This window comes from Mycobacterium sp. ZZG (genome assembly GCF_054786995.1).
Window position 1 is genome coordinate 1 of the sequence record NZ_JBTBFV010000043.1, and the last position, 45,171, is coordinate 45,171.

The window sequence follows — 45,171 nt, forward strand, 5'->3', positions numbered from 1 at the left end:
CCTGGAAAGCCCGCCCGCCCGGCGACACGGGACCGATCAACCACGCCACCACACGAAACCCACTACCCAGCAACATAACTCGACATCAAACCGAGCCCACACCAATTACCACGAAAAATCCGGGCTAGGGTCGGGTGTTGCCAGATGGAAGGATTTCGGTGAACTCCGGACGGTGCCCGCTACGCCAGTGACTGCACCCAGGACCGGTGCAACGCCGCGTAATGCCCGTCGTCGCGGGCCGTGAGATCCATCGGTGCCCCGTCCTCGACGACGCGACCGTGCTCGAGCACCAACACCCGATCGGCGATCTGCACCGTCGACAGCCGGTGGGCGATCACCACCGCGGTCCGGTCGGCCAGCACCGTTTCCAGGGCTCGCTGCACCATCCGTTCACTCGGGATGTCCAGCGAGGAGGTCGCCTCGTCCAGGATCAGCACCGCGGGATCGGCCAGGAAGGCCCGTGCGAATGCGACGAGCTGGCGCTGCCCGGCCGACAGCCGTCCACCGCGTTTGGCGACGTCGGTGCCGTAGCCGTCGGGCAACGCTTCGATGAAGGTGTGCGCCCCGACCGCGCGGGCCGCGTCCCGCACCTCGTCATCGGTGGCCTCGGGTCTCCCGAACCGGATGTTGTCGGCGATCGTGCCGCCGAACATGAAGTTCTCCTGCGTCACCATCACCACATGGCGGCGCAGATCGGTCTGCGCCACGTCACGCAGGTCGACCCCGTCCAGCGTGACCGTTCCGGCCACCGGGTCGTAGAACCGGGTGATGAGTTTCGCGATCGTGGTCTTGCCGGCACCGGTGGTGCCGACGAGCGCGACGGTCTGCCCGGCGGGAATCACCAGATCCAGCCCGGGAAGCACCGGGCGTCCCTGTACGTACTCGAATTTCACGCCGCAGAAGGCGATCTCGCCGCGCACGTCGCCGAGTTCGACCGGGCTGGCGGGGTCGCTGATACCCGGCTTCTCGGCGAGCACGCCGGCCAGCTTCTCCAAGGCCGAGGCCGCGGACTGAAAGGTGTTGAAGAACTGTGAGATCTCCTGCATCGGCTCGAAGAACATCCGCAGGTAGAGCAGGAACGCTGCCAAGGTGCCGATCGTCATCTCGCCGTGCAGGACCCGGTAACCGCCATAGAGCAGCACCACACCGGTGGTGAGGTTGCCGACGAGCTTGACGCCCGGCATGAAGACGGCCAGCAGCTTGAACGTCTTCTCGTTGATCACGCGGTAACGGTCGGCGACGTCCTCGAAGATCTCCTGGTTGCGTGGCTCGCGGCGGTAGGCCTGCACCGCCTTGATGCCCGTCATGGTTTCGACGAACTGCACGATGACCAGCGCGGAGATCTCCCGGACCTCGCGGTAGGCCTTCGACGACTCCCGCCGGAACCACAACACGAGCAGCACCAGGATCGGGAACGCCACCAGGCACATCAGGCCGAGCTTGACGTCGAGGACCACCAGCAGCACCGCGGTGCCGACCAGCGTGAGCACCGCGGTGATCAGGCTGTCGAAGCCGGTTTCCAGCATGTCCTGAATGGCCTCGACGTCGTTGGTGGAGCGGCTCACCACCCGGCCGGAGGTGTAGCGGTCGTGGAACGCGATGTCCAGGCGGGCGAAATGGCGGAACACCCGGCGACGCAGTTCGAGCAGCACCTTCTGCCCGGTCCGGCCCGATCGGCGCAGGAAGTACATCCGACTGGTGGCCTGGACCACGACCACACCGCACAGGCCCGCCACGATGGTCAGCAGGGTGGTCGCGGTCCCGCCTTCGAGCAGCGGCGGGATGCCGTCGTCGATGCCCTTCTGCACCAGAAGCGGAACCGAAAGACGTGCAGCGTTTTCCACCACCACGACGATCGCGAGCACGGCGACCACCCACCGGTAGGGATACAGCAACGTGTACAGCAGCGACCGGGCCTCACGTCGGCGCGGCACCGATTCGTCGATCGGGAGATCGGCCTGCTCGTCGAACTTTCCACGCCAGTCGGCGGTGCTCATCTGCGCCTCCCCAGGACTTCCTGGTCCACGCGGGCGCATTCGTCGTCGCCGTCGAGCCGGGCGCGCTCTTCTCGTTCGATCATCTGCTCGTCACGCAGACGCTCATCGGCCCAATCACATTCGCGTTCGCTGCCGTCGTCGAGCTCGTCGTCGGCGGCCAGCAGATAGCGGTACTCGGGTACCCGGGAGAGGAGGTCAGCGTGCGTGCCGACGTGCGTGATGGTGCCGTTCTGCAGCAGCGCGACCCGGTCGGCGAGCAGCACCGTCGAGGCCCGATGGGCCACCACGACGCCGGTCACCTCGTGCAGCACTCGGCGCAGTGCCTCCTCGACCACCGCCTCGGTGTGCACGTCGAGGGCCGAAAGCGTGTCGTCGAGAACCAGGATCCGCGGACCGGCCAGGATCGCCCGGGCCAGCGAAAGGCGTTGGCGCTGACCACCCGACAGACTCATTCCCTGCTCGCCGATGCGGGTGTCCAGACCGAACGGCAGGTCGTAGACGAACTGCGCGGCCGCGATCTCGACGGCTTGGCCCAACTCGTCGTCGGCCGCTGGATCTTCTCGGGGCCGGCCCAGCCGGAGGTTCTCGGCGACCGACATCGAGAACAACGTCGGATCCTCGAACGCGGTGGCCACCGTCCGGCGCAGTGCGTCCAGCGACAGCTCGCGGATGTCCCGGCCGTCGACGCGAATCTCACCCTCGCTGACGTCGTAGAGCCGCGACAGCAGCCCGACCAGGACCGACTTGCCCGACCCCGTCGCACCGACCAGCGCCAGAGTCTCCCCCGCTTCGACGGTGACGTTCACGTGGCGCAGAGCCCAACTGTCGGGCGCCGCGTCCGGGAAGCGAAACCCGACGTCGACGAGTTCCAACCGGCCGCCCCGCGGTGCCTGCGTGCGCGGACCGTCGGTGATCTCCAATGGCGCGTCGAAGATCTCGGCGATCCGGTTGGCCGCGGTGAACGACTCCTGGGTCATCGACAGCAGGAAACCCAGCGACGCGATCGGCCACACCAGCGACAGCATCATCGTGATGAACGCGACCAGGGTGCCCATCGTCACCGAGCCGTTTCCTGCGGCGTACGCGCCGAAGCCGAGCACGACGATCAGGGTCAGGTTCGGGATGATCTCCAGCAGCGTCCAGAACTTCGCCGACACCGACACCCGGCCGACCTGCGTGTCGTAGAGGCCGGTGAGCTGCTCGTCGAACCGCTCGTAGACGTAGTCCTCACGACCGAACGACTTGACCACGCGCAGGCCCAGCGCGGCCTCCTCCACGTGGGTGGCCACGTGGCCGGCCTGATCCTGCGCCAGCCGCGACAGCCGGGTGTACTCCTGCTGGAAATGCAGCACCGTCACCGTGATCGGCACGATCGACACCAGCACCACCACGCCCAGCGGCCAGTACATCGCCAGCAAGATCGCGGTGACGACGGTGATCTGAAGGACGTTGAGCATCAGGAAGATCAGGCCGAACGACATGAACCGGCGAATCGTGCTCAGGTCGTTCATGATCCGCGACAGCAACTGGCCGGACTGCCAGCGGCCGTGGAACGACATCGGCAGGATCTGCAACCGCGCGTAGAGCTGTTTGCGGATGTCGGCTTCCACGCCCATCGTCGCGCGGGCCACCAGCCACCGCCGGATGAACCACAGCACAGCCTCGGTCACGCCGACAGCGACCGCCGCCGCGCCGACCAGCCACAGGCCCTGCTGATCCTGATGACGCACCGGACCGTCGATCACGGCCTTGGTCATCAACGGGATCGAGATGGTGGCCGCGAGGCTGGCCAGCGCGACGACGATCATCACGATCCAGCGGCCCCGATACGGCAACAGATACGGAAGCATCCGCCAAAGGTCCGAACTCGGCTTCACCCGCTTCGGCGGCGCCCCGATCGCGGGCGCCGCATGCAGAGATTCTCGGGTGTCAGCCACTTAGAGCATCTTCCCATTGCGGGCAAGTGGTTAAGTCGCGCTCCGCCCGCGCCGAACCTGCATTCCGGCAGCGAAAGTTCGAGTGAGGGCCCGCTGGAACGCAATTTCGGCGGTCGGTGCCGAATTGGGTGCGATACAGCTCGGCGTAGCGGCCGCCGCGGACCAGTAGTTCCTGATGATCGCCGCGCTCAACGATGCGGCCGTCCTCGACGACGAGGATCAGATCCGCAGCGCGGACCGTGGACAGCCGGTGGGCGATCACGATCGACGTCCGGCCGGCCAGCGCCTCGGCCAGCGCGGCCTGCACCGCGGCCTCGGACTCCGAGTCCAGCGACGCGGTGGCCTCGTCGAGGATCACCACCTGCGGAGAGGCCAGCAACACCCGCGCGATCGTCAGTCGCTGCCGCTGCCCACCGGAAAGCCGGTAGCCGCGCTCCCCGACCACGGTGTCGAGCCCGTCGGGCATGGCCGCCACGACGTCGTCGAGTCGCGCCCGCCGCAGGGCCGCCCAGAGCTGGTCATCGGTTGCGTCCGGAGCGGCCAGCGTGAGGTTCGCCCGAATCGACTCGTGGAACAGGTGACCGTCCTGGGTGACCATCCCGACGGTGTCCTTCAACGACGCGAACGTCACGTCACGGATGTCGACGCCGTTGAGGCGGATCGCACCGCCCTGGACGTCGTACAGGCGCGCCACCAGCGACGCGATCGTGGACTTACCCGCACCCGAGGACCCGACCAGCGCGACCACCTGCCCAGCCCCCGCCGTAAACGAAATGCCGTGCAGCACTTCCTCACCGCCGCGGTCGTCCAGTTCGGCGACCTCCTCCAGGGAGGCCAGCGACACCTGATCAGCGGACGGATATGAGAACCGCACGTCGTCGAACTCCACGGTCATCGGACCGCGCGGCACCTCGACCGCGCCGGAGCGTTCCCGGATCAGCGGGACCAGATCCAGCACCTCGAACACCCTCTCGAAACTGACCAACGCGGTGGCGATCTCGACGCGCGCGTTGGCCAGCGCCGTCAGCGGCGCGTAGAGCCGGGTCAGCAACAGGGCCAGCGCCACGATCTCGCCGGCCTGCAGATGACCACCGAGGGCGAGTGCGCCGCCCAGGCCGTAGACCAGCGCCAGCGCCAGCGCCGACATCAGCGTCAGCGAGTTCATGAACGTCGACTGCAGCATCGCGGTGCGGACCCCGATGTCGCGCACGCGCCCGGCCCGCACCGCGAACTCTCGGGACTCGGCCGCGGTGTCGCCGAACAGCTTCACCAGCGTCGCCCCCGGCGCCGAGAACCGCTCGGTCATCTGGGTGTTCATCGTCGCGTTGTGCGCCGCGGCCTCGCGCGAGAGCCGCGCCATCGCCGCGCCGATCCGCCGCGCGGGAATCAGGAACAGCGGCAACACCACCAGCGCGGCCAGCGTGATCTGCCACGAAATACCCAGCATCACCGCCAGGGTCAACGTCAGGGTCACGAGGTTGGACACCACCCCGGACAGCGTGTCGGAGAACGCGCGCTGGGCGCCCATCACGTCGTTGCCGAGCCGGCTCACCAGCGCGCCGGTACGGGTGCGGGTGAAGAACGCGACAGGCATGCGCTGCACGTGATCGAACACCGCGGTGCGCAGGTCGAGAATCAGGCCCTCGCCGATGGTCGACGACAGCCACCGGGTGAGCAACGCGACCCCGGCCTCGGCGAGCGCGACCACCGCGATGACGGCCGCCAGGGCGACGACCACCCCGGCACTGCCCGCGCCGGTGATCTCGTCCACCACGCGCCCGGCCAACAGCGGGGTCGCCACTGTCAGCGCCGCACCGATGACGCTGACGCCGACGAACACCGCCAGCCGGCGATGGTGGCGCGCCGCGAAGCGCCAGATCCGGGCCAGCAGCCGGCGGTCGGCCAAGGAGTGCAGATCACCGCCCTTTGCGTGCGTCTGCCGGTACAGCGACTGGCGGGCGACCGTTTCCAAACTCATGTTTTCACCGTAGGACCTCAACGAAGATTGAGGTCAATGACTTCCCTCCGGCGCCGGCCGGTAATCCGCAGGCACCACCTCCCACGAGGACGCCGCTTCATCAGGCAAGATTGCGTGCATGGACAGTGGTGTGGCCTCACCCCGGGTGCTCGTGGTCGACGACGATCCCGATGTGCTCGCCTCGCTCGAGCGCGGCCTGCGACTGTCCGGATTCGAGGTGTTCACCGCCGTCGACGGCGCCGAGGCCCTCCGCAGCGCCACCGAGACGCGCCCGGACGCGATCGTCCTCGACATCAACATGCCGGTGCTGGACGGAGTGTCCGTGGTGACCGCGTTGCGGGCGATGGACAACGACGTGCCGGTCTGTGTGCTCTCCGCCCGCTCGTCGGTGGACGACCGTGTCGCCGGTCTGGAAGCCGGCGCCGACGACTACCTGGTCAAGCCCTTCGTGCTGGCCGAGTTGGTGGCGCGTGTCAAGGCGCTGCTGCGCCGGCGCGGTTCCACGGCTACCTTCTCGTCGGAAACCATCACGGTCGGCCCGCTGGAGGTCGACATCCCGGGCCGGCGGGCCCGCGTGGACGGAGTCGACGTCGACCTGACCAAACGCGAATTCGACCTGCTGGCCGTGCTCGCCGAGCACAAGACCGCGGTGCTGTCGCGGGCGCAGCTGCTGGAGCTGGTGTGGGGCTACGACTTCGCCGCCGACACCAACGTCGTCGACGTGTTCATCGGCTACCTGAGGCGCAAGCTCGAGGCCAACGGCGCACCGCGACTGCTGCACACGGTGCGCGGCGTGGGATTCGTCCTCAGGCAGCAGTAGTTATGGTCGCGCTGTCCCGCATCTTTCGCCGCACACCGTCGCTGCGCACGCGGGTCGCGTTCGCCACCGCCATCGCCGCGGCGATCGTCGTCGGCATCGTCGGCACCGTGGTGTGGGTCGGCATCACCAACGACCGCAAGGAGCGGCTCGACCGTCGCCTCGACGAGGCCGCCGGGTTCGCGATCCCGTTCCTGCCTCGCGGGCTCGACGAGATCCCGAAGTCCCCGAACGACCAGGACGCGGTCATCACCGTGCGCCGGGGCGGGCAGGTGACCTCGAATTCGAATGTGGTGCTACCCGAGCTGGAGCCGGGTTATGCCGACACCGAGGTCGGGGGTGTCCGGTACCGGGTGCGCACGGTGCAGTTGTCGACACCCGAACCGATGTCGGTGGCCGTCGGCGCGACCTACGACGCGACGATCGCCGACACCAACAACCTGCACCGGCGTGTCCTGATCATCTGCACGTTGGCCGTCGGCGCGGCCACGTTCGGCGGCTGGCTGCTGGCAGCGTTCGCGGTGCGGCCGTTCAAACGGCTGGCCCAACAGACCCGCCAGATCGACGCCGGTGACGAAGCGCCCGACATCGACATCCGCGGCGCGACCGAAGCCGTGGAGATCGCCGACGCGGTCAAAGGGCTGGTGGAGCGTGTGTGGGAGGAGCAGGGTCGTACCAAGGCGGCGCTGGCGTCCGCCCGCGACTTCGCGTCGGTGTCGGCGCACGAGCTGCGCACTCCGCTGACCGCGATGCGGACCAACCTGGAAGTGCTCGCGACGCTGGACCTGTCCGAGGAGGGCCGCAAGGAGGTCGTCAACGACGTCATCCGCACGCAGTCCCGCATCGAGGCGACGCTTGGGGCGCTGGAGCGTCTGGCCCAGGGCGAGCTGTCCACCGAGGACGACCATGTGCCGGTCGACATCACCGAGTTGCTCGACCGTGCCGCCCACGACGCGATGCGGGTCTACCCGGAGCTTGAGGTGTCGCTGGTGCCTGCGCCGACGGTGATCATCGTCGGGTTGCCGGCCGGTCTGCGGTTGGCCGTCGACAACGCCATCGCCAACGCGGTCAAGCACGGCGGCGCCACCCGGGTGCAGCTGTCAGCGGTCAGCTCGCGCGAAGGCGTGGAGATCGCGATCGACGATGACGGCGTCGGGGTTCCCGAAGAGGAGCGCAAGGTGGTGTTCGACCGGTTCTCCCGCGGGTCGACGGCGTCGCATTCGGGTTCGGGCCTGGGGTTGGCGTTGGTGGCTCAGCAGGCCGAACTGCACGGCGGCACCGCGTCTCTGGAGGCCAGCCCGTTGGGCGGGGCGCGCCTGCTGCTGCGGCTGCCCGGCCCGCGCTGATCTTCTCGCCGAAATCGCATTCCGGCAGGCAGAGTGCGAGTGGTCGTCTGCCGGAATGCAATTTCGCCGGAGGCGACGTCAGCGGGTGGCGAGCAGGTCGATGACGAAGATGAGCGTCTTGCCCGACAATCGATGCCCGCCGCCGGCGGGGCCGTAGGCCTGCTCCGGCGGGATCGTCAGCTTCCGGCGCCCGCCGACCTTCATCCCGGGGATGCCGTCCTGCCAGCCCTGGATCAGGCCGCGCAGCGGGAACTCGATCGACTCGCCGCGGTTCCACGAGCTGTCAAACTCCTCGCCGGTGTCGTACTCGACGCCGACGTAGTGCACCTCGACCCTGGCACCGGGGACCGCTTCCGGCCCCTCGCCCACCACGAGGTCTTCGATCACCAGCTCCGCGGGGGCGGGGCCGTCGGGGAATTCGATCTCGGGTTTGGTAGCCATCCGACCAGCTTAGTCCGCAGACGAGGGCACGAAATAGCTGCACACTGGTAGACGTGGCCCAGGCAGACAAAGACCAAGACATCCTCAAACAAGTCCACGAACTCGTCGCCGAAGAGCGACAACTGCGCGACAAACTGCAGCACCGCGAGATCGACGCCTCCGAGGAACACGCGCGGCTGAAGGCGGTCGAGGTCCAGCTCGACCAGTGCTGGGACCTGCTCCGCCAGCGGCGTGCGCTGCGCTCCAGCGGCGGCAATCCCGCCGACGCGGAGGTGCGACCCGAGGGCGAGGTCGAGGGCTACCTCAACTGAGGAAGGCACGCTGTGACACGCGTTGACACCGTCATCGTCGGTGGCGGGCACAACGGGCTGGTTGCCGCCGCCTACCTGGCGAAGGCCGGGCGCAGAGTGCGGGTCCTCGAGCGCCTCGACCACGTCGGGGGTGCAGCCGTGTCGCAGCATCCGTTCGCCGGTGTCGACGCCCGCTTGTCGCGTTACTCCTACCTGGTGAGCCTGCTGCCGCGGCGCATCATCGAGGACCTCGGCGCGCGAATCAGGCTGGCGCGACGCCGGTATTCGTCCTACACACCCAACCCGGCCGACGGAGGCCGCACCGGCCTGCTGGTCGGACCGGAGTCGACGTTCGACGCGATCGGCGCCGGTGACGACGAAGCGCACTTCGAGGACTTCTACCGGCGGTGCCGGGCGCTGACCACCCTGACGTGGCCGACGTTGCTGGAGCCGCTGCGCACCCGGTCGGCGATGTACGGTGCCCTGACCGCCGAGGGGGACGCGAAGACCGCCTGGCAGCAGATGATCGAGCACCCGATCGGGCAGGCGATCACCTCGGCGGTGCGCGACGACCTGGTCCGCGGCGTGATGGCGACCGACGCGCTGATCGGAACGTTCGCCCGCCTCGACGACGAATCCCTGGCACAGAATCGCTGCTTCCTGTACCACCTGATCGGGGGCGGTACCGGGGACTGGGACGTGCCGGTTGGCGGTATGGGCGCGGTATCGGGCGCCCTGGCCGCCGCGGCAACCGGATTCGGCGCCGAGATCCTCATCGGGGCCGACGTTTTCGCGATCACCCCGGACGGTGAGGTCCGATACCGGCGCGGCGACACCGAGCACGAGGTCACCGGCAGTCACGTCCTGGCCAACGTGACACCGGCAGTGCTGGCTCGCCTGCTCGACGAACCGGAACCGGACGTGGCACCGGGCGCGCAAGTGAAGGTCAACCTGATGCTCACCCGACTGCCGCGACTGCGCAACGAAACCATCACCGCCGAACAGGCTTTCGGCGGCACCTTCCATATCAACGAGACCTACGGCCAGCTCGACACCGCATACCGTCAGGCTGCGGCGGGCACGGTGCCCGATCCGCTGCCCTGCGAGATCTACTGCCACACCCTGGCCGACCCGTCGATCATGTCCGAAACCCTCCAGGCTTCCGGCGCGCACACGCTGACCGTGTTCGGCCTGCACACCCCGCACGATCTGGCCGCCTCGGTCACGCCGGACCGCCTCCGTGACACCCTGACCTCCGCGGCGCTGACATCGCTGAATTCCGTTCTGGCCGAGCCCATCCAGGACGTCGTCATGCAGGACAGCCAGGGCCGCCTGTGCATCGAGACCAAGACGACCGCCGACCTGGACCACGCCCTGGGCATGACGCGCGGCAATATCTTCCACGGCGCGTTGTCGTGGCCATTCGCCGAGGACGACGAGGAGCTCGCGACACCGGCGCAGCGGTGGGGTGTGGCCACTGCACACGATCGGATCCTGTTGTGCGGATCTGGTTCTCGCCGCGGTGGGGCGGTGTCGGGGATCGGTGGGCACAACGCGGCGATGGCTGTGCTGGAGAGTTAACCCAGTTTGTCGAGGATCGCCCGCAGCGCGGCGAGGTCGTCCTCGGCCAGCGCGGCCAGGGCCTCGGGCGCCGGGTCGTGGACGGCGTCGATCGTGCGCAGCACGTCGCGGCCGGCGTCGGTGAGCGACACCAGTTTGCAGCGACGGTTGGACGGATCGATGCGGCGCACGACGAGCCCGCGCTCTTCCAGATCGTTGACGGCCACCGTCGCCGCCGGCGCGTCGACGGTGGCTGCCGCGGCGATCTGCTTGACGGTCATGGAATTTCGCATCAACCGCATCAGGATCCGCACTCTGCTGAACGGAAGGCCGGTGCGCTCGACCACCGACTTCTTCCAGTTGTCCCGGTGATCGTGGACGAATGCGGCCAGATCGCGCCAGACGTCGTCGGCGAGCGGATTACCGGACATGAGCACCACCGACCGGATCCGCTGCACCGGAGACCAACGGGGCCAGCCGCTCGGCCGACCGCAGAGCGCGCTGCGACGTCGCGAACAAGCCGACCCCGAGAATCACCAGACCCAGGGCGATACAGACGAACCACAGCGGTCGCGCAGCCGCCGCGAAATCGGTGCCGCCGACGGCCATCGCCGGGCCGGCAACCGAACCGCACAGTGCCACACCGATGCTCACCCCGACCTGGCGGCTCGTCGACGTCACCGCGGACGCCGCCCCGGCCCGATCCAGCGGCATCCCGCTCACCGCTGCGTTCGTGATCGGCGCATTGACCATCGAGAAGCCGATGCCGAACACCGCGAAGATGATCAGCAGCCACCACACCGGGGTCGTCGCGGTCAGGAACGTCAACATCGTCGCCGCCGCGGTGATCGCCACCCCCGCCACCACCAGGGACGGCCGCGCGCCGTAGCGGCCGACGAGTCGTCCCGACAGCGGGGAGAACAGCAGCGCGCCGAGGGCTATCGGCAGGTAGATCAGGCCGGTGTGCATGGCCGAGAACCCGCGCTCCCCCTGCAGATACAGCGACATCATGAACAGGAACGCACCCCAGGCCGCGAACGCGCTGACCGCGTTGACGGTCGCGGTGGTGAACGGGATGCTGCGGAAGAACCGCAGATCGAGGAACGGGTCGTGGCGGCGCGATTCGAACCGCAGGAACGCCGCCAGGGCCACCGCGGCGACGGCACCGATCGCGACGACGCGTGGATTCGTCCAGCCGAGCACCGGCCCCTCGATGAGGGTGAACACGGTGCCGAAGAGGAACAGGATGGCCAGTCCCTGACCGATGGGGTCGACGTTGCGCATCGTCGCCGACTTCGATTCCGGGACGAACACCGCGGTGAGCAGGATGGCCGCCGCGCAGATGGGAAGATTGATCCAGAACACCGAGCGCCACCCGATGGTTTCGATGAGCAGGCCACCGACGATCGGTCCGGCCGCCATCGAGATGCCGGTGATCCCACCCCAGACGCCCAGCGCCCGCGCCCGCTCCACCGGTTTGGTGAAGATCTGCGAGATGATGGACAGCGCAACGGGATTGAGCATCGAGCCGCCGATGGCCTGCAGGAAACGAGCCCCGATCAGCGCGTCGATGGTAGGCGCCAGGCTGCAGGCCAGGGAGCCGAGCGCGAACAGCGCGAGTCCGGTCTGGAACACCCGCCGGCGGCCGAAGCGGTCCCCGGTCGCCCCGGCCAGCATCAGCAGTGACGCCAGCACCAGGGTGTAGATGTCGACCACCCACTGCATCTGCGCGGAGGTTGCCGACAGGTCCTGCCGGATCGACGGGATCGCGACATTGACGATCGTCGCATCCATCGACACGATGAGCAGGCTCAGGCAGCAGGACACCAGGATGATGGCCTTGCGCCTCGGCGTCATCGAGCCGACGGTTGTATTCACACAACTATTGTGAAACTACAACCGTTTGCGGGGCAAGCGGAGTGTGTGTGACGTTCGTCGGCGACGAGCGTGCGATTACTCGGCGATATGCCCGGCGAGTCGCCCGCCGACACGCACGCTCGCGCGCATCGTCGGGGACGAGCACCGCCGGGTGGCGCCTCAGCGGCCGTCGATGCCGGTGTAGTCGCGCTCGGTGTAGCCGGTGTAGATCTGGCGCGGACGGCCGATCTTGTTCGGCTCGCCGTGCATCTCCCGCCAGTGTGCGATCCAGCCCGGCAGCCGGCCCAGCGCGAACAGCACCGTGAACATCCGGGTCGGGAAGCCCATCGCCCGGTAGATCACACCGGTGTAGTAGTCGACGTTCGGGTAGAGCTTGCGCTCGATGAAGAAGTCATCGGTCAGCGCGATCTCTTCGAGCTCCTTGGCGATGTCGAGCAACTCGTCCTGCACGCCGATCTTGCCGAGGATCTTGTCAGCCTGCTCCTTGACGATGCGCGCCCGCGGGTCGTAATTCTTGTACACGCGGTGACCGAAGCCCATCAGCTTGACGTTGTCCTCGCGGTTCTTGACCTTCTTCACGAACGTCGCGACGTCGTCGTCACCGGTGCGGATCTTCTCCAGCATCTCCAGCACCGCCTGGTTGGCACCACCGTGCAGCGGACCCCACAGGGCATTGATGCCGCCGGAGATCGAGGTGAACAGGTTGGCCTGCGACGAGCCCACCAGCCGCACCGTCGAGGTCGAGCAGTTCTGTTCGTGGTCGGCGTGCAGGATGAACAGCATGTCCAGAGCCCGCACGATCTCCGGGTCGACCTCGTACGGTTCGGCGGGGAAGCCGAACGTCATCCGCAGGAAGTTCTCCACCAGCGTCAGCGAGTTGTCCGGGTACAGGAACGGCTGTCCCTCGGACTTCTTGTACGCATACGCCGCGATCGTCGGCAGCTTGGCCAACAGGCGGATGGTGGACAGCTCGACCTGGTGCGGATCGAACGGGTCCAGCGAGTCCTGATAGTAGGCGCTCAGCGCGTTGACCGCGCTGGAGAGCACCGGCATCGGATGCGCGTTGCGCGGGAAGCCGTCGAAGAACCGCTTGAGGTCCTCGTGCAGCAGCGTGTGCCGCTGGATCTTGGTGGTGAAGTCCTCGAGCTGTTCGGCGGTCGGCAACTCACCGTAGATCAGCAGGTAGCTGACCTCGATGAACGTCGACTTCTCGGCCAGCTGCTCGATCGGGTAGCCCCGGTAGCGCAGGATTCCGGCGTCACCGTCGATGTAGGTGATGGCGCTCTTGGTCGACGCCGTGTTGACGAAGCCGCCGTCGAACGTCGTGTAGCCGGTCTTGGCCAACAGCGAACCCAGCGCGATGCCGTCCGCGCCCTCGGAAGCTTTGACGATGTCGAGTTCGAGCTCGCCGCCTGGGTAGACCAGGGTGGCATGCTCCTGCCCGGCGTCGGCGTTATCGGCCACTGGGATCCCTTCAGGTCTGTCGGCTGTGTCGATCAGTCAGAGTCTGCCTACAAAAGGTAGTCCCATCCCAGCAGTCACGCCCGCGGGGGGCTGTCACAAGGTCAGACGGGCAGCCCCAGGTCGGCGATTTCGCCGGTGAACTCCGCATAGGTGGACTCGAAGGCCTCGATCGCATCGTCGACGCTGACGAGGACGTCGGGGCCGGTCCGGCGGCTGAGATCCTGCAGCGCGGTCATCATCAACGCACCCCACACCGCCGCGAGCAGCCTCACCCTCCGGTCGTCGACGGTGGTGCCCATCCGTTCGGCGACCACCGCGTCCACGGCACTGGCCCGGTACTCGATGGTGGCCTGACGCAGCGTCGCCGAGGACATCGTGATCCGCAGGATCTGCATCAGCCGCTCGGCCGACAGGCCGTCGGCGGGCGCCAGCTTGCAGGACTCGGCCATCGCCACGTACGCGCGTCGCAGCGCCTCCAGATGGCTCAGGTACCGCGGTTGGCGGGCCAGTTCGGCGGCAGTGCGCACCAGGACCTCGTCGATCAGGGCCAACGCAATGGCGTCCTTGGTCGCAAAGTAGCGGCTGAACGTGCGGGGGGACACCTCCGCGATCGCGGCGATCTGGTCGACCGTGGTGCCGTCAAAGCCCTGTCGGTCGCACAAGCCCACAGCGGCGTCGATCAGCGTGGCACGTGTTCTGCGCTTCTTGCGTTCGCGCAGACCGAGAACCGGTTCCCGCCTGGCTTCACCCACGTCCCGGATGGTAACGGTCGGCAGGCGGCTGCAGGGCGAAAACGGCAGGTTGGGAGATCGCCGGCGGCCCCGACGCGCCAGCCCGGGGCGGGTCAGGGTTGCAGACGTTCCACCCGGCCGCGGTGCACCCGAATCCTGTTGTGCACCCGGTTCTCCCGCCCCTGCCAGAACTCGACGACCTCGGGGGCGATGAGGTATCCGCCCCAGTGCGGCGGCACGGGCACCTCCTCCAGGTCGGCGAACCGCTGTGTGACGTCGTCGAGCTGCCGCATCAGCGCGGCCCGCGACACGACGGGCCGGCTCTGCTGTGAGGCCCAGGCCCCCAGCTGCGATCCGCGGGGACGCTTCCGCCAGTAGTCGGACGTCTCCTCCGGCGACACCTTGGTGACGGCGCCGCGGACGTGAACCTGCCGGCCCAGCAGGTACCACGGGAAGGTCGCCGACGCGTACGGCACGGCAGCGAGCTGCTCGCCCTTGTCAGAGGCGTAATTCGTGTAGAACGAGATTCCGGTCTGGTCGACGCTCTTGCACAACACGGTGCGAGTGACCGGCCTGCCCTGACCGTCGACGGTGGCGATCACCATCGCGTTGGGCTCTGCGACGCCGGCCTGCACGGCGTCGGCCATCCACCGGTTGAGCAGTTCCACCCAGCCGGTCGAAGGGTCCGGGCCTAGCCAGTCGGCATCGAGATCGTCGCTGCCGTCCTTCTCCACCGATCCGTATTCGACGCGCATCCGCGCGAGGTGATCAGAAGTGCCCACCTGCCAGACGGTACGCCGACCGTCCCGAATGGTCGGCTCCGCCGACGGTCCCGAATGGTCGGCTCCGCCGACGGTGGTGCGACAATCAGCCCATGACAGCGGTGCCGAAGGATTTCGCCCCCGGGCTGGCGGGCGTGGTGGCGTTCGAAACCGAGATCGCCGAACCGGACAAGGACGGCGGGGCGCTCCGCTACCGGGGCGTCGACATCGAGGATCTGGTAGCCCACCGGGTCACCTTCGGCGACGTCTGGGGGCTGCTGGTCGACGGCAGGTTCGGCCGCGGTCTGCCACCGGCCGAACCGTTCCCGCTGCCGATCCACAGCGGCGACGTCCGCGTCGACGTGCAGGCCGGACTGGCCATGCTGGCTCCGATCTGGGGCTACCCGCCGATCCTGGACATCGACGACGAGACCGCACGCGATCAGCTCGCCCGCGCCTCGGTGATGGCACTCTCCTACGTCGCGCAGTCCGCCCGCGGCATCTATCAGCCCGCGGTACCGCAGCGCACCGTGGATGAATGTGACACTGTCACAGCACGTTTCATGACCCGTTGGCAGGGTGAACCCGACCCGAGGCACATCGAGGCGATCGACGCCTACTGGGTCAGCGCCGCCGAGCACGGGATGAACGCCTCGACGTTCACCGCCCGGGTCATCGCGTCCACGGGCGCCGACGTGGCCGCGGCGCTCTCAGGTGCCATCGGGGCGATGAGTGGGCCGCTGCACGGCGGCGCGCCCGCACGGGTGATCCCGATGATCGAAGAGGCCGAGCGCACCGGCGACGCCCGCGCGGTGGTCAAGGGGATCCTGGACCGCAACGAGAAGCTGATGGGCTTCGGACACCGGGTGTACCGGGCCGAGGACCCCCGTGCCCGGGTGCTGCGCGCCACCGCACAGCGGCTGCAGGCGCCGCGCTACGAGGTGGCCGCGGCGCTGGAGCAGGCCGCGCTTGCCGAGTTGCGGGAGCGCAGGCCGGACCGCCCGATCGAGACCAATGTGGAGTTCTGGGCCGCGGTGATCCTGGACTTCGCGCAGGTGCCGCCGAAGATGATGCCCGCGATGTTCACCTGCGGCCGCACCGCCGGCTGGTGCGCCCACATCCTCGAGCAGAAGCGCCTCGGCAAGCTGGTCCGGCCGTCGGCGGTGTACGTCGGCCCCGAACCGCGCAGCCCGGAATCGGTCGAGGGCTGGGACCTCCTGACTCGGAGATGACATCCACCGCCCGTGAAGTGTTCGCCTCGGCCGCAGACTATTTCGCGGCCCTGGTGAGGCGGATCCCTGACGACCGCTGGAACGACCCCGGTCTGGGCGAGTGGAACGTGCGCGACCTGATCGGCCACACGTCACGGTCGCTGATCACGGTCAGCACGTATCTGAAGGTGCCGGCGCACCGCGAGGATGTCGCCGACGCGGCGGACTACTACGTCAAGATGCACTCCTATGCCGCGGGCATGGGCGCCGCGGCCGTCGTCGAACGCGGCCGGCAGGCGGGTCGTGATCTCGGCGCCGATCCCGCCGCCGCGGTCGAGACGTTGGCGTCCCGGGCGCTGGCCGACGTGGCTGCCGTCGACGACCCGCTGATCGAGGTGATCGGCGGCCTGGGCATCCGGTTGAGCAGCTATCTGCCCACCCGGACCTTCGAGATCGCGGTGCATGGCCTCGACATCGCCCGCGCGGTCGGGATCGACGGCGAACCACCCGCCGAGGTGCTGTCGGAGGCCGCGGCGCTGGCCGGCCGAGTCGGTGTGGCACTGGGTCAGGGACCGGTGATGCTGCTCGCGCTGACAGGACGCGCCGCACTGCCGGACGGCTTTTCCGTCGTGTGATCTGGTCACCGCGATGAGTTTTTGATCGACTGGGAGTCTGCACCGGCAGTCCACTCACCGTGAGGAGTAACCATGGCCGTGACAGACGAAGCCAACCAACCCATGCTGGTCCCCCACCTCGTCGTCGACGACGCCGCGGCTGCGCTCGACTTCTACGCCAACGCCTTCGGTGCCGAGGAGATGGTCCGAATGCCCGGTCCGGGCGGGAAGCTCATCCACGCCGCCATGCGGATCAACGGAGCCATGGTCTTCCTCAACGACGACTTCCCCGAATTCAACGACGGCAAGGCGAGCACGCCGACCGCACTGGGCGGATCGTCGGTGACCATCCACTTGCACGGCCCTGATGTCGACGGGCGGTTCCAGCGGGCACTCGATGCCGGCGCCACCGTCGTCAGTCCGCTCGAGGACCAGTTCTGGGGCGACCGCTACGGAGTGCTGCGCGACCCGTTCGGCCACCAGTGGTCACTGGCCGAGACCGTCCGCGAGGTCGACATGAACGAGGTGCTGGCGCAGATGGCCGACGGCGGTCAGCCCGGGATGTAGCTCTGCAGCAACGCGATCGGCAGCCCGTTGCCGGTGGTGATGCCGCGCAGCGCAGCGATACTCGCCGGCTTGGGGATCCGTTCCAGCTCAGGGGTGTCCGGGTCCGATCCGTACAGTCCGAACTGCAGCTCGTAGCCGTCGGCCCATTCCAGGTTGTCGACGAACGACCAGTAGGTGTAGCCCCGGATGTCGGTGCCGTGGGCCACCAGATCCTGTACGACCGCGACGTGGTTGACGATGTAGGAGGGCCGCTTGGTGTCCTCATCGTCGGCGATCCCGTTCTCGGTGACCCACAGCGGTTTTCCGTAGGACGCCGCGAGCTCGAGCACCTCTCGGAAACCACCGGGGTCGGTCGGCTGATTGAAGTCACTGCAGGTGGCTTCCTGTGCCGAGCAGCGGATCGGGAAGCCGCGCAGGAACGGGAAACCCGGCAGCGGTGCGACGCCGAACCCCGCCATCGGTTGCGACCCGTAGTACTGCACACCCAGGAAGTCGACCTTGCCGGCCATGTCGGGGTGGATCTCGTCGGAGGTCTTGACACCGTCGAAGTTCGCGTCGACCCAGCCCTCGATAACAGCGTTCGGGAACCACTTGTTGTAGAAGTGGTTCCACGCCTCGGCGGCCTGGACGTCCAGCGGGTTGACCGGATTGGCCGGCCGCGCCGGGATCATGTTGTGGGTGAAGCCGACGAACGCCGCCGGCCCTCCCGCGGTGGCCGCGGTGGTGTCCCAGGCGTGGATCGCGTCGTAGGCGGCGACGTGTCCGATTGCCTGGTTCACCAGGAACGTCGAGGCCAGATCCGGTCGGATCACCCCGGGCGGCCAGTTGGGCACCACCCACGGGATCGCCAGGAACTCGGTGAGCACCGGCGGGAACGGTTCGTTGAGGGTGGCCCAGTTGTCGACCTGGTCGCCGTATTTCCATGCGACGTAGGCGGCGTACTTCTCGAATTCCTCCGCGGTGTTCGGGGACAACCAGCCCGCCGCCGGCGCCGGTAGCCCGAGCTGGATCAGCGGTCGCGCGACGATCGGATCGTGCACCCAGACCGGCAGCGTGAAGTGGTTGACGGTGACGAACGGATCGAGGCCGTACTGCCTCAGCGTCGCGAACACCGCCCGGTAGTGGGCCACCTCGTCCTGGTCGGCCAGCGCGTCGAGCGCCTCGAGGTCGGCCGGGCTCACTGCTCCCCCTTCGTCGGAGATATTCACAGCTGCAGTCGAACTCGGGAAGATGCGGCTCCATTCGATGCTCATCCGGAAGGTGTTCACGCCGAGTTCGTCACGGGCCAGCGCAGCGTCGTCGGCGTAGGAGACGTAGGCGCCCGGCCCGTTCTCCGGCACCCCCTTGACCAGCCCGAGCAGCCGGTTGAACGGATCGTGCACCCAGCGGTACCAGTCCGAGCGGGTGTCGACCGGAGCACCGGGTCCGCCTTCGGCCTGAAACCCGGAATGGGCGACGCCCCATCGGAAGTCGTCGGGCAGCGATAGGTCGATGCCCTCGACCGGTGAGACGGAGACGGTGACGGTGACAGTGCGGCCGTGCCCACCGCCGGGATTGAGGAGGTTGCCCAGGACCGGGACGAACTGCAGCCAGCCGAACAGCCCGTGCACGTGCAGGCCGTCGTGCTCGTCGCTGACGGCGACGGTGAAGGTGTCCGTACCGCCGACCGCGGCCATCGCGTTCATCGGCCGGTACACGAAGTTCCCGTCGGCGTCGACGGTGACCGTCCCGCCGTTGTGCGGGCGTCCGATCACCGTGTAGGTCAGGGCGTCACCGTCGGGATCCTCGATGCTTATGTTGCCGGTGATGCGAACCTCACCGTCGATGAGACTCTGGGTGTGCGGAAGCGGATTGTCCACCGGCGCGGGTGTGCCGTTGAAGAACTCGCGTCGCACCCAGGCCAGCAGAGCCCAGCCGGACGGGTCGGCGGGGGGCCTGGGCGGACCGGCGGCGAACGGCCGCAACAGCGCGTCTACGAAGCTGATGGTCAGGTCAACGACGTAGGTGACGACGCTGCGCAGATCGAACGCGGTCGGCCACGGCCGCCAAGACGGCACCTTCGGCGGCGCGAACGTCGTCAACGCCGTGGCGGCGAAGGTGTCCGCCACGGGCGCCACCTCGTCGTTGCCGGGCGACTCCGGCAATTCCGCTGCGGAGGTCACAGCGCCGTCGAACGTGGCGGCGGGACCCGCATCAACGTCTTCTTCGATTCCCACGACGGGCTCGTCGTACCCGCGCTTGTCCACGTCGACGGCCGGTGTGTCCGTGTCGGTGTCGACCGGGTCGTCTTCGCCCTTGACATCCCCGCCGTCGAAGTGGTCTTCCCCTGGGTCCTCCCCGCCGAGGCCGTTGCCGGACTCCTCGCCTAGATCCTGCCCGGACTCCTCGCCGGGCTCTGGGCTGCCGAGGTCTTCCTCGTCGGACTCCACGCCCGGATCGCCGTCGACACCAACCTCGGTGTCCCCGGAGGCACCGGGCTCAGTGTCCGGGCCCGGCGCTGCCGCCGGCGGATCGGACTCCGAGGTGGTTCCCGGCGGGGCATCCTCATTCGCCCACGCGACACCGGATCCGGTGAACACCGCGGCCCCGACTCCCAACGCCACGGCCAGGCCTCCGACACGACCCACGAACTGCGCAGAACCCATGCCTTTGCATACCTCCGGCGGGCGACCCCGGGGGCGGTTTGGCCAAACTCCGTGGCGTGCGCGCGGTCAGCGGCGCAGGCCGGCCAGCAACCGCTGATGCACCGGCGGGGCCGACGCATTCGCGGCGACACCCACCATCTCTGCGACGGAGGTGAACTTGTCACGCGGACGCAGCCCGGCCCCACGCCCGATCTCGGCCTGATCGATGGCGTGCCACCCGTCGGCGTCGATGACAGCCGGCTGCCTGCCGCGGACGAAACGCCGCAGCGCTGAGGGTTTCTCGACGGGGTCGGTGAGCAGACCGTCGTTGTAGTCGGCGACCAGATTGCGCACGGTTTCGGCGGCACAGGACTTGTTGGTGCCGATGAAACCCGTCGGTCCGCGCTTGATCCAGCCGGCCACGTAGCTGCCGCGTACTGGTGCGCCCGTCTCGGGGTCGATCACCCGGCCGCCCGCGTTGGGCACCGCGGCGGTTGCGTCGTCGAACGGCAACCCGCGAATCGGTCTGCCGCGGTAGCCGATGGACGTGAGCACCAGACCCGCCTCGATGTCGCGGGTGTCGTCGGTGCCGGTCACGACGAACTCGACGCCTGCCGCGCGCTGCTCGCCCCGCACCCGACGCGGGGTCAGCTGGTAGGCCAGGCGGATGCGCGGCCGGGTGACCGGAGCCGTCGCGTCGCCGAGCTTGGACAGGACTTCGAGTTTGTTGCGGGTCAGCGGATCGGTGGTCTCGGCCAGCGCCGCGAGCACCAGCTCATGGTCGGCCGGGTCGAGCACCACCTCACACGTCGAGGTCAGCCCGATCAACTCCGGCAGCGTGAACGCCGAGGCCGCCGGCCCCCGCCGGGCGGCGATCACCACCTCCTGGACGCGGGAGTCCCGCAGCGCGTCCAGCGCATGCTCGGCGATGTCGGTGCGCGCCAACACATCCGGGTCGGTGGTCAGGATGCGGGCCACGTCCAGGGCGACGTTGCCGTTGCCGATGACCACGACACGCTCACCGCTCAGATCGACCGGCAGACCCGCGAATTCGGGGTGGCCGTTGTACCACGCAACCACCTCGGTGGCCGTTGCGGTGCCGGCGAGGTCCATGCCGTCGACCTGCAGGCGCTTGTCGTCGGGGGCGCCCACCGCGTAGAGCACGGCGTGATGATGGGCGAGCAGTTCGTGGTGGGTGATGTCCGAGCCCACCTCGACATTGAGGTAGAACGTGAAACCCGCACGCGCAGCGATCTTGTCGAAGAGGTTCGTCACCCGCTTGGTGCTCTGGTGATCCGGTGCGACACCGGCACGGACCAGACCGTACGGCGTCGGCAACTTCTCAAAGACGTTGACCCGCACCCCCGTCTGGGTGAGCAACTCGTCGGCCGCGTACATCGCCGCCGGGCCCGACCCGACCACCGCGACCGTGAGCGGCCCCCCGGCTCTCGGACGCACGACCGGAGCTTCCTGTACCGGCGCCAGCTTCGACGTCGGAGGCAGCTTGCCGTCGCGCTTCGGATAGAACGCGGCGTTGAGTTCGACGAAGGGAAGCTGCTCGGGTTGGAGCCGGGTGTCCGGGGCGATGGCGCCGACCGGGCAGGCCGACACGCAGGCCCCGCAATCCACACAGGCCACCGGGTCGATGTAGAGCATCTCGGCGGTCGCGAAGCCGGGCTCGTCCGGGGTCGGGTGGATGCAGTTGACCGGGCAGGCGTAGACGCAGGACCCGTCGCTGCAGCACGACTGGGTGATCACATGAGGCATGACGTGGGACTTCCGGGCCCTAGGCGGCGCTCACGACGTGCTGACGCGCGGGCTCGCTGCGGTACCGGCTCGGCGGTCCGTCGATCTTGCAGATTCGCCACATCAGCTTGGCGAACGGATTCATCAAACCGGTCTCGTGGCACAGCATCCGGACATCGCCGAACATGTCGCGCAGGAACTGCCGCGCCACGGGGGTGCCGAAGAAGATCTCCTTCTTCACCGAACGCGGGATGTCGAACTCCTGCCAGAAGGACTTGGGCGGCACGATGATCGCCTGGCACAGCACCCGCATGATGATCGGCACGTTGAGCGACAGCAGGAACTTCTGCCGGCGGTTCAGGTGCGGCACCCGCTTCCGCAGGTATTCATGGGCGAACGAGATGTGGCGGGCCTCCTCGGCGACGTGGATCGCCATGACGCGCTCCATGATCGGGTGCAGCGCCTTGCCCTCGCGCAGGATGTTCTTCTGGGTGTGGTCGATCGGCTCCTCGCCGGCGAGCACGCCGAAGAAGAACGGGATGGGCAGCGGGCCGGCGGCCAGCGGGATGAACTGGGAGAGCCACTTCAGCAGCCGGGGCATGCCGGGGACGTCGGCACCGATGCGGTTGACCATCTCCTGGAACATCATCGTGTGGTTGCACTCTTCGACCGACTCGTGGAGGCAGTACCGGTACTCCGGCGACCCGTTGGGCACCCAGAAGGCGTAGTTCATCAGGCCGCGGATCAGGATCGACTCGAAATGCAGACCGACCTTGGCGACGTTGGCCTGGCGCCACATGCCGATCGCGATCTGCTTGTCCTTCGGCTGGGACCGGTACCACTCATGCTTGCCGAACGGGTCGGTGCCGGGCAGGATCCAGCGCTCATCGTTGGGCGTCACCGCGAACTCGGGCGAGTCCCAGTCGATGTCGGTGTACGGGTTGAAATTGCGCCGCACCGAGCCTTCAGACAGCGTGGTCAGCATCTCGACGTAGGCCCTGTCTTCCGGGCTGTCCCCGATTTCCATGTTTTTGCGCCAGCGCCGGATGATGCGCGTCCGAGCTTCCTTGACAGCCATTGCCGCCTCCCGTGAGGTTTACATTCTCGTGCTCGTTGTCCAGTGACAGTACCCGCGGTCCCATGAATTAACCAGGGTCTTCTCCGGGATGTGCGTCAACCTGGTTATCCCCATCACATGTGGCCCCCATCACATCGAAGAGGCCCTCGGGCGGACGCGCGAAGACCGCGGGTGCCCGAATTTCTCCGGCTTGAGCTCCGGTTCTAGGCTTGGCGCCATGGCCGACAGCTCGCCCTCCCTGACCATCCCCTCCGATCTCAAGCCCGCCGACGGGCGATTCGGCTGCGGGCCGTCAAAGGTCCGGCCGGAACAGCTGCAGGCCCTCGCCACGGCCGGCCACCTGTTCGGCACCTCGCACCGGCAGGCGCCGGTGAAGAACCTCGTCGGTCGCGTCCGCGACGGACTGCGCCAGCTGTTCTTCCTGCCCGACGGGTACGAAGTGATCCTCGGCAACGGCGGGTCGACGGCATTCTGGGACGCCGCCGCGTTCGGGTTGATCGACAAGCGCTCGCTCCACCTGACCTACGGCGAGTTCAGCTCCAAGTTCGCCTCCGCCGTGGCCAAAAACCCGTTCGTCGGCGACCCGGTCGTCGTCAAGGCCGACGCGGGCAGCGCGCCCGCGCCACAGTCGGACCCGTCGGTCGACCTGATCGCGTGGGCACACAATGAGACCTCGACCGGAGTGGCGGTCCCGGTGGGGCGCCCGGAGGGATCGGGCGACGCGCTCGTGGCGATCGATGCGACCTCCGCGGCGGGCGGCCTGCCGGTCGACATCACCCAGGCCGACGCCTACTACTTCGCACCCCAGAAGAACTTCGCCGGTGACGGCGGCCTGTGGCTGGCGATCCTGTCTCCGGCAGCGCTGGCCCGGGTGGAGGCCATCGCGGGTTCGGGTCGCTGGGTGCCGGAGTTCCTGTCTCTGCCGATCGCCATCGAGAACAGCCTCAAGAACCAGACCTACAACACCCCGGCGATCGCCACGCTGATCCTGCTCGCCGAGCAGATCGACTGGCTGCTGGGCAACGGCGGCCTGGACTGGGCGACCAAGCGCACCGCCGAGTCATCGTCGCGGCTGTACTCGTGGGCCGAGGCCGCCTCGTTTGCGACACCGTTCGTCACCGACCCGACCCTGCGGTCGCAAGTGGTGGGGACGGTCGACTTCTCCGACGACGTGGACGCCGCCGCCGTCGCCAAAATCCTGCGAGCCAACGGCATCGTCGACACCGAGCCGTACCGCAAGCTGGGCCGCAACCAGCTTCGCGTCGGGATGTTCCCCGCGGTCGAGCCCGACGACGTCAGCGCCCTGACCGCATGCGTCGACTGGGTGGTGCAGCGGTTGTAGCCCCGTGCCGCGTGTCATCCCGGTTACGGATTGATCACGCAGTAGGGTCACCTTCTGTATCGGGCTCGCGCAAGCCCGGAGGAGGTCGCAATGAGAGAGCTCAAGGTCGTCGGACTGGATGTCGACGGCAGACGCATCATCTGCGAGACCAGCGACTCCGACGAGAAGTTCGTCCTCCGCTCCGACGAACGGCTCAAGGCCGCCGTGCGCGGTGACCGCGCCGGATCGGCCCAGACCACCATCGATGTCGAGGTTCCCACGTTGCTGCGTCCGCGCGAGATCCAGTCGAAGATCAGGGCCGGAGCATCGGTCGAACAGGTCGCCGCGGCCGCCGGAGTCGACATCGCCCGCGTCGAACGGTTCGCCCACCCGGTGCTGCTGGAGCGCGCCCGCGCGGCCGAACTGGCCACCGCTGCGCATCCGGTGCTGGCCGACGGCCCGTCGGTGCTGACCCTGCTCGAAACGGTCACCTCGGCGCTCATTGCCCGCGGACTGGATCCCGACGGCGCGGACTGGGACGCCTGGCGCAACGAGGACGGCCGGTGGACCGTGCAGTTGGCCTGGAAGGCCGGTATGTCGGACAACGTGGCCCACTTCCGCTACGCGCCCGGCGCGCACGGCGGCACCGTCACCGCGTTCGACGACGCCGCGTCCGAGTTGATCGATCCGAATTTCGCGCGCCCACTGCGTCCGCTGGCGGCGGTGGCACAGCTAGCCCTGGGCGAACCCGACGAGGTCCAGGCACCTGCCCCGGTCGAGTCACCCGAACCCGAACCCGCGCCCGAGGTCGCCGAGACGCCTGAGCCCGCACCGGCGGCCAAGGCCCCCCGCTCCCGCAAGAGCAGGCCCGCCGTGCCGGCGTGGGAGGACGTCCTGCTCGGTGTCCGTTCCAGCGGCGGCCAGCGCTAGCTTCTACGCGCGCAACGTTTTTCACCCACCCGAGGCGGCGATCGCCAGCAACGCGATCCAGGCCGCGGCGACACCGGCGCCCGTCCCGAGCACGAACCAGCGCCACACCGGCACACGGCGCCAACCCCAGACCGTGGGCGCCAGACCGCCCACCGCAACGAGATTCAGTCCCGCAGCGAGCAGCACGTGCACCCGCATCAGCCCGATGCTGAGCACGATGACGGCGGCGGCCACCACCGCCGCGACGAACACCGCGACCGTCAGGCCCGTCCCCCACGGCGTCTCGTCGCTCACCGGGCGAGCCTATCCCGCTCATAGAATGCCAGCGCGGCAGCAGTTGCGACGTTCAGCGAATCCGTACCGCGCGACATCGGAATACGCACGCGCACATCGCTGGCCCGCATCGTGTGTTCCTTCAGGCCGGGCCCTTCGGCGCCCACCAGGATGGCCACCCGCTGCTCCGCCAGACCGGACATCGCCTCGGCGAGGGTCTGCACCTCAGGGTCCGGCGTCATCGCGAGCAACCGAAAACCGCTCTGCCGCAACAACTCCAGATCACCGGGCCAGTGGCCGGCCTTGGCGAACGGCACCAGCAGGGCATGCCCCATCGACACCCGAACCGCCCGCCGGTATAGCGGGTCGGCGCAGCCGCTGCCGAACACCACCGCGTCCACACTCAGTCCCGCGGCGTTCCGGAAGACCGAGCCCAGGTTCTCGTGGTCGTTGACACCTTCGAGCACGGCGACGGTCCGCGCCCCCGCGAGCACCTCGGGCACCGTCAGATCGGGGGCCCGGGAGGCCGACGCCAGCACCCCGCGGTTCAAATGGAAGCCGACCGCCTCGGCCATCACCTCCGCCGACGCCCGGTAGAACGGCGCCCCGATGCCGTCGAGGTCCGCCCCCAGTTCGGCCAACCGCCGATCGGTGCCCAGCAGCGCGCGAGGGACGAACCGCGACGCGAGCATCCGCTGTACCACCAGCACACCCTCGGCGATGACCAACCCCTTGCCGCTGGGAAGGTCGGGTCTGCGGTCGACACTGTTGAGATCACGGAAGTCGTCGAGTCGCGGGTCGGACGGATCGCTGACGTCGATGACTTCAACGCCGTTGGCGATCACGCTGTTTCGAGGCAGGCAGTGACGAGCACAGCGCTGAGACTACCCAGCGCCCCGCGGTGGTCGTTAAGTTGGACGCGATGGACACCGATTCCGAACCGCAACCCCCGCCGCTGCCCGGGGGCCTGCTGACGCCGTGGCCCGTCATCGTGGTGATCGCGTGCGGATGGCTGATCGCCGCCGTGCTGGCGTTCACGGTCGGCGCTCTGCACGAGTGGCGTCCGGTCACCGTCGCCGGCCTCGGCGTCGGAGTGCTTGGCACGACGATATTTCTGTGGCAACGTCACGCGGTGCGCCGCGGACACCGCGGCGCTCAACGCGGTTTGACGTAGGAGGAATTCGATGGCAGCGCCGGTTTTGCAGGCCGAGGTCGACATCAACGCGCCGGTGTCCAAGGTCTGGGCGCTCGTCTCGGATCTGAGCAAGATGCCGCAGTGGAGCCCGCAGTGCCGCCTGATGAAGCCGGTCGGCCAGCTGCGCCAGGGTGCCCGCACCGTGAATTTCAACAGGCGCGGACTCCTGTTCTGGCCCACCACCTGCCGGATCACCGAGTTCATCCCCGAAAAGAAGCTGGCGTTCCGGGTCAACGAGAACCACACCGTATGGAGCTATGAACTGGAGCCGACGGAAGCCGGCACCCGGCTGGTCGAGACCCGGCACGCCGAGAACGGCACGACGGCGGTGTCGAATTTTCTGGTCGGCAAGTTCATGGGCGGCGTCCCGAACTTCGAGCAGGAACTCATCGAAGGCATGAACGCATCGCTGACGCGCATCAAGACCGCCGCGGAGCGCTGACCGGGCCGACTACTCGCTGCGCTCCGGGCCGACTACTCGCTGCGCTCGACGAGATCGAGGACCCCGTCGTCGTACGGATCGAACAGCGGCGACCCATTGCCGCCGGGAGCCGGCGTATCCGAGTGCGCACCACACCCGTACTCGGCGTCGACCACGTGCCCGTCGGCGGCGTACTCGTTAGCGCACACGCCGAACAGCCCGCCGAGAGAACCGCCGAGCGGTACGTAGAAGGCGCAGTCCCGGCACACGCGCCGGGTGCCCCGGGCCATCGGCGTGCCCGGCCCGTAGTCGCCGTCGTGCCAGCGCTGGGCGGCGTCGTTGCGGCCCCACAGACTCAACACCTGGCGACGTCCGAGACCCACCTCGACCGCGACCTCGTCGATCTGCGGATCGCCGGTGGCCGTGTAACCCGGAACGAGTCGGGGATCATCGGCAGGCGGAGCCAGCAGGTCACCCGGCCCGAGGTCACCCGGCCGGATCCGTTCGTCCCACGGCACCCATTTGGGCGCGAGCAGTGCGGTCGGGCCGGGCACGAGGACGACCTCACTGATCGTGGCGCGCTCGGCGCCGGGACACGCGGCGACAACGACGGCCCACTGCCAGCCGCGATACCCCGGCATCTCCGCGAGGAAGCGATGGGTGGCCGAACTCGGGTCCTCGAAACCCGCGCCGAGGTATTCACCCACGGTGTCCTCGCCGCTGTATTCCACGATCGCTGCACGCGCCGCCTCCACAGCGCCGAGCAGCACCGCTTCAAGCTCGGGCCCGGGGCTCTCGACCGCCGGCGGGTCGACCTCGGCACCCGGTACGGCGGCCTGCGGGTCGGGTTCGGTCATGCTGTCCATCGCCTCCAATACTGCCTGAGCCGGGCGAAGGCCAGCCACACCGGTCGGCTGCGCGGCCCCTGTCGTCCCCATAGGGGAGAATCGACGGCGTGACCGGACCGCGGCGTGACCACCGGGACCCTGACGGTCAGCAGGGTGGACGCTACTATCCGCCGCGTCCGCCTGCGGGCGAACACCCGGGGATGGCCAACTACCCGAGCGAACCGACCATGCGTCCAGGTCACCGCGGCGCCGCACGGGGGCGGCCCTATTCGCCGAATCAGGGCGGGAACCGCTGGCTGCCCCCACTCGACGAGAGCGCCCGCCATCACGACCGCTATGACGACCCGCCCCCCGGACGTAACGGAGAAAAGGTCACGGTCACCCGGGTGGCTGCACAGCGCAGCCGCGAGATGGGCTCCAAAATGTACGGCCTGGTGCACCGGGCCGCGACCGCCGACGGCGCCGACAAGTCGGGGCTGACGGCACTGACCTGGCCGGTGGTCGCGAACTTCGCGGTCGACGCCGCCATGGCCGTGGCGCTGGCCAACACCCTGTTCTTCGCGGCGGCCTCCGGTGAGAGCAAGAGCCGCGTCGCGCTGTACCTGCTCATCACGATCGCTCCGTTCGCCGTGATCGCTCCGCTGATCGGGCCCGCTCTGGATCGCCTGCAACACGGCCGCCGGGTCGCGTTGGCTGCGTCGTTCGCCCTGCGCACTGTGCTCGCCGTGGTGCTCATCGCCAACTTCGACAGTGCGACCGGCAGCTTCCCGTCGTGGGTCCTCTATCCGTGTGCGCTCGGGATGATGGTGCTTTCCAAGTCCTTCTCGGTGTTGCGCAGCGCGGTGACGCCACGAGTGCTGCCACCATCGATCGACCTGGTCCGGGTGAACTCGCGCTTGACGACGTTCGGTCTGCTGGGCGGCACCCTGGTCGGCGGCGGCATCGCAGCGGCCGCCGAATGGGGATTCCAGCTGTTCCAGATGCCCGGCGCGCTCTACATCGTGGTCGCGGTGACCATCGGCGGTGCGGTCCTGTCCATGCGGATCCCGAAATGGGTCGAGGTCACCGAGGGTGAGGTCCCGGCGACCTTGAGCTATCACGGCCAGACCGACCACACCGACCCGCTCCGCCGCCCGCCGCACGGGGGCGGCGTCACCCGGGCCCGCCAACCGCTTGGCCGCAACATCATCACGTCGTTGTGGGGCAACTGCACGATCAAGGTGATGGTCGGCTTCCTGTTCCTCTACCCGGCGTTCGTCGCGAAGGCCCACGACGCCGGCGGCTGGGAGCAGCTGCGGATCCTGGGGATGATCGGCGCCGCGGCGGCCGTCGGGAACTTCGCGGGCAATTTCACCGCGGCTCGGCTCAAACTCGGCCATCCCGCGCGGCTGGTCGTGCGGTGCGCAGTGGCGGTCACCGCGGCGGCCCTGGTGACCGCGCTGACCGGGAATCTTTTGGTCGCGGCGGTCGCGACCTTGATCACCTCCGGTTGCAGCGCCATCGCCAAGGCGTCACTGGATGCTTCCCTGCAGGACGACCTGCCCGAGGAGTCACGCGCGTCGGCGTTCGGACGGTCGGAGTCCCTGCTGCAGCTGGCCTGGGTCGCCGGTGGCGCGACCGGCGTGCTGATCTACACCGACCTGTATGCGGGCTTCACCACCATCACCGCGATCCTGATCCTCGGACTGGCCCAAACCGTGCTGAGCTATCGTGGCGAGTCACTGGTACCGGGCTTCGGCGGCAACCGGCCGGTGCTGGCAGAACAGGAAGGCGTACGGACGGATGCGGTGGTGACCCAGGAGTGAAACGTGTTGTCGCTGTTCTCGCAGCGGTGGCCCTGCTCTCGTCGATCGGTACCGGCGTTTTCGTCTGGCAGCGGGCGCGCGACCACGCACCGGAACTCCCCGAGATCTCGGCGTACTCGCACGGACAGCTGGCCCGGGTGGGCCCGTACCGCTTCTGCGAGGTGCTCAACCCGACCGACTGCGTCGTCCCCGCCGATCAAGGTGAGCTGCGGGTCATCGGCCGCGACCCCGTGCAGTTGTCCATTCCGGCCGACATCAGCCAGGCGCCATGGGTGCTGATCCGCGCCTACGAGGACGCGGATCTCGTCGAGGAGTTCCGCCCCGGCAGCCGACTGGCGGTGACGATCCCGACCGTGGACGCGCAGCGCGGCCGACTCACCGGATTCGCGGTGCAGCTGCCGACCCTGGTCCGCGACCAGGACGGCAACGAATTCCCGGTGCCGCACGCCGAGTGGTCGGTGCGCACGGTGTGGCAGCAGGGCTAGCCGCACCGATTCGCGTCAGCCGGCCGAGTGCGCCTCCGGCACACGCTCACCCTCACGGGTCGGTCCGGGCGGGGTTCCGTCGCCGAACGGTCTGCCTCCCAGGGCTTCTCGACCATGCGGGGTCAACCAGTTCGACAGATCCGGCCCCTTCGGCACGACACCGGTGGGGTTGATGTCCGAATGCACGATGTAGTAGTGCTGCTTGATCTGCACGAAGTCGGTGGTGTCGCCGAATCCCGGGGTCTGGAACAGGTCCCGCGCGTAGGCCCACAGCACCGGCATCTCCGACAGCTTGCTGCGGTTGGTCTTGAAATGGCCGTGATACACCGGGTCGAATCTCGCCAGCGTGGTGAACAGGCGAACGTCGGCTTCGGTGATGGTGTCCCCGACCAGATACCGCCGTTCGGCCAGGCGGTCGGACAACCAGTCCAGCGCGGTGAACAGCCGGTCATAAGCCTTCTCGTAGGCGCGCTGGGATCCTGCGAACCCACACCGGTACACACCGTTGTTCACCTCGGTGTAGATGCGCTGGGCAACCTCGTCGATCTCGTCGCGCAGGGGTTCGGGGTAGAGCTCCGGGGCTCCTTCGCGGTGGTGGGCGGTCCACTCCGTTGAGAAGTCCAGCGTGATCTGCGGGAAGTCGTTGGTGACCACCTGCCCGGTCGCGACCTCCACGATCGCGGGCACTGTGACGCCCTTCGGGTAGTCCGGAATGCGCTTGTTGTAGGCATCGCGCAGATAGTGGATTCCCAGCACCGGATCCACACCGTCGGGATCGAGGTCGAAGGTCCAGCTGCGTTCGTCATGGGTGGGTCCGCAGAAGCCGATGGAAAGAGCGTCCTCCAGTCCGAGGAGCCGACGCACGATAATGGTGCGGTTCGCCCACGGGCATGCCCTGGCCACGATCAGCCGGTACCGGCCCGGTTCGACCGGGTATCCGTCCCGACCGTCGGCGGTGATCCGCGTCGAGATGTACTCGGTGTCCCGGCTGAACTCTCCGCCGGAACTCGACGGGTCGGCGACATAACTCATGGCTCAGTCATACCCAATGCGCCAATCCCCGACCGCCGAAACGGCATTCCCGCAGAGCGTGGCCCGAAGGTCGGCGGCCGCGTGCAGGGTCCGGCGCGCGCCTTACGCGTCCAACTCGCGGGCGACCGCCTTGACCACCTCAGAGACCCTGCGGGCGACCTTACGATCCGGGTAGCGACCCTTGCGCAGTTCCGGCTGCACGGCGCTCTCCAGCAGCGTGATCATGTCCTCGACCATGCCGTGCAGCTCGTCGGGTGTGTGCTTGTGCTCGGCAGCCGCGGCTTCGCGGCGTGTGCGAGTCAGACTCGGCGGCGGGTCGATGAGCTTGAGGCTGAGCGCCTGCGGCCCGCGGCGCCCCGCCGCGATGCCGAACTCGACCCGCTGACCGGCCTTGAGGCCTTCGACACCGGCGGGCAGCGCCGAGGACCGCACGTACACGTCCTCGCCGTCCTCCTGCGAGAGGAACCCGAAGCCCTTCTCCGCGTCGTACCACTTCACCCGGCCGGTCGGCACTGGTCTCACCTGCTGTCTGTCTGAGCCGATAGATGTCTGTACCTGTAGGGGTACATAAAGTAAGCGTCCCGCCTGCGTCGGGACGCGTCCCGGGAGATCCTACTCGGACCGCAGCACAGCCAGCATCCCCTTATGTCGGTAGGCTGCGAGTCACCGCAGAAGGAAGACGAATCGACTGTTATGCGATTAATCCTGAATGTCATCTGGCTGATTTTCGGCGGCCTGTGGCTGGCACTCGGCTACCTCCTCGCCGCGCTCATCTGCTTCGTCCTGATCGTCACGATCCCGTTCGGGTTCGCCTCGCTGCGTATCGCGGCCTATGCGCTGTGGCCGTTCGGCCGCACCATCGTCGAAAAGCCGGGCCCGCGCCCCGGCGCACTGATCGGCAATGTCATCTGGGTCATCGTCGCCGGTGTGTGGCTGGCCATCGGCCACATCACCACCGCGATCGCGATGGCCATCACGATCGTCGGCATCCCGCTCGCCCTGGCCAACCTGAAGCTGATCCCGGTGTCGTTGATGCCCCTGGGCAAGGAGATCGTGCCCGTCGACCAGGCGCACGGTCGGATCGTCGGAGCGGTGCCGTGACCGTTGTCGCACTCGGCGTGCCGTCGGTGCACCAGCCATCGTCTCCGGCCCCCGCCGAGGGCCCGTTGATCGACACATTCGGCCGGATCGCGACCGACCTGCGGGTGTCGCTGACCGATCTGTGCAACCTGCGCTGCACCTACTGCATGCCGGCCGCGGGGCTCGACTGGCTCCCGGCCGACGCGAAGCTTCACCCGGACGAGTTGATCCGGCTATTGGGCATCGCCGTCACGCGGCTCGGCATCACCAGCGTCCGGTTCACCGGCGGCGAACCCCTGGTGGTGCCGTTCCTGGAGGACATCGTCGCAGCGACCGCCGCGTTGCGGCCACGCCCCGAGATCACGTTGACGACCAACGGCATCGGGTTGGCCAGACGTGCCGAAGCTTTGAAGGCCGCCGGACTCGACCGCATCAATGTCTCCCTCGACACCGTCGACCCGGCCCGGTTTGCCGCGATCACGCGACGCGACCGGTTCTCGGATGTGGTGGCCGGTCTACGTGCGGCCAAGGACGCCGGCCTGCGTCCGGTAAAGGTCAACGCCGTCCTCGACCCGGTGACCGGCCTGGATGACGTGGTGTCGCTGGCGCGGTTCTGCGTCGACAACGGCTACCAGCTGCGCGTGATCGAGCAGATGCCTCTCGACGCCGGGCACTCGTGGGCACGCGACCGTGTGCTCACCGCCGACGACATCCTCGGCGCGCTGAGCGCTCACTTCACGCTGACACCCGATCCACGACCACGGGGGTCGGCGCCGGCTCAGCTCTGGCAGGTGCGCGACGGCGCCGGCGTGGCAGGTCACATCGGCATCATCGCGTCGGTGTCCCGCGCGTTCTGCTCGACCTGTGACCGCACCCGGCTCACCGCCGACGGGCAGGTCCGCAATTGCCTGTTCGCACGTGAGGAAACCGACCTGCGGGTACTGCTGCGTTCCGGCGCGGACGACGCCGCGCTGGAGAGTGCGTGGCGGGCGGCCATGTGGACGAAAGCCGCCGGTCACGGCATCAATGACCCCGGCTTCGTGCAACCCGACCGTCCGATGAGCGCGATCGGCGGATGAGCGATGACTGTTGACGCCGAGGCACGGGTCACCGTCCGCTACTTCGCCGCAGCCCGCGCGGCGGCAGGCACGGAATCGGAGCTGCTGCACGTCGGCCCCGCCGGCACGGTGGCACACCTCGTGGACCTTCTGAAGGCCAGGGACGCCGGCCTGGCCCGGGTCCTGGCGCGGTGTTCCTATCTGCTCGACGGAGTTGCGGTGCGCGACATGGATTCTGAACTCCGCCACGGGCAGACCGTCGATGTTCTCCCCCCGTTCGCCGGCGGCTGACTTCACGCGCACATAAATCTAATCCGTGATTTGCGTCACATCACGGAATGGTCACGGGATGGCTACGGCACGGTTGCGCGGTATGGCACCTGCAGGAATAACGGTCGTTCCTGGTCTTTTAGAGTTTTTTTAGTATTTGCCGTCGGCGGACACACGGCGGTGAGCAAAAGGTGACGCGGCCCAGACGAGCCGTTACCGTCTTGAACCAGGCCGATCGCCCCCCACATCTGACCGGCCTGCCGCACACCAATTGCGCCGAGCTCCATCCGTTGGTGCGCGGGGACAACGAGATACAACTTGGATGGAGGCGGGGGACCCACCGGTCCACCGACATAGAAGGACCAGGAACCGTTCGGTTCCTTGGGGTGAAGCCGTCGCCGTTTCGACGACGCCGGCCGGGCAACCTCTCCAGCCCGAACCCGACAGCTGACCTCGCGGGCGCTTCAGAGAGGACCACACGCACTTATGAGTGGACGGCACCGCAAGCCCGCTTCATCTGCTGTAAACGTCGCGAAGATCGCATTCACCGGAGCAGTCATCGGAGGTGGCGGCATCGCGCTGGCCGGCCAGGCCGGAGCGGCGACGGACGGTGAGTGGGACCAGGTCGCCCGCTGCGAGTCGGGCGGCAACTGGGCCATCAACACCGGCAACGGCTACCAGGGTGGTCTGCAGTTCGCGCCGAGCACCTGGTCCGGTCACGGCGGCGGCGAGTTCGCCCCGGCCGCGCACTTGGCCACCAAGGAAGAGCAGATCGCCGTCGCCGAGCGTGTCCTGGCTTCGCAGGGCAAGGGTGCATGGCCGACGTGCGGCGGGCCGCTCTCCGCCGCAACGCCACGCAACGTCGTCGATGAACCACCGGCCCCGGTCGCACCGGTCGGCCTCGACGGGATGCTGCCGCCTCCCCCGCCGCCCCTCGACCCGTTCGCCCCGCCTGCGCCGCCTGCCCCGGCTCCGTTCGACGCGCTGGCCGCCCCGGCGCCGTTGCCGCCCGCCCCCGAGGTGCTGCCACCCGCACCAGCGCCGATCGATCCGCTCTCGGCTCCCGCGCCGATGCCGCCCGCACCCGAACCCGCACCGGCGCCTCCGGCGGACGCGCTCGCGGCTCCCGCCCCGCTGCCGCCGGCTCCGGAGGTCCTGCCTCCGGCCCCCGCCCCGGCCGTCGACGTGGTGAACGTCGCTCCCATTGACGCACCTGTGCCGCCGGCACCGGTCGACGCGCCGCCGAGCGCAATCATCGCCGCGGCCAACTGGGACGCCGCTCCGGTGCCCGCCGAGCAGCCGCAGTTGTGGTCCCTCGGTGTCGATGCGCCGCTGCAGCCGGCTCCCGCCGACCCGGCCCTGCCGCCGGCGCCGGTGCCGGTGCCTGTCCCCGCACCGGTCGCCGTCGCCGCACCGGCCCCCGACCCGCTGGCTCCGCTCGGTGCCGTAAATGTGCCGGCGCCGGCCTACGACCTCGCCAACCAGGCGATCAGCGGCGAGCTTGCCGTTCCCACCGAGGTTCCGCACCTGGCCAGCCCCGAGAACCTCCCGCCAGGCACCGCGATGGCACCGCAGGGACCTGCGCAGAGCCCGAACGTCACGTATCTCAAGGAGATTTGGCACGCGATCCAGACCCAGGAGATCTCGGGCGCGGACGCGCTGCTGGCCCTGACCCAGCGACCGCTGACCACGCCGGACCCCGGTGGCATGGCACCGAATGCTCCGGTCGCACCGCTGGCGGGTCCGGCGCCTGCCCCGTCTCCCGCGCCTGCTCCGGCTCCCGCGCCCGCCCCGGGCGCGCCCGCGCCTGCTCCGGTGGTGCCGCCCGCCTGAGGCTAGGCGGAATTCACCCATTCGTCCGTGCCGTCGGCGAAGAACTGGTGCTTCCACACCGGTAGCCGTTCTTTGACCCGGTCGACCAGGCGTGCGCATGTCTCGAAGGCCGCGCCGCGGTGGTCTGCGGCCACCGCGGCGACGAGCGCGGCATCCCCGATCTGCAGGGTGCCCACCCGGTGGCTGACAGCGATGGCACGGACTCCGTGGCTCGCGGCGGCGATCTCGGCGGCCACGTCGGCCAGTGTCTGCTCGGCGGACGGATGCGACGAGTACTCCAACCGGGTCACCGTCCGACCGCCGTCGTGGTCACGCACCACGCCGGCGAAGGTGACCACAGCGCCCGCCGCCTCATGCACCACCAGCCGCTCGTGCTCTGTCGTATCGATGGACTGTTCCGTCAGCGCGGCCCGCAGCACGGTGGTCATCGGGAATGATCCTTGCCTTGGAGTTGGTCGAGGGCGTGGTCGAGAACCTCGGCGAGAACGGAGAGACCGTCTTTGACGCCGCCGAGTGAGCCGGGCAGGTTCACGATGAGCGTGCGGCCCGCGACACCGCAGACGCCGCGCGACAGCACCGATGTCGGAACTTTCGGAAGTCCTGATCGTCTGATCGCATCGGCCAGGCCCGGGATCTCGTAGTCCAGCAGCGCCGAGGTGATCTGCGGGGTGGCGTCGGTCGGCGAGATACCGGTTCCGCCGGAGGTCAGGATCACATCCGGTTGCTCTCGGAGCCCACTGCGCAGCGCGGCGTCCACGGGTGCGCCGTCGGCGACGACGGTCGCAGGCGGGGTGTTTATCCCCCGGCCGTTGAGCCAGCCCACGAGGACCGGACCGCACCGGTCTTCGTACACACCGCCGGATGCCCGGGTCGACGCGATGACCACCAGGCCCGACCGCGTCATCTGACCCAGGTCCCCGTCTTGCCGCCTTCTTTGCGCACCACACGGACATCGTCGATGGAGGCGGCACGATCGACGGCTTTGATCATGTCGTAGACGGTCAGCGCGGCGACGGTGACCGCGGTGAGCGCTTCCATCTCCACCCCGGTGCGGTCCGTCGTGCGCACAGTCGCGGTGATCGCGACCGCACCGGGATCGTCGTCACCGCCGACGGTGAAATCGATGTCCACGCCGGTGATCGCCAACGGGTGGCAGAGCGGCACCAGATCGCTGGTTCTCTTCGCCGCCATGATCCCCGCGACACGGGCCGTCGCCAGCGCGTCGCCTTTGGGCAGGCCGTTGGAGGTGATCATGTCAACCACGTCCGGCCGGGTGTGCACGGTGCCGGCAGCCACGGCCACACGCTTGGTGGCGTCCTTGGCCGTGACGTCGACCATGTGAGCCGCGCCGGTCTCGTCGAGATGCGAGAGGCCTTCACTCACCCGGAGCGCACCGCTACTTGTTGATGACGGTGACGGCCTGGATGAAGGGCAGTTCGTCGGCGGGCAGCGGGAACGTCACGTCGCCGAACGGTGACAGTGCACCGGTGCGGTCGGTGGCAAGCTCGCTGACCGCGTGGTCATCGGGGTCCGTCGTGGGCCAACCCGGGTCGACGTATCGGTTCTTCTTGTCATCAGCCACGCTGACATTGTGGCAAACGACTCGGCGGCTGGCGAGGTCGGGAGGCTCCTTTACGCTGGTCAGCAATGAGCGTGAAGAGTCCAGGTGTGCCGCTGGGCACCTGGTTGGCGGAATTGGACGACGAGCGGCTGATCCAGCTGCTGCGTCTGCGGCCGGATCTGACCCAGCCTCCGCCGGGCACCGTCGCCGCGCTGGCGGCGCGCGCCGCCGCACGTCAGTCGGTGAAAGTCGCCACCGACGATCTGGACTTTCTGCACCTGGCGGTGCTCGACGCGCTGCTTAGCGTGCACGCCGAAACCACCGCTGCGACGTTCTCAGACCTGGCCGAGGTCCTCGGCGAGCGCGTGGCCGCCGCTGATCTGCGCGCCGCGGTCGATGACCTGGCCGCGCGCGCCCTGGTCTGGGGTGACCTGCAGGGCGAGGGTGCGCTGCGGGTCGTCGCCGAGGCGGCGTCGAGTCTGCCGTGGTACCCCGGGCAGGTCACCCAGGAGAGCGCGACGCAGACCGGCTCCGAGGTCACCGCTGCGCTCGAATCGATGGACGACGCCGCACGCGATCTGCTCGACAAGCTGCTGGAGGGCTCGCCGATCGGCCGGACCCGCGACGCGATGCCGGGAACGCCGGCGCAGCGCCCGGTTCAGCGGCTGTTGACCGCGGGGCTGCTGCGCCGCCTCGACGACGACACCGTCATCCTCCCCCGCCTGGTCGGGCAGGTGCTCCGTGGTGAGCAGCCGGGCCCGGTGAGTCTGTCCGCTCCCGATCCGACCGTGACGACGACGACAGCCGCCGACGTGGACGCCGTCGCCGCGGGCGCGGCGATCGACTTCCTGCGTGAGATCGAAGTGGTCCTCGAATCACTCAGCGCCGCACCGGTTCCCGAGCTGCGCAGCGGTGGACTCGGGGTGCGCGAGGTCAAGCGGTTGACCAAGAACACCGGGATCGACGAACGCCGGCTGGGCCTGATCCTTGAGGTCAGTGCGGCCGCCGGGCTGGTCGCACCGGGGATGCCGGAACCCGAACCCGACGACGGCGCGGGATCGCACTGGGCACCGACCGTGGCATTCGATCGATTCGTCGAATCTCCCACCGCCGCGAAATGGCATCTCGTGGTGTCGGCCTGGCTTGAGCTTCCTGGCCGCCCCAGCCTCGTGGGTACCCGCGGGCCCGACAACAAACCGTATGCGGCGCTGTCGGATTCGCTGTTCTCGACGGCGGCGCCGCTGGACCGCCGGCTGATGCTCGATATCCTCGCCGAGCTGCCGCCGGGCTCAGGCGTGGATGCGGGCACCGCCTCGCAGGCGATGGTCTGGAAGCGGCCGCGGTGGGCGGTACGGCTGCAACCCGGCCCTGTCGCCGACATGCTGACCGAGGCCCATGCTGTCGGGGCGGTGGGCCGCGGCGCGGTTGCTTCCCCGATCCGGCGCCTGCTCGCCGGCGACGATGAGCACGCGGTCATCGCCGCGATGGAGAAAGTCCTTCCGGCGCCGATCGACCATTTCCTGCTGCAGGCCGACCTTACGGTGGTGGTTCCCGGCCCGCTGGAACGTGCGCTGGCCGAGCAGCTGGCCGCGGTCGCCACCGTCGAGTCGGCCGGCGCGGCCATGGTCTACCGCATCGACGAGGCTTCGGTGCGGCGCGCGCTCGACACCGGCAACACCGCCGGCGAGCTGCACGCGCTGTTCAACCGGCATTCGAAAACACCAGTGCCGCAAGCGCTGACATATCTGATCGACGACGTGGCGAGACGCCACGGGCAACTGCGGGTCGGGATGGCGTCGGCGTTCGTTCGCTGCGAGGACGCCGCGCTGCTGGCCCAGGCGGTGGCGGCACCGGCCACCGAGTCGGTCGAGCTGCGCGTGCTGGCGCCCACCGTGGCGGTGTCCCAGGCGCCGATCAGCGAGGTGCTCCACGCGCTGCGCAGCGCCGGGTTCGCACCGGCCGCCGAGGACACGACCGGCACGGTCGTGGATCTGCGCAGCCGCGGCGCCCGCGTCCCGTCGCCCGGGCGGCGCCGCGGATATCGGCACAACGCGGCGCCCACCGATCAGACGCTGGCCGCGATCGTCGCGGTGCTGCGCAAGGTCGCGTCGGCGCCGCCGTCGGGCCTGCGATTGGATCCGGCCGCGGCCATCTCGGAACTGCAGCACGCGGCCCACCATCAGCAGTCGGTGGTCATCGGCTACGTCGATCCGGCGGGTGTGGCGACCCAGCGGGTAGTGGCCCCGATCAATGTCCGCGGCGGGCAACTGACCGCTTACGACCCCGCGTCGGGGCGGGTCCGCGAGTTCGCGATCCACCGGGTGACATCGGTCGTGTCCGCCGAGTCCGGATAATAGGTGGGATGACTTATCACCGAGGTGCCGCGTGACCGACGGCCCGCTGATCGTGCAGTCCGACAAGACGGTGCTGCTCGAGGTCGACCATGAGCAGGCCGGCGCGGCGCGCGCCGCGATCGCGCCGTTCGCAGAGCTCGAGCGCGCCCCCGAACACATCCACACCTACCGCATCACCCCGCTGGCGCTGTGGAACGCACGAGCTGCCGGGCACGACGCCGAGCAGGTCGTCGATGCCCTGGTGACGTACTCGCGCTACGCCGTGCCGCAACCGCTGCTGGTCGACATCGTCGACACCATGGGCCGCTACGGCCGCCTGCAGCTCGTCAAACATCCGGCGCACGGCCTGACGCTGGTGAGCTTCGACCGCGCCGTCCTCGAAGAGGTGCTGCGGAACAAGAAGATCGCACCCATGCTCGGCGCCCGGCTCGACGACGACACCGTGATCGTGCACAACAGCGAGCGGGGCCGGGTCAAGCAGATGCTGCTGAAGATCGGCTGGCCGGCCGAGGACCTCGCCGGTTACGTCGATGGCGAGGCCCACCCGATCGATCTGCAGCAGGACGGTTGGCAGCTGCGCGACTACCAGCAGATGGCCGCCGACTCGTTCTGGGATGGCGGATCCGGTGTCGTCGTGCTGCCGTGCGGGGCCGGGAAGACCCTGGTCGGTGCGGCCGCCATGGCCAAGGCCGGCGCCACCACGCTGATCCTGGTCACCAACACCGTGGCCGGCCGGCAGTGGAAGCGCGAGCTGGTCGCGCGGACGTCCCTGACCGAGGACGAGATCGGCGAGTACTCCGGGGAACGCAAGGAGATCCGTCCCGTCACCATCGCGACGTATCAGGTGATCACGCGCAGAACCAAGGGCGAGTACAAGCACCTGGAACTGTTCGACAGCCGCGACTGGGGCCTGATCGTCTACGACGAGGTGCACCTGCTCCCCGCACCGGTGTTCCGGATGACCGCCGATCTGCAGTCCCGCAGACGCCTCGGCCTCACGGCCACCCTGATCCGCGAGGACGGGCGCGAGGGTGACGTCTTCTCGTTGATCGGCCCCAAGCGTTACGACGCGCCGTGGAAGGACATCGAGGCGCAGGGTTGGATCGCGCCGGCCGAGTGCATCGAGGTCCGCGTCACGATGACGGACAACGAACGCATGCTCTACGCGACAGCCGAACCGGACGAGCGGTACAAGTTGTGCGCCACCGCGCACACCAAGATCGCTGTGGTGAAGTCGATCCTGGAACGGCATCCGGACGAGCCGACCCTGGTGATCGGCGCGTACCTCGACCAGCTCGACGAGCTGGGCGCCGAACTGAACGCGCCGGTGATCCAGGGGTCGACCAAGAACGCCGAGCGCGAAGCCCTCTTCGACGGCTTCCGCCGTGGTGAGATCCGGACGCTGGTCGTGTCCAAAGTGGCAAACTTCTCCATCGACCTGCCCGAAGCCAGTGTGGCCGTGCAAGTTTCAGGAACGTTCGGATCACGCCAGGAAGAAGCTCAGCGACTCGGACGGTTGCTGCGCCCCAAGGCCGACGGTGGCGGTGCGGTCTTCTATTCGGTGGTCTCGCGCGACAGCCTGGACGCCGAGTACGCCGCGCACCGACAGCGGTTCCTTGCCGAACAGGGCTACGGCTACGTCATCAAGGATGCCGACGACCTGCTCGGCCCCGCCATCTGACACTCGAACGCCAACAGGTACTCGACTAACAAATGGCGCTCAAACGCGCCTCGACCGCGTTGCCTGCACCATTGATCGGCCTTGCTGAGATATGCCTCACAAGTACGGATGACGCCCGAGATAAATTTGCTGTACATATATTCGGCATATCTATGAGCGTAGAGTGAGCCCTTCGCCGGTCAACGCCCACACGCACCGCCTCGCGGCTCGGGGTTGCCACTAACCGCAGATAGGTGTCGTCCAATAGCCTAAGCCTTGCCGGCCGCGGGACGGCGACCACGGTTCGATCACGTCTGCACTGCACGCATATGCCAAATTTTGGCAATCGGTTTTTGAGTTGCCAGAAATGCAAAGATGGGCAGCGAGTTCGAAATTGCTGCATAAAGTGACCCAGATGGCTCAACATGTTGATGCCTGGCGCGGCAGCCAGGCCAGCTTCGACATCGGGGGTCACCCATGGACCGCGTGGTTCGCGATAAGAACAGCACAGGGGACGCACCCCCGACGCAGGATGTGCAGCGGCGGAAGCGGTCAACTCGCCGCCAGCACCGCCGGGTCGAACCTTACGCATGGCTGGCCGCCGGAGCGGTGAGCGTCGGCATTGCTGCAGCGATCTCCGGAACCGGGATCGCCTACGCCGAGGACGCCGCCGGTTCAGCTGGACCCGCCAGCAGTGCGTCGGCGAATACCGCGTCGTCGTCATCGGACGGCAGCGCCGGCGAGTCGACCAGCAAAGACACCGCCACCGACACAGACGGGGAGCCGACCGACGTCGCCACCGAAGACCAGGCCGGCGACGACATTTCGAGGGACGATCCGTCAGGCGACGACACCGAAGACGGGGCGGACAGCAAGGACTCAAGCGAGACCGTCGAGGACTCGGGCGACAGCACGGGCACCGAGGGCGACGAGGACGCATCCGATCCGGTTGCTGGACCCTCGCCGGTCAGCACCGAGGATGCGGCAGACAACAAGGATCGGGAGGCCCCTCGGCCGGAGACTCCGATCGTCGACGAGAAGGATGCGGTCGCGGATTCGGCTGAGCGCGAAGAGTCGATCGCTGTGCGCGAGGACGTCGCAACGGAGGTCGACCGGTCGACGAGCGACCCCGCTGACACTTCCGTGTCGACAACGGCGGCGGCACTGGTGATCCCGGCGGCCGTCGACACCGCGACGGCGCCTCAGGCATCGAGAACCGTTGCGCGCGTGGCGACCGCAACCGCCACCGCGGTGGAGACACCGGCGGCGCCGAAGACGCTGTCAGAGCTTCTCAGTGCCCTGTTCCTGAATTTCCAGCGCACGTACTTCAACAAGATGCCGACGGCCAAGCCGGTGCAGAAGCCGGGCCAATCCAGCCAGGGCGTGGTGACGGGAACCGTCGGGGCGAAGGATCCGGACGGGGATCCGCTGGAGGTGACGCTGTCCTCGGGTCCGAAACGCGGCAGTGTGCAGGTCGACACCGACGGCAACTACACCTACACGCCGTCAGCGGAGTTGGCCGCGAGCGGCGGGACCGACACGTTCACCGTCGTGGTGCGGGAGACCAATGCCGACGAGCACACGCACGGGTTCGACGGCATGTGGAACAAGATGGTCCGGGCTTTGAGCGGGGCGACGGCCGGCACTCTGGCAGGCACCATCGTGCGGACGGTCACGGTGTCCATCGCGAAGATCGCCCCGGACATTCCCGACAGCACCCCCGGTGGCGCGACGGGAGGAGCGACGCAGGATCAGCCCACCCAGAGCCCGGGGGGTTACGACGCCGGCTTGAAGGATCCGTTCCAGCACGCGGACCAACCGTCCGGAAAGACCCTGAACGTCCGCGATTACGGTGCGACCTCGGGGAGGTCCTCGGACAACGATGCCGCCGCGATCCAGAAGGCGATCAACGCCGCGCAGGCCGGTGATGTCGTCTACATCCCCGACGGCGTCTACCACGTCAAGTCGATCATCACCTTGAAGTCGGGGGTGTCGCTGATCGGTCAGTCGCGCGACGCGACGGTGCTGGCGAGCGCCTTCTCGACGATGACGTACATGTTCTCCAACCCGCATGCGGTGATTTACGCTCCGGGCGGGACCACCAACCTGACGATTTCCAGCTTCACCATCAGGCAGGCCTCGGGCAAGATCTACAACGCCGGTGTCAGACTCGGCTCAGAAAGTCGCGGCCAGGTATCGCGGATCGCCGTCAAAGACCTGTTCATCGAGAAGCACCGGCGCTTCGGCATCCAGCTGCAAAACGCCGACAACGTGCTCGTCGACGGCAACGTGATTCGAAACGCCTCGGCTCTCGACGGCGGCGGGTCCGGATACGGGATCATCATCGACCAAGCCGGATCCCACAACAACTGGGTCAGGAACAACACCATCGGGCCGGTCATCCGCCATGGGATCCTCATCCAAGAGAGTGCGCACCACAACCTCATCGAGGACAACACCATCACCGGGGCCGTGTCCGGCGCTATCGATCTGCACGGTGAGGACGAGTACAGCAACGAGATCCGCTACAACACCGTTTCGGATTGTGTCCGCAACGGCACCTCGGTCAGCCCGAATGGGGCGGGTATCGAGATCGGCGAATACAGCGGGGTCATCGGCACCGAAACCAAGCACGACAATTCCGGACCCAACAACTGGATTCACCACAACATCGTCTACAACTGCACCTGCGGTCTGCGGATCGTCAACAACAGCAACAACACCTGGATCGAAGACAACATCTTCTACAACAATCTGGATGCGGGCATCAAGGCCGATCTCGCCCCTCTCCAAGATCTGTACCTCCGCCGAAACACCGTTTACGGCAACGGCAGCGGCATCGTTCTCCACGATGTCCTTCGGGCGGTGCTCGAAGACAACAAGGTCACGGACAATCGCAAGTACGGCATCTGGACCAACGGCGGCGTGACGGGCTATCTCCTGACCGGCAACACCGTGACCGGCAATGGCACGGACGTGGTTCTCGGCAGCCAGAACGGCACGCTGATCTAGTGTCCTGAGTCATTAATTCGGTTGCAGTAGTTGGCGATGCTTGCCAGGATCTGGTCGGCGGTCTTAGTCCAGACGTAAGGCTTGGGGTTGAGGTGAGCCCCCTGTAGTGGTCCAGTCGTTGTGGGACTCTGTTGCCCGAGTGCTCGGGCAGGAAGAATCAATGACGACATGGCAACGAACAAGCGCCGGCGGCACACTCCGGATCAGATCATCCGCAGGCTGGCCGAGGGCAACAAGCTCCTCGGGACCGGCCAGGAACTCGGTGAGGTGTGCCGGCACCTGGAGATCACCGAGTCGACCTGGCATCGCTGGGTCGCCCAGTACGGCGGCATGAAGGCCAACGAGGCCAAACGACTCAAGGAGCTCGAGGCCGAGAACGCCCGGCTCAAGAAGCTGGTGGCCAACCAGGCCCTCGATATCGACATGCTCAAGGAGATCTCGTCGGGAAACTTCTGACCCCGAACCGCAAGCGCAGCGCCGTTATCGCGCTGCGTGAGCGGTTCGGGGTTTCTGAGCGCCGCGCCTGCTCGGTGGTCGGCTTGCACCGCTCGACGATGCGGCTGACGCCGGCACCGATCACCACCGAGGAGGCTGAGCTGCGGGCGTGGCTGCGCCGGTTCTCGGTCGACCGGCCGCGCTGGGGGTGGCGCCGGGCCGCGAAGATGGCGCGGCGAGCCGGCTGGAAGGCCAACAACAAGCGCATCCGCCGGCTGTGGCGTGAGGAGGGCTTGCGGGTGCCGCAGCGGCGCCGCAAGAAGCGGCTGACCGGGATCGGTGTCGCCGTCGGTGCGATGTCCCCAATCCGACCGAATGTGATCTGGGCGATGGACTTTCAGTTTGACACCACCGCCAACGGGCGCACCCTCAAGATGCTCAACGTGATCGACGAGTTCACCCGCGAAGCCCTCGCCATCGAGGTGGATCGGTCCATCGACGCCGCCGGTGTCGTCGACGTCTTGGACCGTCTGGCGCTCACGCATGGGGCGCCGCACT

At 68.1% G+C, this 45,171-nt stretch carries 40 protein-coding genes, 2 pseudogenes and 1 riboswitch; of the genes and pseudogenes, 21 read left to right on the forward strand and 21 right to left on the reverse strand.

Annotated elements, in window-relative coordinates; genetic code table 11:
• Positions 1–179 precede the first annotated feature (179 nt).
• The 3 genes from ACXMYJ_RS20775 to ACXMYJ_RS20785 are packed head-to-tail and all read right to left on the reverse strand — an operon-like array spanning position 180 to position 5,912.
• A complete protein-coding gene (locus ACXMYJ_RS20775) occupies positions 180–1,997 on the reverse strand; it encodes an ABC transporter ATP-binding protein (protein WP_460358726.1) in 1,818 nt (605 codons plus the stop codon).
• The gene (locus ACXMYJ_RS20780; RefSeq protein WP_260755264.1) at positions 1,994–3,934 is read right to left on the reverse strand and encodes an ABC transporter ATP-binding protein; all 1,941 of its coding nucleotides are present in this window, start codon (positions 3,932–3,934) and stop codon (positions 1,994–1,996) included. Before ACXMYJ_RS20780 ends, ACXMYJ_RS20775 begins: the two co-directional genes overlap by 4 nt.
• Positions 3,927–5,912, reverse strand: a complete 1,986-nt coding sequence (locus tag ACXMYJ_RS20785) for an ABC transporter ATP-binding protein (RefSeq protein WP_460358727.1) — start codon at positions 5,910–5,912, stop codon at positions 3,927–3,929. Before ACXMYJ_RS20785 ends, ACXMYJ_RS20780 begins: the two co-directional genes overlap by 8 nt.
• Positions 5,913–6,021: 109 nt before the next feature.
• Here ACXMYJ_RS20785 and prrA point away from each other — a divergent pair, with 109 nt between their 5' ends.
• Entirely contained in the window at positions 6,022–6,732 is a 711-nt protein-coding gene (prrA, locus tag ACXMYJ_RS20790; protein WP_260758281.1) for a two-component system response regulator PrrA, read from the forward strand.
• 2 nt (positions 6,733–6,734) lie between these two features.
• On the forward strand, positions 6,735–8,075 hold the full coding sequence (locus ACXMYJ_RS20795; RefSeq protein ID WP_443186813.1) for a HAMP domain-containing sensor histidine kinase: 1,341 nt from the start codon (positions 6,735–6,737) through the stop codon (positions 8,073–8,075).
• 78 nt (positions 8,076–8,153) lie between these two features.
• Here ACXMYJ_RS20795 and ACXMYJ_RS20800 read toward each other — a convergent pair whose 3' ends face one another.
• Complete coding sequence (locus ACXMYJ_RS20800; protein WP_260755267.1) at positions 8,154–8,516, reverse strand: FKBP-type peptidyl-prolyl cis-trans isomerase; 363 nt, start codon at positions 8,514–8,516, stop codon at positions 8,154–8,156.
• Between the two features lie 53 nt (positions 8,517–8,569).
• Between ACXMYJ_RS20800 and ACXMYJ_RS20805 the strand changes: the two genes are divergently transcribed.
• Both ACXMYJ_RS20805 and ACXMYJ_RS20810 read left to right on the forward strand, forming a co-directional pair.
• Complete coding sequence (locus ACXMYJ_RS20805; protein ID WP_443186812.1) at positions 8,570–8,827, forward strand: DUF2630 family protein; 258 nt, start codon at positions 8,570–8,572, stop codon at positions 8,825–8,827.
• Positions 8,828–8,839: 12 nt separating this feature from the next.
• Positions 8,840–10,387 (forward strand): phytoene desaturase family protein, encoded by a 1,548-nt coding sequence (locus ACXMYJ_RS20810; protein ID WP_460358728.1) that lies wholly within the window; start codon positions 8,840–8,842, stop codon positions 10,385–10,387.
• Here the strand turns inward: ACXMYJ_RS20810 and ACXMYJ_RS20815 are convergent.
• The 5 genes from ACXMYJ_RS20815 to pdxH form a co-directional block, all read right to left on the reverse strand.
• Positions 10,384–10,797 carry a MarR family winged helix-turn-helix transcriptional regulator gene (locus ACXMYJ_RS20815; RefSeq protein ID WP_460358729.1) on the reverse strand — a complete coding sequence of 138 codons (414 nt, stop codon included), beginning with the start codon at positions 10,795–10,797 and terminating at the stop codon, positions 10,384–10,386. The genes ACXMYJ_RS20810 and ACXMYJ_RS20815 overlap by 4 nt on opposite strands.
• Entirely contained in the window at positions 10,787–12,223 is a 1,437-nt protein-coding gene (locus ACXMYJ_RS20820) for an MFS transporter (RefSeq protein WP_460358735.1), read from the reverse strand. The genes ACXMYJ_RS20815 and ACXMYJ_RS20820 overlap by 11 nt, the downstream gene beginning before the upstream one ends.
• Positions 12,224–12,403: 180 nt before the next feature.
• A complete protein-coding gene (locus ACXMYJ_RS20825; protein WP_443186809.1) occupies positions 12,404–13,708 on the reverse strand; it encodes a citrate synthase in 1,305 nt (434 codons plus the stop codon).
• 101 nt (positions 13,709–13,809) lie between these two features.
• Positions 13,810–14,460 carry a TetR/AcrR family transcriptional regulator gene (locus ACXMYJ_RS20830; protein WP_260755272.1) on the reverse strand — a complete coding sequence of 217 codons (651 nt, stop codon included), beginning with the start codon at positions 14,458–14,460 and terminating at the stop codon, positions 13,810–13,812.
• A 92-nt stretch (positions 14,461–14,552) separates the two neighbouring features.
• On the reverse strand, positions 14,553–15,221 hold the full coding sequence (pdxH, locus tag ACXMYJ_RS20835; RefSeq protein ID WP_460358730.1) for a pyridoxamine 5'-phosphate oxidase: 669 nt from the start codon (positions 15,219–15,221) through the stop codon (positions 14,553–14,555).
• Between the two features lie 92 nt (positions 15,222–15,313).
• Between pdxH and ACXMYJ_RS20840 the strand changes: the two genes are divergently transcribed.
• The 3 genes from ACXMYJ_RS20840 to ACXMYJ_RS20850 all read left to right on the forward strand — a co-directional run bounded on the left by ACXMYJ_RS20840 (position 15,314) and on the right by ACXMYJ_RS20850 (position 17,592).
• Positions 15,314–16,432 carry a citrate synthase 2 gene (locus ACXMYJ_RS20840; RefSeq protein ID WP_260755273.1) on the forward strand — a complete coding sequence of 373 codons (1,119 nt, stop codon included), beginning with the start codon at positions 15,314–15,316 and terminating at the stop codon, positions 16,430–16,432.
• Entirely contained in the window at positions 16,429–17,046 is a 618-nt protein-coding gene (locus ACXMYJ_RS20845; RefSeq protein ID WP_460358731.1) for a maleylpyruvate isomerase family mycothiol-dependent enzyme, read from the forward strand. The genes ACXMYJ_RS20840 and ACXMYJ_RS20845 overlap by 4 nt, the downstream gene beginning before the upstream one ends.
• Before the next feature lie 72 nt (positions 17,047–17,118).
• Positions 17,119–17,592 (forward strand): VOC family protein, encoded by a 474-nt coding sequence (locus ACXMYJ_RS20850; RefSeq protein ID WP_260755275.1) that lies wholly within the window; start codon positions 17,119–17,121, stop codon positions 17,590–17,592.
• Here the strand turns inward: ACXMYJ_RS20850 and ACXMYJ_RS20855 are convergent.
• The 3 genes and pseudogenes from ACXMYJ_RS20855 to ACXMYJ_RS20865 form a co-directional block, all read right to left on the reverse strand.
• Positions 17,577–20,237: a family 1 glycosylhydrolase gene (locus ACXMYJ_RS20855; protein ID WP_460358732.1), complete on the reverse strand. Its 2,661-nt coding sequence runs from the start codon at positions 20,235–20,237 to the stop codon at positions 17,577–17,579. The genes ACXMYJ_RS20850 and ACXMYJ_RS20855 overlap by 16 nt on opposite strands.
• Positions 20,238–21,188: 951 nt before the next feature.
• Positions 21,189–21,983 (reverse strand): annotated as a pseudogene (locus ACXMYJ_RS20860) (4Fe-4S binding protein); the annotation flags it as partial.
• A 19-nt stretch (positions 21,984–22,002) separates the two neighbouring features.
• Positions 22,003–23,040, reverse strand: coding sequence for an AurF N-oxygenase family protein (locus tag ACXMYJ_RS20865; RefSeq protein ID WP_260755278.1), 1,038 nt, complete (start codon positions 23,038–23,040; stop codon positions 22,003–22,005).
• A gap of 217 nt (positions 23,041–23,257) precedes the next feature.
• Here ACXMYJ_RS20865 and serC point away from each other — a divergent pair, with 217 nt between their 5' ends.
• Together serC and sepH are read left to right on the forward strand one after the other, a co-directional pair.
• Positions 23,258–24,382, forward strand: coding sequence for a phosphoserine transaminase (gene serC, locus ACXMYJ_RS20870; protein ID WP_260755279.1), 1,125 nt, complete (start codon positions 23,258–23,260; stop codon positions 24,380–24,382).
• 90 nt (positions 24,383–24,472) lie between these two features.
• Complete coding sequence (sepH, locus tag ACXMYJ_RS20875) at positions 24,473–25,291, forward strand: septation protein SepH (protein WP_260755280.1); 819 nt, start codon at positions 24,473–24,475, stop codon at positions 25,289–25,291.
• Positions 25,292–25,312: 21 nt separating this feature from the next.
• On the opposite strand, the gene ACXMYJ_RS20880 is transcribed toward sepH, so the two are convergent.
• Positions 25,313–25,585, reverse strand: coding sequence for a DUF2537 domain-containing protein (locus ACXMYJ_RS20880; RefSeq protein ID WP_260755281.1), 273 nt, complete (start codon positions 25,583–25,585; stop codon positions 25,313–25,315).
• Positions 25,582–26,424 (reverse strand): TrmH family RNA methyltransferase, encoded by an 843-nt coding sequence (locus ACXMYJ_RS20885; protein WP_396885577.1) that lies wholly within the window; start codon positions 26,422–26,424, stop codon positions 25,582–25,584. The genes ACXMYJ_RS20880 and ACXMYJ_RS20885 overlap by 4 nt, the downstream gene beginning before the upstream one ends.
• Positions 26,425–26,486: 62 nt before the next feature.
• On the opposite strand from ACXMYJ_RS20885, the gene ACXMYJ_RS20890 reads away from it, so the two are divergent.
• On the forward strand, positions 26,487–26,738 hold the full coding sequence (locus ACXMYJ_RS20890; protein ID WP_260755283.1) for a DUF2530 domain-containing protein: 252 nt from the start codon (positions 26,487–26,489) through the stop codon (positions 26,736–26,738).
• A gap of 10 nt (positions 26,739–26,748) precedes the next feature.
• Entirely contained in the window at positions 26,749–27,201 is a 453-nt protein-coding gene (locus tag ACXMYJ_RS20895) for an SRPBCC family protein (protein WP_260755284.1), read from the forward strand.
• A 32-nt stretch (positions 27,202–27,233) separates the two neighbouring features.
• Here the strand turns inward: ACXMYJ_RS20895 and ACXMYJ_RS20900 are convergent, their stop codons facing one another.
• A complete protein-coding gene (locus tag ACXMYJ_RS20900; RefSeq protein ID WP_260755285.1) occupies positions 27,234–28,037 on the reverse strand; it encodes a DUF3027 domain-containing protein in 804 nt (267 codons plus the stop codon).
• A gap of 98 nt (positions 28,038–28,135) precedes the next feature.
• On the opposite strand from ACXMYJ_RS20900, the gene ACXMYJ_RS20905 reads away from it, so the two are divergent.
• Both ACXMYJ_RS20905 and ACXMYJ_RS20910 read left to right on the forward strand, forming a co-directional pair.
• Positions 28,136–29,833, forward strand: a complete 1,698-nt coding sequence (locus tag ACXMYJ_RS20905) for an MFS transporter (protein WP_443186800.1) — start codon at positions 28,136–28,138, stop codon at positions 29,831–29,833.
• Complete coding sequence (locus tag ACXMYJ_RS20910; RefSeq protein ID WP_260755286.1) at positions 29,830–30,318, forward strand: DUF2771 domain-containing protein; 489 nt, start codon at positions 29,830–29,832, stop codon at positions 30,316–30,318. Before ACXMYJ_RS20905 ends, ACXMYJ_RS20910 begins: the two co-directional genes overlap by 4 nt.
• Before the next feature lie 15 nt (positions 30,319–30,333).
• Here ACXMYJ_RS20910 and ACXMYJ_RS20915 read toward each other — a convergent pair whose 3' ends face one another.
• Entirely contained in the window at positions 30,334–31,350 is a 1,017-nt protein-coding gene (locus tag ACXMYJ_RS20915) for a glutathione S-transferase family protein (RefSeq protein ID WP_260755287.1), read from the reverse strand.
• Between the two features lie 102 nt (positions 31,351–31,452).
• On the reverse strand, positions 31,453–31,863 hold the full coding sequence (locus ACXMYJ_RS20920; protein WP_260755288.1) for a cold-shock protein: 411 nt from the start codon (positions 31,861–31,863) through the stop codon (positions 31,453–31,455).
• Between the two features lie 180 nt (positions 31,864–32,043).
• Between ACXMYJ_RS20920 and ACXMYJ_RS20925 the strand changes: the two genes are divergently transcribed.
• The 4 genes from ACXMYJ_RS20925 to ACXMYJ_RS20940 all read left to right on the forward strand — a co-directional run bounded on the left by ACXMYJ_RS20925 (position 32,044) and on the right by ACXMYJ_RS20940 (position 35,591).
• Complete coding sequence (locus ACXMYJ_RS20925) at positions 32,044–32,451, forward strand: YccF domain-containing protein (RefSeq protein WP_260755289.1); 408 nt, start codon at positions 32,044–32,046, stop codon at positions 32,449–32,451.
• The gene (gene moaA, locus ACXMYJ_RS20930; protein WP_460358733.1) at positions 32,448–33,509 is read left to right on the forward strand and encodes a GTP 3',8-cyclase MoaA; all 1,062 of its coding nucleotides are present in this window, start codon (positions 32,448–32,450) and stop codon (positions 33,507–33,509) included. Before ACXMYJ_RS20925 ends, moaA begins: the two co-directional genes overlap by 4 nt.
• 3 nt (positions 33,510–33,512) lie before the next feature.
• Complete coding sequence (locus ACXMYJ_RS20935; protein ID WP_260755291.1) at positions 33,513–33,779, forward strand: MoaD/ThiS family protein; 267 nt, start codon at positions 33,513–33,515, stop codon at positions 33,777–33,779.
• Positions 33,780–34,060: 281 nt separating this feature from the next.
• Positions 34,061–34,235: riboswitch (cyclic di-AMP (ydaO/yuaA leader) on the forward strand.
• Positions 34,236–34,244: 9 nt separating this feature from the next.
• The gene (locus ACXMYJ_RS20940; RefSeq protein ID WP_260755293.1) at positions 34,245–35,591 is read left to right on the forward strand and encodes a transglycosylase family protein; all 1,347 of its coding nucleotides are present in this window, start codon (positions 34,245–34,247) and stop codon (positions 35,589–35,591) included.
• 2 nt (positions 35,592–35,593) lie between these two features.
• On the opposite strand, the gene ACXMYJ_RS20945 is transcribed toward ACXMYJ_RS20940, so the two are convergent.
• Genes ACXMYJ_RS20945 through ACXMYJ_RS20960 form a run of 4 tightly spaced genes read right to left on the reverse strand, consistent with a single transcriptional unit; the run spans position 35,594 to position 37,173 of the window.
• Positions 35,594–36,019 carry a molybdenum cofactor biosynthesis protein MoaE gene (locus ACXMYJ_RS20945; protein ID WP_260755294.1) on the reverse strand — a complete coding sequence of 142 codons (426 nt, stop codon included), beginning with the start codon at positions 36,017–36,019 and terminating at the stop codon, positions 35,594–35,596.
• Positions 36,016–36,495: a MogA/MoaB family molybdenum cofactor biosynthesis protein gene (locus ACXMYJ_RS20950; RefSeq protein WP_260755295.1), complete on the reverse strand. Its 480-nt coding sequence runs from the start codon at positions 36,493–36,495 to the stop codon at positions 36,016–36,018. The genes ACXMYJ_RS20945 and ACXMYJ_RS20950 overlap by 4 nt, the downstream gene beginning before the upstream one ends.
• Positions 36,492–36,929 (reverse strand): cyclic pyranopterin monophosphate synthase MoaC, encoded by a 438-nt coding sequence (gene moaC, locus ACXMYJ_RS20955; protein ID WP_260757813.1) that lies wholly within the window; start codon positions 36,927–36,929, stop codon positions 36,492–36,494. The genes ACXMYJ_RS20950 and moaC overlap by 4 nt, the downstream gene beginning before the upstream one ends.
• Before the next feature lie 58 nt (positions 36,930–36,987).
• A complete protein-coding gene (locus ACXMYJ_RS20960) occupies positions 36,988–37,173 on the reverse strand; it encodes a hypothetical protein (protein WP_260755296.1) in 186 nt (61 codons plus the stop codon).
• 65 nt (positions 37,174–37,238) lie between these two features.
• Between ACXMYJ_RS20960 and ACXMYJ_RS20965 the strand changes: the two genes are divergently transcribed.
• From ACXMYJ_RS20965 to ACXMYJ_RS20980, 4 genes and pseudogenes are all read left to right on the forward strand, one after another.
• Positions 37,239–39,506: a helicase-associated domain-containing protein gene (locus ACXMYJ_RS20965; RefSeq protein WP_260755297.1), complete on the forward strand. Its 2,268-nt coding sequence runs from the start codon at positions 37,239–37,241 to the stop codon at positions 39,504–39,506.
• A gap of 31 nt (positions 39,507–39,537) precedes the next feature.
• Positions 39,538–41,187 carry a DNA repair helicase XPB gene (locus ACXMYJ_RS20970; RefSeq protein ID WP_260755298.1) on the forward strand — a complete coding sequence of 550 codons (1,650 nt, stop codon included), beginning with the start codon at positions 39,538–39,540 and terminating at the stop codon, positions 41,185–41,187.
• A 588-nt stretch (positions 41,188–41,775) separates the two neighbouring features.
• Positions 41,776–44,178 carry a right-handed parallel beta-helix repeat-containing protein gene (locus ACXMYJ_RS20975; protein ID WP_460358734.1) on the forward strand — a complete coding sequence of 801 codons (2,403 nt, stop codon included), beginning with the start codon at positions 41,776–41,778 and terminating at the stop codon, positions 44,176–44,178.
• A gap of 168 nt (positions 44,179–44,346) precedes the next feature.
• A pseudogene (locus ACXMYJ_RS20980) lies at positions 44,347–45,171 on the forward strand (IS3 family transposase); the annotation flags it as partial.

What these genes read in the sequence shown, in the direction of transcription:
- ACXMYJ_RS20855 (WP_460358732.1), bottom strand. Translation starts at nt 20,237, where the DNA reads ATGGGTTCTGCGCAGTTCGTGGGTCGTGTCGGAGGCCTGGCCGTGGCG.
- ACXMYJ_RS20935 (WP_260755291.1), top strand. Translation starts at nt 33,513, where the DNA reads ATGACTGTTGACGCCGAGGCACGGGTCACCGTCCGCTACTTCGCCGCA.
- ACXMYJ_RS20945 (WP_260755294.1), bottom strand. Translation starts at nt 36,019, where the DNA reads ATGACCACCGTGCTGCGGGCCGCGCTGACGGAACAGTCCATCGATACG.
- ACXMYJ_RS20820 (WP_460358735.1), bottom strand. Translation starts at nt 12,223, where the DNA reads ATGACGCCGAGGCGCAAGGCCATCATCCTGGTGTCCTGCTGCCTGAGC.
- ACXMYJ_RS20890 (WP_260755283.1), top strand. Translation starts at nt 26,487, where the DNA reads ATGGACACCGATTCCGAACCGCAACCCCCGCCGCTGCCCGGGGGCCTG.
- ACXMYJ_RS20915 (WP_260755287.1), bottom strand. Translation starts at nt 31,350, where the DNA reads ATGAGTTATGTCGCCGACCCGTCGAGTTCCGGCGGAGAGTTCAGCCGG.
- moaC (WP_260757813.1), bottom strand. Translation starts at nt 36,929, where the DNA reads ATGGTCGACGTCACGGCCAAGGACGCCACCAAGCGTGTGGCCGTGGCT.
- ACXMYJ_RS20850 (WP_260755275.1), top strand. Translation starts at nt 17,119, where the DNA reads ATGGCCGTGACAGACGAAGCCAACCAACCCATGCTGGTCCCCCACCTC.
- ACXMYJ_RS20840 (WP_260755273.1), top strand. Translation starts at nt 15,314, where the DNA reads ATGACAGCGGTGCCGAAGGATTTCGCCCCCGGGCTGGCGGGCGTGGTG.
- ACXMYJ_RS20900 (WP_260755285.1), bottom strand. Translation starts at nt 28,037, where the DNA reads ATGACCGAACCCGACCCGCAGGCCGCCGTACCGGGTGCCGAGGTCGAC.
- ACXMYJ_RS20785 (WP_460358727.1), bottom strand. Translation starts at nt 5,912, where the DNA reads ATGAGTTTGGAAACGGTCGCCCGCCAGTCGCTGTACCGGCAGACGCAC.
- sepH (WP_260755280.1), top strand. Translation starts at nt 24,473, where the DNA reads ATGAGAGAGCTCAAGGTCGTCGGACTGGATGTCGACGGCAGACGCATC.
- ACXMYJ_RS20950 (WP_260755295.1), bottom strand. Translation starts at nt 36,495, where the DNA reads ATGACGCGGTCGGGCCTGGTGGTCATCGCGTCGACCCGGGCATCCGGC.
- serC (WP_260755279.1), top strand. Translation starts at nt 23,258, where the DNA reads ATGGCCGACAGCTCGCCCTCCCTGACCATCCCCTCCGATCTCAAGCCC.
- ACXMYJ_RS20795 (WP_443186813.1), top strand. Translation starts at nt 6,735, where the DNA reads ATGGTCGCGCTGTCCCGCATCTTTCGCCGCACACCGTCGCTGCGCACG.
- ACXMYJ_RS20965 (WP_260755297.1), top strand. Translation starts at nt 37,239, where the DNA reads ATGAGCGTGAAGAGTCCAGGTGTGCCGCTGGGCACCTGGTTGGCGGAA.
- ACXMYJ_RS20865 (WP_260755278.1), bottom strand. Translation starts at nt 23,040, where the DNA reads ATGGCTGTCAAGGAAGCTCGGACGCGCATCATCCGGCGCTGGCGCAAA.
- ACXMYJ_RS20925 (WP_260755289.1), top strand. Translation starts at nt 32,044, where the DNA reads ATGCGATTAATCCTGAATGTCATCTGGCTGATTTTCGGCGGCCTGTGG.
- ACXMYJ_RS20940 (WP_260755293.1), top strand. Translation starts at nt 34,245, where the DNA reads ATGAGTGGACGGCACCGCAAGCCCGCTTCATCTGCTGTAAACGTCGCG.
- ACXMYJ_RS20895 (WP_260755284.1), top strand. Translation starts at nt 26,749, where the DNA reads ATGGCAGCGCCGGTTTTGCAGGCCGAGGTCGACATCAACGCGCCGGTG.
- ACXMYJ_RS20815 (WP_460358729.1), bottom strand. Translation starts at nt 10,797, where the DNA reads ATGTCCGGTAATCCGCTCGCCGACGACGTCTGGCGCGATCTGGCCGCA.
- ACXMYJ_RS20800 (WP_260755267.1), bottom strand. Translation starts at nt 8,516, where the DNA reads ATGGCTACCAAACCCGAGATCGAATTCCCCGACGGCCCCGCCCCCGCG.
- ACXMYJ_RS20775 (WP_460358726.1), bottom strand. Translation starts at nt 1,997, where the DNA reads ATGAGCACCGCCGACTGGCGTGGAAAGTTCGACGAGCAGGCCGATCTC.
- ACXMYJ_RS20845 (WP_460358731.1), top strand. Translation starts at nt 16,429, where the DNA reads ATGACATCCACCGCCCGTGAAGTGTTCGCCTCGGCCGCAGACTATTTC.